A 55998-nucleotide genomic window follows, 5' to 3' on the forward strand; every position below is an offset into this window, starting at 1 on the left:
GCTGCGGGGTTCCCATCGTCGCGTTCGACTCGCCGCGCGGACCGGCGGAGTTCCTCCGGCCGGGGAAGGACAGCGTGCTCGTCGCGGAGGGCGAAGGGGAGATCGAGTCGTACGCCGCGGCGATCCTGGCGCTTGTGGACGACGAGCGCCGCCGCGTCGCGCTCGCGACGGGAGCGCTCGAATCGGCGTCCGAACGTGCCGCCGACGTCATCGCCGGCCGCTGGCAGGAGCTCATGTACGGCCTGCGCTCCCGGACCTAGCCTCCGGGGAAGCCGGTTCGATACCCGTAGCGGGTACCGTTGAGACATGCACGGCTACAGCGGCGACAAGCAGGCATACCTCGCGCGCCTTCGCCGGATCGAGGGGCAGATCCGCGGATTGCAGCGGATGGTCGAGGAGGACGCGTACTGCATCGACGTCCTCACCCAGGTCTCCGCGGCCACGCGCGCGCTCCAGGCGGTCGCGCTCGGGTTGCTGGAGGACCACATCGGGCACTGTGTCGCCGACGCCGTCAGCACGGGCGGTCCGGAGGCGGAAGCCAAGGTGAAGGAAGCTTCGGCGGCTATCGCCCGACTTGTACGGTCTTGAGAGTTATGCGCTTGTTGGGTAATTCGAACTAGTCCACACAAACCAGCCCGGACCCCGAGGGGAGTCCGGACCGGTTCTGCTGAGAATCCCTTCAGCGGCTCGCCGAAGTCCGCAATCCGAGCGCGTTGTCGAGCTCCTCCAAGGTCAGTCGGTCATCGGTGAAGTTGACGGCCTCCAGCACCTCGGCGTACAGCGCGATCTCGTCCAACGCGACACGATCGTGGACCCGGGAGTCCAGGTCATCGTGCCCCACCGCGTCGTCCTTCCTTCCGCAGCCCACACCCACCATGAGGTTACGTCGGGGCTCCTTTCCGCGACATGGCCCATCGGGACCATTCCGCGACCCCATCGTGTCCCTCTCTGACCATTTCCCAGATAGCGAGATCACGATTCGGTGAAAAAGCCGGTGAGGTTGGGAAGAGATTGCTAAAGGAGTAGTAAGGAGGACATATCCGAATTTGACGTTTGGTGTGACGTAACGCGATCACGGATACCGGTGGGATTGCCCTGATGTGCCCGCGATCCCCTCACTGCCAGGCACGCAGGGGGACGGGATCAGGCGGCAGATCGGAGAAGTCGCCGGGTCCACCGGCGGGGAACGGGTCGTCACGCTGGTGGATCAGGAACGGCACGACGGCCGAGGAGGCCGCGAAGCCGTTCGCCGGCGGGGCCGTCCCGGTGAGCCCGCACCAGGCGAGCCCCGTGGCGTACGCGGCTCCGAGAAGGGCGGCGGCGGCCCGTCGATCGGGCGGCACGAGCACCGGGGGAAGCGCGTCGTCGACGGGCCAGCACCCGCGCAGAGCATGGGACGGATCCGCGAGCGCGCCGTACAGCCAATGGCGCGACTCCTCGTCCATCCACGCATAGAGGCGATTCACGGCGTCCGCGGCGGAGGGTGATCCCGCGAAACGGCCGTCGAGATCGGCGGCGAGCAGCGAGGCGGCCGCCGCCCGCGGGTCCACCCCCCGAAGTGCGGTGTACGCCAGGGCCTCGACCAGGTCGTACAGGCTGTGCCTGAAGTGCTCTCCGGACGACACCTCGGTGAGCGTCGCGCCGATCAGATGGGGCGGGCATCGTGACAACCACGCCTGCCGTACGGCGCCGCCTGCGAGGGCGTGGCGGTCGAGCCACGGCTGGGCCAGGATGGGCTCGGCCATCGCGAGCAGGGCCTCGGCCCTGGGCCGGAACCGGGAGTCGGCCCGCAGGACGACGGCCGTGTCCCTCATCAGCCTCACGAGGCGGAGGCCGGCCTCCCCGGCCCCCGCGCCCATCCGCTCGGCGTAGAGGGAGACGAGCGCGTCCAGCGACGTCGGCGGGAGCCAGCGCACCCAGTCGTCTCCGGGAAGCGGCCGGGCCAGGAACTCGCCGAACATCGACAACAACACCTCGTTGCCGTCGAAGGCGGGCGCGTAGGCACACCACATGACCGTCGCCCAGACGGCCGCGACCGGGCTGGTCACGTCTCGGGCGAACATCTCGTGGAGGCCGCCGGAGGGCAGGGGGAAGTCGTCGTGGCGAAGACCCCGGTGCGCCTGCAGCAGTGACCTGATCCCGTCGGTGACCCCATCGGGCACGTCCGGGCCGACGAAGGCCTGGGTCGACCCGCGGTCGTACGCGAAGTCGGGACCGGCGGGCAGCGGGAGCGGGGGGATCACCGGCGGTGGCGGCAGGAGCCGGGCGGCCGACCGGATCTCGGGGTGCGCCGGCGGCGCCGACAGGTGCCAGCGGCCGTCGGCCCGGCCGAACCGGTGCCACCGTGCGTGGGCGCCGAACAGCCAGTGCGAGCCGTCGGGGGTCTCGAGCATCCGCTGGGCCATCGCCCGGGCGCGTGCGGCGGCGGGGAGCGTGCTCCATCGCGGGTCGCCGACCAGAGCGCGGACATCCCGCTCCATCGCCGTGAACCCGTCCCATCGCACGCGGCAATGCTAGTTCCGGTCACCGACAGCGGAGGCGGAAGCGCCGGGCCTGTGGGTGAGCGTGAAACTTTCCCCCGCAGGGAGTGCGATGAGCTGCGCTAACGCCGATGAATGCCGCGTAAGCTCACATACACGTCCTGCCAGCCCTTGGCATGGACACTCCTGACGTATTCGATAGATGGTCGTGACAGAGATCCACAAACCCGTGGCCGCTTCGGCTCCCGCGGACGCGGAGGCGACGCCGGGCGACCTGGCGGCACCCGCGCAGCACCTGACGCCCGCGCAGCCCGCGACAGGCGAGGTGAGAGGCGAAGCGACGGCCGCAGGCGCGGAACGCCGATGGTGGGTGGGCGGTCCGGCCGACCGTACGGCACTGCTGATCTGGTTCTTCTGGCACGTGGCCGCCTACGTCTACATGGTCCTGGCGGCTCCTGGGCGGACCGACGCCCCACTGCTCGACCGGCTCACGCCCTGGGACTCCGACAACTTCATCACCATCGCGCAGCACGGCTACGACGGGTCGCCGGGGATGACGGACGCGCCCAAGCTGAGCGCGTTCTTCCCCGGCATACCGCTGCTCCTGCGTTACCTGCACGTGTTCGTCTCCGACTGGAGCCTCGCCATCGTGCTGGTGTCGCTCGTCGCGAGCGCGGTGGTGGCGGTGGCGCTGTCCCGGCTGAGCGAGTCGTTCAAAGAAGGCACGGGAACGTGGACCGTCCTGGCCTTCTTCCTCAGCCCGTTCGCCGTGTTCATGCTGGCGGGCTACTCGGAGGCGCCGTTCCTCGCGCTGGCGATCCCCGCGTGGCTGCTCGCGCGGCGGGGCCGCTGGGAGGCGGCGGCGGTCTGCGCGGCCTTCGCGTCCTCGATCCGCGTCTCGGGCCTGTTCCTGCTCGCGGGGCTGGTCATCCAGTTCCTGGTCGCCGACAACGGCCTGCGGGGGAAGGGGTGGCGGACGGTGCCGTGGCTGGCGTTGCCGGCGGTTCCCGTCCTGGCCTACATGGCCTACCTCTGGTCGCGTACGGGTGATCTGCTGGCGTGGAAGCACGCGGAGGCGGACTACTGGGGGCGCTTCGCCGAATGGCCCTGGCAGGTCTTCGTCAACACGTGGAACCGGTCGCTCGAGGAGAGCGTCCTGCGGACGTCCTACCGTGAGGAGATCCTGGCTGCGCTCGTGCTGGCGGCGCTGGTCGTCTGGCAGGCCGTCAGGCGGCGATGGGGGAACCTCGCATACCTCGCGCCCCAGGCCGTCGCACTGCTCGCGATGTCGTCGTTCTACATGTCGGTCGGCCGGGCCTCGTTGTTGTGGTGGCCGCTCTATCTGTCGGTGGGCATCGCCGGTGCGCGCAGGCCCTGGGTCTTCATGGCCTACCTGGCGGTCGCCGCGCCCGTTATGGCAATCAATGTAGGAAATTTCACCACAGGCGCATGGGTTGGATGATCCCAATTCAGCTACTGTCACCGCTTATGGAGGGATTTGTCGCCAATGACCTCCTGAGCGGATGCCCGCGGGGGCTCCCGGAATCGGGGGGTGTGGCGCGTGTGGAAGGCAGGTTGGCGTCGGCGTGGCGCGGCGTTGGTGGCGGCGGCGGCCGTCCTGGTCGGGGGTTTCACGGGCGTCTCGTCAGCAGGCCGGCGGGGTCCGGACCGCGTCGACGTGCCGGTGTCGGAGGGCCGGCCGGGCCCGTACCGCGTCAACGTGCTGACCTACAACGTCTGCGCGGCGAACAACAGGGACAACACCTGCACGGAGAGCCTGAAGCCCGACCGCAGGCGTGCGTGGGCGGGTAAGGTCGCCGCGCTCGTCCGCCAGCGGAACGTGGACGTCGCCTCGTTCACGGAGATGTGTTACGCGCAGGTCGACCTGCTCCAGCGGAGGCTTCCGGACTATCAGATGGTGTGGTTCGGCATCGACCGGGCGCACTCGCGCGGAGGCGGAGGCGACAAGTGCCGGCGGTTCTGGGGCGACCTCACGTCCCGGACGACGCCCCCTGACAAGAAGACGTTCGGCCTGGCCCTGGCGCTCAAGGGGCGGGTCATGGGGCAGCCGCTCCGGCGGATGCTCGCCGTGGACGCGGCGCCCAGTCCCGGTTCGAAGGTCCATCCCCGTGGACTGCTGTGCGCCACCAGCATGGTGGGCCCGCGCCGCTCGGTGAGCTGCGTGACCCACATCTCGGAGACCGAGTCGCCCCGGCAGGTGGAGGACCTGGTCGCGAGGTACGCGGGGCGGAGCCCGGTGATCCTCGGCGGCGACTTCAACCGCAAGCCGGAGGATCCCCAGCTCACCGCCGTGTACGGCCGCGGCCTCGGCACCGGGAGGTACACCGAGGTGGGAGCCGGGCCGTACATGGCGCAGCGCCGGACCGGCACGCCCACGACCAGAGGCGGCCGCAAGATCGACTATGTCTTCGCGACCGAGGCGGACTTCATGGCCGCGGGCGCCGAGGTGATCAAGACCACGCCCGAGCTGTCCGACCACCTGGTCCTGGCCGGGACCTTCATCGGGAAAGCTCGGTCGCCGCGGCGTGCCGCCGCGCCTTCGCCTGGTAGTTAGCCGGAGTGCGGGCGAAGGAGGCGCGGTCGTCGTCGGTGAGCTCGCGGACGATCCGGCCGGGCACGCCGGCCACCAGCACCCCGGCGGGGATCTTCGCGCCGGGGGTGACGACGGCGCCGGCGGCGATCAGCGACCCCTCACCGACGACGGCGGCGCCCAGCACGGTCGCGCCGATCCCGACCAGCGCTCCCGCGCCGATGTGAGCGCCGTGCACCATCGCCCGGTGCCCGAGGCTCACCCGATCCTCCAGGATCGCCGGCTCGCCGGGATCGGAGTGCAGGCAGCACAGGTCCTGGATGTTGCACTCCGCGCCGACCTCGATCCGCTCGTCGTCGCCGCGCAGGACCGAGCCGTACCAGACGCTGGTGGCGCGGCCGAGCCGTACCCGCCCGACCACCACGGCCCCCGGGGCCACCCACGCCTCCGGGTGGATCGTCGGTACGGCGTCGTCGTCCAGGGCTGCGATGTACGGCATGCGGGTCATGATTCCACGCACTCCTCGGCCGCCTGAGGGCCGGTGTCCTGCAATTTTCCCCTGGGGCTTGTGGCGTTCGGGTTGCGATGTCCGGCGGATAGCAGGAAAGTCGTGTCCTGACGTGCGTATCGCCTCTCTGTCTTCCGACCCCCAGGGCTTGTCATGACCAACCAGACCGAGAACTTCCCCGACCTCATGAGCGACGACTCCTTCGAGGTCGTCATGCGTGGATACAGTCGCCGGCAGGTCCACGACTACATGATCCGGACGCGCAACCAGATCCGGGACCTGGAGGAACGGCTCGCCCGCACCATCGACCAGGCCGAGCAGAGCCGCATCGAACTGGCCGACGCCCGCCGAAAGGTGACCGAGTCCCCGCAGAACCCGGATGAGCTGGGCGAGCGGCTGAGCCAGATCCTCAAGCTGGCCCACGAGGAGGCGGCCGCCAACAAGGAGGCGTCGGAGTCGGAGGCCGCCCGCCTGCGTGACCACGCGGCCGCCGAGGCCGAGCGGCTGGTCATGATGGCACGTGAGCAGGCCGAGTCGATCAGGGCCGCCGCCCAGGAGGAGGCCGAGCGCCGGGTCGCCGACGCGACCGGCGCCGCGGAGCGCCTCCTGTCGCAGGCCGGTTCCGACGCCGAGGAGACCCTGGGCACGGCCCGCGCCGAGGCCGAGGACACTCTGCGCTCGGCCCGGGCCGAAGCCGACCGGCAGTTGACCACCGCGCGACTGGAGTCGGAGCGGCACGTGGCCGACGCCAACGCGGAGGCGAGCGCCGCACTGGCCGCGGCGGACAAGCGGGTCTCCGCGCTCGACGAGCACACCGGCCGCCGGGTCGTCTACCTGACCGACACGCACACCGAGGTGATGCGCCGCCTCAACGAGATCGGGTCGGTCCTCGGCGACCTGCTGCACCGCGAGGCGTCGGCGGGCCCGCTGATCGACGAGGCCGCGGTCGTGCCTCCCGCCCCGCAGTTCCGCGAGGAGCAGCAGGCGGAGCAGCCAGCGAACGACGCTCCCGCCCAGCCGGAGCACCAGGCAGACGACCTGGCCGGCGAACTGGCCGGCGACCTGGCCGAGGATTCGGCCGACGGTCCGGCCGATCAGGGTGACGACCGGAACCACGCGGACGACCGGGTCGAGGTCGAGAGCCTGGACGCGACGGCCGGCGACGAGGCCGGATACGGACCGGGCTCCGCACCCGCCCACGAGAGCATCGACATGTTCCGCCCGGTCCGTGCGGTGGACCAGTCCATCGGCGACGCACACGAGGACGTCCGGGTGATCGTTGACGACGTCCGCCACGCCGACCCCCTCGGCTCCGGCCCGATGGCCATGGAGGTCGTGGACTACCCCGACGTCGACTTCGGCCGGGTCCGGCAGTCGCCCGACGATCAGGGGCCGTTCCGCATCAGGTAGGAACCGGAGCAGGCAAGAAGAGGCCGGACCCGTGAGGGCGTCGTTGTGACTGACACCAGCGACGACGCCCCCACGGGAGAACCGAGCGGAAGCCTCCGCCCCCGATAGGGTCGGAGGCTTCCGCGCTCACGGATCGGCGATCGTGGCACGTTCCTCTTGTTCACGCAGCTGACCGCGCAGCCCCTCGGGATCGTCCGCGTCGATGGTCATCGCGCATCCCGCCTCCCGCTGAGCCATGGTCAGCGGGTGATGCCGGGTAGCCCACCACCGGCCCGCGTCACTCCGCCAGATCGTCCATTCCGGAAACTCCCGGGCAATCTCGGCGAGATGTCGGTCAAAGGACATCCGTCCACCCTTCCCTCGCCGTGTCCGGTTGTTCTTGACGTCTCTTTTTCAAGGTGCGGGACATCTCTAGAGAAATCAATGATCGGGATGGACAGGTCAACCTTGCCCCTTGACCTACGCATCGAAGTCGTACTGGAGTACATACGATGCGGCGTCGAGAGTCATCTCATTGAGCTCGATCGGAATACCTCCGGCGGCATAGGCCAGCCGGCTGATGATGATGACCGGTGTCCCCGCCGGAAGGCCGAGCAGGCTCGCCTCCCCCGGCTGCGGCATCCGGGCGCGCACCTCCTCGGTGAAGTGCACAGGGGAGTAGCCCAGGTCGCCGAGCCTCGCGTAGACCCCGCCGGGCCCCGTGTCCGGCAGGGTCACCGCCGTGCCCTCGACGAGGTCGGCGGGAAAGTAGGAGACCGCCAACTGGACGGGACGGCCGTCCACCGAGTATCGGCGGCGGCGCACCCAGACCTCGTCGCAGTCGAGCACCCGGGCCACCTGCTCGCTCGCCGGTGTCCGCTCGATGCTGACCTCGTCCACGGTGTAGGAGCGCCCCCGGGTGTCGGAGTCCCAGATCGCCCGGCCCTGGCCCCACTGTTCTCTGGAGAGTCGCCGGGACCCGTGCCGCCTGATCGGGCGGAACAGGCGCACGTAGACGCCCGATCCCCTTCTCGGTACGGCCAGGCCCTCGTTGATGAGCACGGCGAGCGCCTGCCTCGCCGTCGCCCGCGCGATGCCGTACTCGGCCATGATCGCGTTCTCGCCCGGTAGTCGATCCCCATCACTCAAGGCGCCCGACAGGATCTGATCGCGCAACCGGTCGGCGATGCGGCGATAGATCGGGGGCTCGTGATGCACCGGGGACTCCGTCACGTTTGATCACCCTCTGTCACCAACGGGGGATTGGCGTCTACAGAGAACTTGCCCCGTCTTGTCCACGATCGCACAGAGTCTCTGGTTGGTCCCGTGCTTATTTTGAGCGGATCGTGCCCGTGTGGCGATCTCCGCGAGTTATTGCAGTCCGTAACCATGGAACGATCCCGGTCCGTATTTCACCGCTGTGCCAACACTGAGTCATTAACGCTGCGAATACGGTCAGCCCGAGGCCGGGTGCGCTGTCCCCGGACGGGTGCGGGCGGCGAACTCCCAGGACGTACGGAAGTAACCCGGCGGTAAGGGTGCGCGGCCGTCCAGGGCGGCCCCATTTGTGACCATATGAAGATATTTGGGGACATAATGCAGTGAGCGAAGGAGTGACAGGTGGCCATCAGCCGTGCGGACTGCCAGACCCTCGACGAGCAGGATCCCCTCAAGGGCTTCCGGGACGAATTCACCCTTCCGCCGGATGTCGTCTATCTTCTCGGCAACTCGCTCGGGGCGCTTCCCCGGCGGACCGCCGCCCGCGTCGCGCACGCGGTGGAGAGCGAGTGGGGCCGGCATCTGGGGGCGAGTTGGAACACCGCGGGCTGGTGGGACCTGCCGCAGACGACGGGTGACCGGATCGCGCCGCTGATCGGCGCCGGCCCAGGCGAGGTCCTCGCCGGTGACTCCACGTCGGTGAACATCTTCAAGGCGGTCACCGCGGCGCTGCCTCTGCGGCCGGGCCGCCGAGTGATCATCTCCGACCTCGACAACTTCCCCACCGACCGTTACGTGGTCGAGGGCGCGGCCAGGGCGCTCGGCGACTATGAGATCCGCGACATCGGCACCGTGGACGGCGCGCTGAACCTGGACGAGGCTCTCGGCGACGACGTGGCGATGGTCCTGCTCTCGCAGGTCGACTACCGCACCGGGGCGATGCACGACATCGACGCGGTGACCGCGCAGGTCCAGGCCGCCGGCGCCCTCATGGTCTGGGACCTGTGCCACAGCGCCGGCGCCGTTCCCGTCGACGTGAGCGCGGCGGACCTCGCGATCGGCTGCACCTACAAGTACCTCAACGGAGGTCCCGGCGCGCCCGCGTACATCTACGTGGCCTCGCGTCACCACGAGGACGTCCGCAACGTCATATCCGGATGGCACGGGCACGCGGCGCCGTTCGACTTCGAGCCGGGCTACCGGCCCGCCGACGGGGTGCGCAGGTTCGCCTCGGGCAGCCCGCCCGTGTTGTCCTACACGGCGCTCAACGCCTCGCTCGACATCTGGGAGCGGGTGGACCTGCGGCACCTGCGCGCCAAGAGCGTGTCGATGACCTCGCTGTTCATCGACCTGGTCGACGAGCTGTGCCCGGGTCTCACGCTGGCGAGTCCGCGAGACGCCGACCGGCGCGGCAGCCAGGTGAGCTACCGCCACCCCGACGGCTACCCGGTGGTCCGGGCGCTCGTGGACCGGGGAGTGATGGGGGACTACCGCGAACCCGACATCATCCGGTTCGGCTTCGCCCCGCTGTACCTCCGCCACGTCGACGTGTACGACGCCGCGACGACGCTCGCCGAGGTGCTGAGCAAGGAGTTGTGGCGGGACGAGCAGTACCAGCGGCGGTTGACCGTCACCTGACCGGTTCGCCGCTCAGATGAGCGGCGGCCGGGTCGTCAGCGGCGTTTGGCCAGGTCGGCGACTATCTCGCCGGCGAGTGCCACGCACTTGTCGCAGATGCGGCCGGCCTCGCCGTGGACCATGTGCACCCGGGGGCCGGGACGCTGCCGGCAGAAGGAACACGCCGCGTCACGCTTCTTGCGGCGGTTCTCCAGCGTCCGGCCGGCGAAGGGCGGCGTGAACCGTTTGCGCGCCGCCTGCCGGGAGAAGCCGAAGCGTTCGCCGATCGTGGTCCAGGACGCGCCCGCGTCCCGGGCGTCGCGCACCGCGAGGTCGAGCAGGATGTCGGCGTCGCCGCTGAGCTCGGTGCTGAGTGCGATCGCGGCGGAGAGGGTCTCCAGCGGGTCGTCCGGATCGGACGAGCGTGAGCGGGCCTGCGCCAGTAAATCGGGGGGCTCCATTCCGACAACCTTAGGTTGCCCGAGAAAGATCATCAAGTGCGGCCGGTCCGGCGGCGACGCGGCCCGTACGGCACGGCATAACCTGGCGGCGTGAGGATGCCGGCGGACCGGGCACGTGAGCTCTTCGCCGCCGCCCGGGTGGCCAGGCTCGCGACGGCCGGCGCGGGTGAGGCGGCCACAGCCGTGCCGAGGCTCGTGCCGGTGACCTTCGCCGTGGCCGGCGACGTCGTGGTGACCGCCGTGGACCACAAGCCGAAGACGACCACCGATCTGCGCCGTCTCCGCGACATCGCCGAGAACCCTCAGGTCTGCCTCCTGGCCGACCACTACGAGGACGACTGGGAACGGTTGTGGTGGGCCAGGGTCGACGGGCGGGCGCGCGTCGTCGAACGCGGCCCGGAGCGGGACCGCGCCGTGGAGTGGCTGGTGGCGAAGTACACCCAGTACGGCGGCCGCCCTCCGGCGGGCCCCGCCGTCCTGGTCGAGGTGACACGCTGGTCCGGCTGGGCGTACTCGGACGGCCGCTGAAATTACGTCGTCAGCCGAGTTCGCGAATCCGGCGAACGAGGAAGGCGCGCTCGGCCGGAGGAGGTTCCAGTGCCAGAGCGGCTCGGTAGGCCTCCAGTGCCTCGTCGGGCCGGTTCAGGCGGTGGAGCAGCTCACCGCGGGCGACGTGCAGTTGCGGCCACCGAGCCAGCTGAGGGTGGGCTCCCACGACGTCGAGGATGACGAGACCGGCCGCCGGCCCCTCCGACATGGCGACGGCGACGGCCCGGTTGGCCTCGACCACGGGAGTGGGCTCGTAGCGGATCAACTCGCCGTAGAGCAGGGCGATCTCCCGCCAGTCGGTCGCGGCCGCCGATGCGGCCCCCGAGTGACAGGCGGCGATGGCGGCCCGCAGCTGATAGGGGCCGGGACGGCCGGTTCGCAGGGCCCGCTCGACGAGATCCTCTCCTTCCTCGATCATCGCGTGGTTCCACAAACTCCGGTCCTGCTCCTCGAGGAGGACGAGATCACCGAGGTCGTCGACCCGGGCCCGCCTGCGGGCGTCGGTCAGCAGGAGCAGGGCCAGCAGGCCGGTCACCTCCGGATCGCCCGGAAGCAGCCGGGCGAGCGCCCGAGCCAGCCGGACGGCCGAGTCGCACAGGTCACCGCGCACCAGATCGGGACCGCTCGTCGCCCTATGCCCCTCGGTGAAGACCAGGTAGACGACCCGGAGGACGGCGGCGAGCCGAGCGTCCAGATCGGACGGGGCGGGGACGCGGAACGAGATGCCCGCGTCCCTGATCTTGCGTTTGGCCCGCACGAGGCGCTGCGCCATGGTGGCCTCGGGGACGAGGAACGCGGCGGCGATCTCGGCCGTCGTCAGCCCGCACACGGACCGTAACGTCAGGGGTACACGGACGGAGGGATCGAGGGCCGGATGGCAGCACAAGAAGATCAGGCCGAGCTCGTCGTCCGGCATCAGCGTCCACTCCTCAACGGTGTCCCGGCCGCCCAGGGCCCGCGTCGCCGCGGTCTCCTTCTCGAGCCGTCCGCTCTCGCGCCGCAGCCGGTCGAGAGCCTTGTGCCGGGCGACTCCGATGAGCCAGGGCCCCGGGCTCGCCGGGACCCCGTGCTCCGGCCATCGCTCCAGGGCGAGGGCGCAGGCGTCCTGCACGGCGTCCTCGGCCACCTCGAGGTCTCCCACGAGCCGGGTGACCGTCGCCACCGCCGGCCACCAGTGCGCGTGGAAGAGCGCGTCCAGTTCGTCGTTCAGGCCGGCACCTCCACGTGGACGGCAGGACGCACCTCGACCGACCCCTCCCGCGCCGCGGGCATGGTGGCCGCCCACTTCAGCGCCTCGTCGAGGTCCGCGCACTCGACGAGGGCATAGCCGCCGAACTGCTCCTTGATCTCGGCGGCGGGGCCGTCCGTCAGCAGCGTCTCGTCGCCCCGGACCCGGACGGTCGTCGCGGCGGAGACCGGCCGCAGCGGGGCGCAGTCGATCAGCACGCCCGCCTCGGCCATCGCCTCCGTCGCGGTGCGGTACGCCTCGAACATCCGGCCGTACTCCTCGGTCCCGAACTCGGGCAGGGGCCCGTCGGCTCCGTAGAGCAGGAACATGTACTTCATCGTGCACCACCTCTTCCGGCCGGCGATCCGCACCGGCCTTCCGTTGTAGTCGAACGGACTCGTCCCGGGTCGACACACAACCGGACGCGAGATTCGTTTCCCGGGGCCGGGGCGCACAGGCGCACCTGATCTCTGGGACCCTGAGCTGGTGATATGGGGTAAAGGGCAACACATCACCTCGGATGTGGAGAAACCTTCTGGCCGGCGTGAGCCGTACGGCAGGCCGCTGCGCCTCAGAGTGCTGGGGGCCATCGTGGGGGTGGCCACGCTTTCCGTCGCCCTGTTCGCCATCCCCCTCGCGATCTCCATGGGACGGCTGTACCACGACGACACGACGGCGTCGCTGGACCGCAACGCCACCTGGATCGCCGCGGTCGTCCACGACGACGTCGTGCGGAACGGGGTGACCTCCGTCCCCCTCCCCAGGGGTGTGCCGTCGACGCTCACCGTCGGCTTCTTCACCGCGAGCGGGGCCAAGCTGTCCGGCGCGGGGCCGGGCACGTCGCGGATCGCGGCCGAGGCCCGTGACGGGCACGTCCATGAGGGCGTCGAGCGGGGCTTTCTCGTGGTCGCCGCGCCCTTCCCCTCCGACAAGAAACTGGCCGGGTCCGTCCGGGTGGCCATGCCGTACGAGATCGTGCGCGACCGCATGTATCGCGCCTGGCTGGCCATGGCGGCGCTCGCCGTGGTCGTGATCGGGCTGGCGGCGGTCTTCGCGTTGCGGCAGTCCGCGCGGCTGGCCGCGCCTTTGGAGCATCTGACGAGGGCGGCGCAGGCTCTGGGATCGGGTGACTTCTCCATCAGGGCGCCGCGGTCCGACGTCCGCGAGGCCGACGCCGCCGGGCTCGCGCTGGAGGCGACCGCGCGGAGGCTCGGCGACGTGCTCGACCGCGAGCGGGCGTTCAGCGTCGACGTGTCCCATCAGCTCCGCACGCAGCTCACCGGCATGCTGCTGGGCCTGGAGTCGGCTCTGGGCCGTCCCGACGCGGATCTCGCCGGAGTCATCCGCACAGCGGTCGACCGCGGCGAGCGGCTGCAGACCACGATCGAGGACCTCGTACGCCTGACCCGCGGCGGGCACACCGGCGGACCCGAGCCGTTCGATGTGCTCGCCCTGGTGGAGGAGATCGGCGCCGACCGCCGGGCGGCCCTGGCCGAGGCCGGCCGCGGCCTGACGGTCTCGGTCCCCGACGAACTGCCCGGGGTCGCCGCGGCGCCCGCGGCCGTACGGCAGATCCTCCACGTGCTGCTGGACAACGCCGCCATCCACGGCAGGGGTGAGGTCACCGTCGAGGTGTCCGATCTCGGCGACGGGGTCGCCGTCGTGGTGTCCGACCAGGGTCCGGGTGTCCCGGAGGGGACCGACGTGTTCGCCCGGGGAGCGCGCGACGGCCATGGGATCGGCCTCGCGCTCGCACGGTCCCTCGCGGAGGCGGAAGGCGGCCGCCTCGTCCTCCGGCGGGCCTCGCCCCCCGTGTTCAGCCTGCTGCTGCCGGCCAGATGATCAGAGGTCGGTCTCGTACCGGTAGCCGAGTCCCCTGAGGGTGGTGATCCGGCGGGGATCCTCGCCCTCTTCCGTCAGTTTGCGGCGCAGGGCGAAGACGTGCACGTCGAGGGTCTTGGTGGGGCCGAACCAGTTGGCGTCCCACACCTCCTCCATGAGCTGCTCCCGCATCACGACCTCGCCCGCACGGCGCACGAGCACCGTGAGCAGGTCGAACTCCTTGGGACGCAGCATGACCTCGGTCCCGGCGACGTACGCGCGCCGGGCCGCCAGGTCCAGGCGGACCCGGCCCGCCGACATGGTGCGCTGGTCGGTCGGCGCGGTCTGCCGGCGCAGATGCGCCCGCACCCGGGCCAGCAACTCGGTCAGCCGGAACGGTTTGGTGAGGTAGTCGTCGGCCCCCGCGTCGAGTGCGACCACGACCTCGAACTCCTGGGTGCGCGCGGTCAGCACCACGATCACGGCGTACGGCATTGCGCTCCGGAGCCGGCGGCACAGGGAGACGCCGTCCACGTCGGGAAGGCCGAGGTCGAGCAGGACGAGGTCGGGGGTTACGCGCAGCGCCAGGTCGAGCGCGGTCTCACCGGTGGCCGCCAGGGCCGTCTCGTATCCGTGGTCGGCCAGCGCATCCGTCAGCTCCGAGCCGATCGCCGGATCGTCCTCCACGACCAGCACGTTGGTCATGCCGTCGATGGTAAGGGAGGCACCTGTCAAGCCTCCTGCGGCGGGTAGGGACTCCGGCCCGACTTGATCGCGGCCACCATGCGGGCGGTGAAGTCCTGCGTCGCCGCGTGGAGCCCGTGCCCGAAGCTCACCCGGGCCACCCCGAGCTCCGCCAGCTCGGCGATGCTCGGCACTCCCGGACGGAACAGCACGTTGACCGGGGCGCCCAGCTCTTCGACGAGCGTCCGGATCAGGCCGGGATCGGTGACGAAGATGGGATACACGCAGTCGGCTCCGGCGCTCAGGTAGCGGCGGCCACGCTCGATCGCGTCGGCGAGCCGCTCCTCGGGCGTCCCCGACCCGTGGAGGAAGCTGTCCACCCGCGCGTTGACGACCAGGTCGGAGTCCGACGCGGTCGCCGCGGCGCGGACTCCGGCGAGGAAGTCGGCCTGCTCGCCGGCATCGATCATCGCGCCCGTGACGGGATCGGAGTCCTCGAGGTTGCAGCCGACCGCCCCCGTGGCGCACAGACGCTCGACCAGCTCGCCGGGCGCCAGCCCGTAGCCGCGTTCGACGTCGGCGGTCACCGGAACGCCGACAGCCGAGGCGATGCGGGCGACCGCGGCCATCATCTCGCCGGCGGGAGTGCCCTCGCCGTCCGCGTAGCCGAGCACCGGGGCGATCGCCGCGCTGCCGGTGGCGACCACGGGGAAACCGGCCGACTCGACGATGCGCGCCGACGCCGCGTCCCAGATGTTGGGGAGCACGAGCGGGTCGCCCGGCACGTGCAGCGCACGCAGCGTCGCCACCTTGTCGGCTCTCGTCATGCTCATCGTGCTCTCGCCTTCCGTGTGCCCGCCCGGTGCGGCGGCCGCTCGGAAGACCACCATACGGACAGGTCTGAACGGGGACGCAGGTGGCCGTCAGGTCGGGGGAGAGACCGGGGGTGTTCACTGGGAATTAAGGGATCACCGGCGATGGTTCAAGAGTCTTGAGGCGGTGTCGGTGCCACGCCGGTCCCCAGGCGTGTCTCGCCGAGGCGGATCCGGCCCCGACCCGGCGAGACTTCCAAGTAAGGAGACGTCATGGCGGCGACTGACCAGGCAGAGGCGGAGCCAGCGACCCGGCCCAAGGTCGATTTCTACTTCGATCCGATGTGCCCGTTCGCGTGGATCAGCTCCCGGTGGATCCTCGAGGTGGAGAAGCAGCGGGACATCGACCTCCGATTCCGGGTGATGAGCCTGTCGGTTCTCAACGAGAACAGAGATGAACTTCCCCAGCAGTACCGCGACATGCTCGACAGGGGCTGGGGTCCCGTGCGGGTGTGCATCGCCGCTGCGGAGCAGCACGGCGAGGAGGTGCTCAGGGACCTCTACACCGCCATGGGCACCCGGATCCACAACCAGGGGAACAAGGACTTCGACCTGGTCGCCAAGGAGGCGCTGGCCGAGGTCGGACTGCCCGTCGAACTCGCCGACGCGGCGTCGGGCTCGGACTACGACGAGGCGCTGCGCCGCAGCCACCACGAGGGCATGGACCCGGTCGGCGAGGACGTGGGCACTCCCACCATCCACGTCGACGGCGTCGCGTTCTTCGGGCCGGTGCTGAGCCACATCCCGCGGGGCGAGGACGCCCTGCACGTCTTCGACGGCGCGTACGCACTCGCCCGTTATCCGTATTTCTTCGAACTGAAGCGCACCCGCACGGGCGACCTCGACTTCAGCTGACGCACTCCGGCGCCCGAGGCCCTCGAAGACCCTGAGGGCCTCGCGGCGGCGCCCACCCGCCGCCGACGGGAAGGTTGCACCGATGACCCACCTCATGGGGGACGACGGTCCCGGCCCGGACTCCGGGCTGCTCTCTCCGGTGCGGGCGGGCAGCGCTGCCGAGCGTGCCACCGACGACCGGGCCTGGCTCCGTGCGCTGCTCGACGCCGAGGCGGCGCTGGCCCGGGCCCAGGCCCGTCTGGGGGCGGTCCCGGCCGCCGCGGCGGAGACCGTCGCGCAGGTGGCGGAGGCCGGGGCGATCGACCTGGCGCGCCTGGCCGTACGCGCCCGTGAGGCGGGCAACCCGGTGGTCGCGCTGGTCGAGGAGCTGACGGAGGCCGTCGCGGCGGTGGACGCCGGCGCCGCGGAGCACGTCCACCGAGGATCCACGAGCCAGGACATGATGGACACCGCGGCGATGCTGGTGGCCGGCCGGACCCTCGCGCTAATTCTGGTCGACCTCGATCGGACGGCTGCCGCTCTGGCCCGGCTGGCCCGGAACCACCGCGACACGATCATGGTGGGACGGACGCTCGGCCGGCACGCGGTTCCCGTCACGTTCGGGCTGAAGGCGGCCGGATGGCTGCACTCCGTCGTGGCCGCCCGTGAACGGCTGAGCCGCGTCCGCGCGGATCTTCCTGCCCAGCTCGGCGGCGCGGCGGGCACGCTCGCGGCCTACCTGGAGTACGCCGGGATCGCCGGGGCGCAGGATCCGGAGTCCCATCCCGAGCGGCTGATGGCGGCCTTCGCCGCGGAGGTGGGTCTGAAGGACCCGGTGCTGCCCTGGCACACCTCGCGGATCCCGCTCGCGGACCTGGCCGGTGCGCTGACGCTCACCGCAGGGGTGCTCGGGAAGCTCGCGGTGGACGTCCAGTCGTTGTCGAGGACCGAGGTCGCGGAGGTCGCGGAGCCGTCCGCGCCGGGTCGTGGCGGCTCGTCGGCGATGCCGCACAAGCGCAACCCCGTCCTCACGACGCTGATCCGCTCGGCGGCGATCCAGGTGCCGATGCTCGCGGCGACCCTCGGGCAGTGCATGCTCGCCGAGGACGAGCGCCCCGCCGGCGCCTGGCAGGCCGAGTGGCAACCTCTGCGGGAGTGCCTACGCCTCGTCGGAGGCGCCGCCGAGGTGGCGGCCGAGCTCGCCGAGGGGCTCGAGGTCTTCCCGGACCGGATGCGGGCCAACCTGGAGCTCACCGGAAGCCTGACCGTGACCGAGCGCCTCGCGGCCGCCCTGGCCCCGATCCTCGGAAAGGCGGCCGCCAAGCGGCTTCTCGGTAGGGCCGCCGCGAGCGCCGCGGCGACGGGCCGGCCGATCATCGATCCGCTGATGGAGATCCCCGAGGTCGCCGAGCGTCTGACCAGGGAGGACATCGCCGATCTTGTCGATCCCGCGGCATACACTGGGGCGGCTGGAACACTCGTGGACCGCGCGCTGCGGGCGTATGAGTCGAGCGACGGATGAGGAGCTCCATGGACGGCCGCATTGTTCCTTTCGGGATGGCGCTGCCCGTCATCCAGGCGCCGATGGCCGGAGGCCCGTCCACACCCGCGCTCGCCGCGACGGTGTCGGCCGCGGGCGGCCTGGGATTCCTGGCCGCCGGATCACGTACGGCCGCTGCCGTACGAGATGAGATCGCCGCGGTTCGCGAGCGGACGGGTGAGCCGTTCGGCGTGAACGTCTTCGTTCCCGGCCCCGATCCGGTCCGCGCGGGGATGACGGGGGTTGAGGCGGCTCTGGCGCGTTATCGCCAGGAACTGGCGGCGGAGGCGGACCGGTACGGCGTGGCCCTGCCGCAGACGGTCACCTGGAACGACGACGAGTGGGAGGCGAAGATCGACCTCCTCGAGTCCGAGAGCGTCCCTGTCGTGAGCTTCATGTTCGGCTGTCCGTCCGCCGAGGTCGTGGCCCGCCTGCGGAGTGCGGGAAGCGCCGTGGTCATCACCGTGAACACCCCCGCCGAGGCCGTCGCCGCCGCCGAGACCGGAGCGGACGCGCTGGTGGTGCAGGGGCCGGGCGCCGGAGGTCATCAGGCTGACTTCCTCCCTTCCGACTGGTCCCCGCCGTCAGGTCTGCCCGAACTCGTGGCCGAGATCCGGGGCGTCGTGGACCTTCCGCTGGCGGCGGCCGGAGGGATCATGGACGGGCGGGGCATCGCGGCCGTCCTCCGGGCGGGAGCCGTCGCCGCTCAGCTCGGCACCGCGTTCCTGCGGACACCGGAGAGCGGGGCGCATCCGGTGCACAAGGCGGCGCTGACCGATCCCGCCTTCACGGAGACCGCCTTCACGCGTGCGTTCACCGGTCGCCGGGCCCGCGGCCTGCTCAACCGCTTCATGGCCGAGCACGAGGGATCCGCGCCGCACCTCTATCCCCAGGTGCACCAGCTGACGACGGGTCTGCGCCGGGCGGCGGGCGAGCAGGGTGACCCGCACGGGATGTCGCTGTGGGCCGGAGTCGGCTACCGCCTCGGCCGCGATCTCCCGGCTGCCCGGCTGGTGGAGTCGCTCGCCGAGGAGACCCGGGCCGCCCTGGCCTGACCCGCGACGCCGGCTCGGGCCTGCCTTCTGCAGAGGGCCGCGCTCAGAGAGTGATCCAGTAGCGGCGCTTGACGCCCACTTCGGTGGTCCGTACGTCCTCCAGGACACCGCCGTTGCGCTCGATGGTTCTCGCGGAGCCGGTGTTGTCGACGTCGCACGTGACCAGGACCCGGTCCAGGCCGAGCGTGCGGGCCTGAGGCAGGACCGCGCCCAGCGCCCACGTGGCCAGGCCGCGTCTCCTGGCGGAAGGCCGGACGCTGTAGCCGATGTGCCCGCCGAGTTCGAGCAGGACCGCGTTCAGGTAGTGGCGCAGATCGATGGCTCCCAGGTAGGTGTCCTGGTCGACGATCCAGTAGTAGGTGACGTGAACGCGCCCCGCCGCGACGGGAACCGATTCGTCCGAAGCCCGGAGAAGCCGATCGACCCATGAGGAGAAGCTCTCAGGGCTGTCGACGTCGTCGTCGGGAGCCAGGTACAGGCCGGCGCCGTCCTGGTGGGCGCCGGGATCCCATTCATCGCGTGCCGCCAACCATGATTTGTGCAGTCGCTTCGTGGGGGCGATGAGTTCGGGCATGTGGGCGACCATAACACCCCCTATTTCCCGGTTGATCTGATGCTTTGTGCAGTGCGACCCCCGCAAAAAGGGGTGTTCCAAGATGGTTCGATCTCGTATAGTCCAATATCGTGATATCCGAAAGCGGTGAATCGGCGGTGTTGCTGGCCCTGCAGAGAGCCACCCACCGCACCTTGCACGCGCTCACCGCCACCCTCGCCGATCTCGACCTGACACCCTCCGAGATCAACACGCTCGCGAACCTCGCCGACGGCCGGGCACGCAACGTCCGGGCGCTCAGTGCGGACACCGGGACCCGGGCGACCACGTTGACGGGCGTCCTGGACCGTCTGGAACGGCGAGGCCTGCTCACCCGGGAACTCGACCCGGACGACCGCCGATCATTCCGTCTGGCTCTGACGGAGCCGGGCCAGGAGGTCGCCGCCCGGGTGAGCGCCGCCGTCTCCGGCCTCGAAGCCCGAGCGCTCGCCGGGCTGTCCCCTCAGCAACTGGCCGGCTACCACGCTGTCATCACCGCGCTGCAGGAGGTCTCCTGATGGACCGCACGCATCACAACGCGACCACACACGATCCCCGGCTGACGGAGATCCTTTCCGGCATCGTCGGCCCCGACGGCGTCTTCGGGCACCGGCAGCACATCCACCTCGCCTTCGTCGCCGTGCACCGCCACGGCATGCCCGAGGCCGTCGAGCAGGTCTGCGGCTGGCTCCGGCAGATCACCGCGTATGAGAAGGCGCCGCAGAAATACCACCACACCGTCTCGCGGGCATGGGTGGAACTCGTCGCCCATCACGTCGTCACCGAACCGGACCGCCCGGAGTTCGACGTCTTCGTGGAGCGGCACCCCGCGTTGCTGGACAAACGCCTCCTCGCCAGGCACTACTACCGGTCCACCACCCTGGCGGCCCCCGAGGCCCGCCGCGGCTGGGTCGAGCCTGACGTGGCGCCGTTCCCCTGGGCCGCCTGACCGGGAAAGTCGCCGGGTGGACCGCTTGACCTGGGGGACCGCCGGAATCGGCCGGCCGGTTAACACCGGCCCAAGTAGGGCAAGACACGCATCATGGCGGACGGTGGGTGGATCTCCCGCTGGCCGGTGATCCGGCAGCTCAAGGGGGAGGACGGCAGGCGTGACGCCGCGCGCTCGGCGCGGACCGACGCCCTGCGGCCTCGCACCGAGGAGGCCGACACGGTCGCCCGATCGGTCTGCCCCTACTGCGCGGTCGGCTGCGGTCAGCTCGTCTACGTCAAGGACGGCAAGGTCAGCCAGATCGAGGGAGACCCCGACTCGCCCATCTCGCGCGGCCGGCTGTGCCCCAAGGGTTCGGCGAGCAAGCAGCTCGTGACCCACCCCGGCCGCCAGACCCAGGTTCTCTACCGCCGGCCGTACGGCACCGAGTGGGAGCGGCTCGACCTCGAGACCGCGATGGACATGATCGCCGACCGGGTCGTCCGTACCCGTCGGGAGACCTGGCAGGAGACGCACGAGGGCAAGGAGGTGCGGCGGACGCTGGGCATCGCCAGTCTGGGCGGGGCGACGCTCGACAACGAAGAGAACTACCTGATGAAGAAGCTGTACACCGCCCTGGGCGCGATACAGGTCGAGAACCAGGCGCGCATATGACACTCCTCCACCGTCCCCGGTCTGGGGACCAGCTTCGGGCGCGGCGGCGCGACGTCCTTCCAGCAGGACCTGGCGGGCGCTGACTGCATCGTCATCCAGGGCTCCAACATGGCCGAATGCCATCCCGTGGGGTTCCAGTGGGTGATGGAGGCGCGCCTGCGGGGGGCGAAGGTCTTCCACATCGATCCGCGCTTCTCGCGGACGAGCGCGGTCGCCGACCGCTACCTGCCGATCCGGGCGGGGTCGGACATCGTGCTGCTCGGTGCGCTGATCAACCATGTGCTGAGCAACGAGCTTTACTTCCGTGAGTACGTGCTGGCCTACACCAACGCGGCCACGCTCGTGTCGAAGCGCTTCCAGGACACCGAGGACCTGGACGGCCTGTTCTCGGGCTTCGATCCGGAGAGCCACAGGTACGACCCGTCGAGCTGGGCCTACGAGGGCGACGAGGAGAGCGAGGCCGAGACCGACGAGATGCGGGAGGGCGGCGGACAGCATGCCGAGGCCGCCGGATCCGACTCCTACGGAGCGCGCGGAGCGGGGGCGTCCGCCAGGCCGCCCTCCGACCCGACGTTGCGGCATCCCCGCTGCGTCCTCCAGATCCTGAAGCGTCACTTCGCCCGCTACACGCCGGAGATGGTCGCCGAGCTGTGCGGGATCCCACCGGAGGACTTCGCCGAGCTGGCCGAGGCGATCACGGCCAACTCCGGGCGTGAGCGCACCACCGCGTGGGTCTACTCGGTCGGCTGGACGCAGCACTCGGTGGGCGCGCAGTACATCAGGGCGTCGGCCATCCTCCAGCTCCTGCTCGGCAACATGGGCCGCCCCGGCGGCGGAATCATGGCGCTGCGCGGCCACGCCAGCATCCAGGGCTCCACCGACATCCCGACGTTGTTCAACCTGCTGCCGGGATACATCGCGATGCCGCACGCGCACCGGCATGAGGACCTGGCCCACTACCTCGAGATGGAGGGAGCCGACACCGGCTACTGGGGCAACCGGCGCTCCTACCTGGTCAGCCTGCTCAAGTCGTGGTGGGGCGACGCCGCCACCGAGGACAACGACTTCTGCTTCGGCTACCTGCCCCGGCTCACCGGCGACCACGGCCATTACGCCACGGTGATGGGTCAGATCGACGGCACCGTGAAGGGGTACTTCGTCATCGGGGAGAACCCCGCGGTCGGTTCCGCCAACGGCAAGGCGCAGCGTCTCGGCCTGGCCAACCTCGAGTGGCTCGTCGTGCGTGACCTGACCCTGGTCGAGACGGCCACGTTCTGGAAGGACGGGCCCGAGCTGGAGACCGGTGAGCTTCGCACCGGGGACATCGCCACCGAGGTCTTCTTCCTGCCCGCCGCCAGCCACGTGGAGAAGGAGGGCACGTTCACCAACACCCAGCGGCTCCTCCAGTGGCGGGAGAAGGCGCTCGATCCGCCCGGCGAGTGCCGCAGCGACCTGTGGTTCTACTACCACCTCGGCAAGCGCATCAGGCGGCGTCTGGGCGATGACGAGATCGACCGGCCGGCCATAGAGCTGACCTGGGACTATCCCGAAGAGGGCGAGCATCGCGAGCCGTCCGCGGAGGCCGTGCTCCGGGAGATCAACGGCACCGGGCCCGACGGGCGCGCGCTGTCGTCCTATCGCGAACTCGCGCCCGACGGGTCGACGAGGTGCGGCTGCTGGATCTACTGCGGCGTCTACGCGGACGAGGTCAACCAGGCGGCCCGGCGCGAGCCGGGGAGCCGCCAGTCGTGGGTCGCACCGGAGTGGGGCTGGGCATGGCCGGCCAACCGCCGCATCCTCTACAACCGGGCGTCGGCCGATCCCGAGGGCCGGCCCTGGAGCGAGCGCAAGGCGTACATCTGGTGGGACGCGGAGAAGGGCGAATGGACCGGTCATGACGTGCCGGACTTCGACCTGCGCAAGCCGCCGGACTACGAGCCGCCCGACGGCGCCCGCGCCGAGGCGGCCCTGGCGGGAACCGACCCGTTCATCATGCAGTCGGACGGCAAGGGCTGGCTCTACGTGCCGTCCGGGCTCTCCGACGGGCCGCTTCCCACGCACTACGAGCCGCACGAGTCGCCCGTCCTCAACACCTTGTACGCCAGGCAGTCGAATCCGGCGAGGCGGACCTACGACCGGCCGGAGAATCCGTACAACCCGCCGGGGTCGGCGCGGTTCCCGTATGTGTTCACGACCTCCCGGCTGACCGAGCACCACACGGCGGGTGCCATGAGCAGGTCGCTGGCGTACCTGGCCGAACTGCAGCCGGAGCTGTTCTGCGAGGTGTCGCCGCAGCTCGCCGCCGAGGTCGGGCTGGTCAACGGAGGCTGGGCGACGATCGTGACCAGCCGTACGGCGATCGAGGCGCGGGTGCTGGTGACCGACAGGGTCAGGCCGTTGCGCGTGCAGAGGCAGATCATCCACCAGGTGGTCATGCCGTACCACTGGGGTTACGGCGGTGGCGGACTGGTGACAGGAGACATCGTGAACGACCTGCTGCCGGTCGTGCTCGACCCGAACGTCTACATCCAGGAGAGCAAGGCCTGCACCTGTGCCGTCCTGCCGGGCAGGCGGCCCCGGGGACAGGCCCTGCTCGACCTGATCGAGGAGTACCGCCATGGCTGAACGGATGGGGTTTTTTACCGATTCGTCCGTGTGTATCGGCTGTAAGGCCTGCGAGGTCGCCTGCAAGGAGTGGAACGGCGTGCCCGACGACGGGTTCGTCTTCCGGGCGACCTCGTACGACAACACGGGGCAACTCGGCGCCGACACCTGGCGGCACGTGGCGTTCATCGAGCAGGACGACCGGTGGCTGATGTCGTCGGACGTGTGCAAGCACTGCACGCACGCGGCCTGCCTGGACGTGTGCCCCACGGGCGCGCTGTTCCGCACGGAGTTCGACACAGTGGTGGTGCAGGCGGACATCTGCAACGGCTGCGGCTACTGCGTGCCCGCCTGCCCGTACGGCGTGATCGACCGCAGGGAGCGCGACGGCCGGGCGTGGAAGTGCACGATGTGCTACGACCGCCAGTTGGGAGGCCTGGAGCCGGCCTGCGCCAAGGCATGCCCGACGGACTCGATCCAGTTCGGCCCGCTCGACGAGTTGCGGGCGCGGGCCGAGGCCCGCCTCGAACGGCTGCACGCGGACGGCGTGGCCGAGGCCCGCCTGTACGGCGACAGCCCCGGCGACGGCGTCGGCGGCACCGGGGCGTTCTTCCTGCTGCTGGACGAGCCGGAGATCTACGGGCTGCCACCGGACCCGGTCGTCACCACGCGCGACCTTCCGGAGATGTGGTGGTGGGCGGGCGGGGCCGCGGTCACCCTGGTCGGCGCCGTGGCGGCGTGCTTCCTGGGGAGCCGGCGATGAGGGCCGGGCGCGGCGGCGACCCCGCGGCGACGGTTCCCGAGGCCGAGTTCCGCTCCTACTACGGGCAGCCGGTGCTCAAGCCTCCGGTCTGGCACGAACCCCACATGCCGGTCTATCTCTATCTGGGCGGGCTGTCCGGGGCCTCCTCGGTGGTCGCCGCCGTGGCCCGCTTCTCCGGGCACGACCGGCTCGCCCTCGCCGCGAGGATGACCGCCTTCGCCGGGGCCGGCCTCGGATCGGGGTTCCTCATCGCGGAGTTGGGCAGACCCGAGCGGTTCCTGAACATGTTGCGCGTCTTCAAGGTCACCTCCCCGATGAGCGTCGGCTCGTGGACCCTCGCCGTGCACGGCGGTCTGACGGCGGCAGGCGCCGCCTCGGCGGTGACCGGACTGCTGCCCCTCGCAGGGGATGCGGCGGTCATGGCGAGCGCCCTGACCGGCCCCGTCATGGCCACCTACACCGGAGTGCTCCTCGCGGACACCGCCGTGCCCGCCTGGCATGCCGCCCGACGCGAGATGCCCTTCCTGTTCGCGGGCAGCGCCCTGGCGAGCGCGGGGGCGGCCGGCATGCTGACGACCCCGCGGGCCGAGGCGGCGCCGGCCAGGGTGGCGGCGGCACTGGGGGCCGTGATGGAGACCACCGCCGCGGCGATCATCGAAAGGCGTCTCGGCCTGGAGGGCGAGCCGTACCTGCGGGGCAGGGCGGGTCTCCTCATGAAGGCGTCACGCGCGCTGACCCTGGGAGGCGGGCTGCTGGCCACGGTCGCCGGGCGCAGCCGCACGCTCACCGCCATGTCCGGCCTGGCCATCACCGCGGGCGCGTTGTGCACCCGATTCGGCATGCTGGCGGCGGGCAAGGCGTCGGCGCTCGACCCGAAGTACACCGTGGTCCCACAGCGAGACCGCGCCGCGGGGCGAAGGCTCGCGGTCGTCCCCGACCAGGAGGGCGGCTCGGACACGCCATAGCGCCGCGACGGGCTCACCGCAGGCGCAGGGGCGCGCCTTCCCTGGGGACGAGTTCCCCGATGACGGGCGCGCCGGGGATCTCGCCCACGACCAGCAGCCCGCCGGACGTCTGCGCGTCGGCGAGCAGCAGCACCTCGTCGCCGTCCACCCGGCCGGCGTCCAGGTGAGGCTCCACCCAGGCCAGGTTGCGCCGGGTGCCGCCGCTCACGTAGCCGTCCCGCAGGGCCTCGCGGGCCCCCTCCAGGTACGGCACGGCGGCCACGTCGACCACCGCTGTGACGCCGCTCGCCCTGGCCAGCTTGTAGAGGTGCCCGAGCAGCCCGAATCCGGTGACGTCGGTGGCGCACCGGGCTCCCGCCGAGAGAGCGGCCCGGGAGGCTTCCGCGTTCAGCGTGGTCATCGCGGCGACGGCCTGGGGGAAGACCTCTCCGGTGGCCTTGTGCCTGGAGTTCAGCACGCCCACGCCGAGCGGCTTGGACAGGGAGATCGGCAGCCCGGCCCGCCCTCCGTCGATGCGCAGCAGCCGGCCGGGATCGGCCAGACCCGTCACCGCCATGCCGTACTTGGGCTCGGGATCGTCGACGCTGTGGCCGCCGGCCACGTGGCATCCCGCCGTCCGGGCCACGTCGAGGCCCCCGCGCAGGACCTCTCTGGCCAGCTCGAGCGGCAGCGTGTCCCGGGGCCAGCCCAGCAGGTTGACCGCGACGAGCGGCTCGCCGCCCACCGCGTAGACGTCCGACAGCGCGTTCGCCGCGGCTATCCGCCCCCAGTCGTACGGGTCGTCCACGACGGGGGTGAAGAAGTCGGCCGTGGCGACGACCGCGCGGCCGCCCTCGATCCGGACCACGGCGGCGTCGTCTCCGTCGTCCAGCCCGATCAGCAGGTCACCGGGCGGCCCGGAGCCGAGGAGGAGGCCGGAGACCATGGCCTCCAGCTCACCGGGTGGGATCTTGCACGCGCAACCGCCGCCGTGCGCGTACTGGGTCAGCCGGATACCGGCCGGCGCCGTCGTCTCCGTCATGCCGCGCTCCTCCGGTCCGCGGGGCCCATCCAGCCTGCCCCCGCCATGGTCCCGCCCCTGCCATGGTCCGCCCCTGACACGGCACGCCACGTCGTGGCGTGCCGCAAGAGCCGTACCCGGTTCGGGTTAGGTTTTCTCCTGGAGGTGTCTGGGCGCCTGGTGGCCCCCGCGGTCTTCAAAACCGACGAGGCCGAGGTTCTCGGCCTGGCGGGTTCGATTCCCGTCCGCCTCCGCCACCCGTTTCCACCAGGGAGGACACCGTGGCCTTCCCGCCGTGATCAGCACATGTAAGCGTCCGTGGTGCCCGCCGTGGTCACCACACCGGTACCGAAGTCCAAAACGACGACGGGCGCAGGCTTGGTCTCCGTTGGCAGACAAGTGACCTGGTTGATGTATGTCCAACCGGCGAAGCCGCCCTGTGCGTCGGACCTGGCCTCGCCGATCCATGGCCGGCCGGTTGGCCAGTTGGGCCCATTGACGCCCACGGCGTAGAACGCGGCTGACCATTGCGGGGTGACGCCTGTCCCCGTGGCGTAGAGGTGGTTCACGCCTCCCGTGCCACGCTTGGTCATGACTCTCACGCCGCCGAGCGGGGTCGCCGCAGGGTCGGCCAGTGAATACACCGCGCTCTCGTTCTCCATCCGCGCCATGCGCCTCTGGATGGACGTGACACATGCGCGGTCAGACGGGTTGGCCAGGCGCCACTCGTAGCCCGGCACGCAGTACATGGTGTTCAGCAGCTTGTGCGACGGGCTGCCGCTGTTCTCCGCCGCGACGTCGGTGCGCCTGGACGGATACACGCACACCAGGTCGTCGGCGGTCGCCTGCCGCCAGACAAAGCCCTGCGCGCAGGTGTACGGGCCCCACGGCAGAGGATCCGCCGCGGCCGGCGAGACGGGCAACACACCTCCGACCAGAGCGAGGACGGCAAGCGAAACGCCGAATAGGCGCCGTCCTACGCCTGGGGCGTGCCGCGGTGCGAAGTCTGGTGGCCTGAGTTCCATGTGATCCCTCCGACGTCCGATCAAGGCACGCTCTTGCGCCCTGATCGTGATCGATCGAAGGACCCCCGTCATGAGTGGAAACACGTGGTTCCCCCGGGAGCCGGCACCTATCGCATAGGGGTGCTGCCTCCCGCAGAAGGCCCTTGAGCAGCCAGACCTTCGTCGAAGGCCGTGCGGCGGCTGATCCGCTCCCAGGCAAGCGTCTCCGCGCGGGAGGCGTCGAGGCGGGCGAGGATCGCGTCGGTGGCGTCGTCGCCCAGCGGCAGTTGCAGCGGCGTCTCCTCCGCCTCCAACGCGGTGAGGATGGCCGCGGCGGCCTTCGCGGGGTCGCCCGGCTGCTTACCGTCCGAGCTCGGGAACTCGGTGCGGACGATCCCGACGGTGCCCTCGTAGCCGGGGATCGCCGCCGACTGGGTGGAGGAGGCGCTCGCGAGGCCGGTACGGAACGATCCGGGCTCCACGATCAGCACCTTGATCCCGAACGGGGCGACCTCCTGGGCCAGAGCCTGAGAGAGCCCCTCGAGGGCGAACTTGGTCGCCGAGTAGGCGCCCACGCCGGGGAACGAGAAGCGGCCGCCCATGCTGCTCATCTGGACGATCGCGCCCGAACCCTGCCGGCGCATGTGCGGCAGCACCGCCCTCGTCAGCGTGGCAGGGCCGAAGAAGTGCAGGTCCATCAGCTCGCGCAACTCCTGGTCGGTGGTCTCCTCGACCGCGCCGAGGTGCCCGCGGCCGGCGTTGTTGACCAGGACGTCGACGCGCCCGTGCCACAAGATCACCTCGGCGACGACCGCGGCGATCCGCGCGCTGTCGGTCACGTCCAGCGGCACCGCGACCGCCCGGCCGGGATATGCCGCGACCAGGTCGTCGAGGGCCTCCGGCCTGCGCGCGGTGGCCACCACGGTGTCACCGGCGGCCAGGGCCGCCTCGGCGATCGACCGGCCGAAGCCGGAGGACGCGCCCGTGATCAACCAGACCCTGCCGGACGTCTCATGCTCGGTGTTCATCGTGAATCTCCTCAGTGGGGGAACGCCTCCATTGATGCCAGTGAGTGCCCTTCCGCGTCCAAGACAGAAGGTCGGGCAGGCCATAAAGAGGATTTATGATCGCTGGATGGAGCTGCGTCAGCTGCGTTATCTCGTCACGATCGCCGATGTGGGAAACCTCGGGCGGGCCGCGGAACAGCTGTACGTGAGCCAGCCCGCCCTCTCCTACGCCCTCAAGAATCTGGAATCCGAGCTCGGCGTCCGGCTGTTCGACCGCCACGCCGGAGGCGTCACCCCGACGGTGGCCGGACGTGACGTCGTCGCGGAGGCACGCCGGACCCTGCTCCAGGCCGCACGGGTGGCGGCAGTCGCGGAGCGGCACCTGCGCGGCGAGACCGGGGTGCTGCGGGTGGGCTTCGAGGCCAGCGGCGCCGGCGAGCTCACCACCCGGGCGCGAGCCGAGTTCGCCCGCCGCAATCCCGGTGTCCGGGTCGAGCCGAAGCGGTTCGACTGGAGCGAGGAGGTCACGGCGCTGCGCGACGGCCGGGTGGACGTCGCCTTCATCTGGCTGCCCGCCGATCTCGCCGGCCTGCATGCGGAGATCGTGCACACCGAGCCCCGGGTCGTCGGCCTGCCGTCCGGCCACGCGCTCGCCCGCCGCGACGGCATCTCCGTGCTCGAGGTCAACGACGAACCTCTGATGTGGACAGAACGGGCACCACGGGCCTGGGTGGACTGGTGGGCGGTCAACCCCAGACCGGATGGGTCGACCCCACGGTGGGGACCGACCAACGACAACGTCGAGGAGATGCTCGAGCAGGTCGCCGAAGGCACGGCCATCTGCTTCGCACCCCACAGCATGGCCCGTTACTACGCCCGCCCCGATCTCGCCTGGGTCCCGCTCACCGACGTCGAACCACTGAAGGTGGCCCTCGCCTGGGTCGACGGCGCGGACAACCTCCTCGTGCGGGGATTCGCCGCCGTCGTGTCCGAACTCGCGTCGGGCGAAGCCCCGTGACTGCGCGTCGTCGCAGGTGGGACGGGGTAGCGGCGGTACGTTGAAGTGTGGACCGACGAAGGCGCGTGCCGCGCACCGACGCCGTGCTCGCCGACCCGCGCCTGGCCGCGACGGCGGAGAGGCTCGGGCGGGCGGTGGTCAAGGACGCGGTCGCCGCAGCCCAGCAGCGCGTACGGCAGGGCGAGATCGAGCCGGAGGACGTCGCCGACGCGGCTCTGGCGGCGCTTCCCCGGCACGCCACCCACCTGCGCCCAGTGATCAACATGACCGGGGTCCTTCTCCACACCAATCTCGGCAGAGCGCCCCTGTCGCCCGCGGCCGTCGAGGCGGCGGCCATGGTGGCGGGCCCGGCCGACGTGGAGTTCGACCTGGCCACGGGCGCCCGGGCCAGGCGGGGCAGGACCGCCCTGGCGGCGCTCGCGGACGCCGTGCCCGCCGCGGACGACGTGCACGTGGTCAACAACAACGCCGCGGCCCTCGTCCTGGTCGCCACCGCCCTCGCCGCGGGACGGGAGATCGTGATCAGCCGCGGCGAACTGGTGGAGATCGGTGACGGCTTCCGGATCCCCGACCTGCTGGTCTCGACCGGCGCGCGACTGCGCGAGGTCGGCACCACCAACCGCACCACGCTCGCCGACTACCGCGCGGCCGTGGGGCCGGAGACCGGGTTCGTGCTCAAGGTGCACCCCTCGAATTTCCGGATCGAGGGGTTCACCGGTTCGGCCGGAGTGGGAGACCTGGCCCGGCTCGGCGTGCCGGTGGTGTCCGACATCGGCTCGGGGCTGCTGGAGCGTGAGCCGTTGCTGCCCGACGAGCCCGACGCGGCGAGCACTCTGGAGGCCGGAGCCCACCTGGTCACGGCCAGTGCCGACAAACTCCTCGGCGGTCCCCAGGCGGGACTCCTGCTCGGGCGGCACGACCTCGTCGAGCGGTGCAGGCGGCATCCGCTCGCCCGCGCGCTGCGGGTCGGCAAGGTGACGCTCGCGGCCCTGGAGGCCACGCTGCGCGGCCCCGCCACGCCCGTCCATCAGGCGCTCCACGCCGACCCTCGAGAGCTGCTCGATCGCGCGGAGGCCCTGGTCGGCGTGCTGGCCGAATCGGGGATCGACGCGAGAGCCGTACCGGCGGAGGCGACCGTGGGCGGCGGCGCGGCGCCCGGGGTGACCCTGCCCAGTGCGGCGGTGAGCCTGCCGGAGCGGCTCGCCGCACCGCTGCGGACGGGGGATCCGCCCGTCGTCGGCAGGGTGGAGGGCGGCAGGCTGCTGCTCGACCTGCGCGCCGTTCACGCGGGGCAGGACGGTGACGTGGCGAGGGCCGTGCTGGAGGCGAGCCGCTGATGCACGTCATCGCGACCGCCGGCCACGTCGACCACGGCAAGTCGACCCTGGTCGGGGCGCTCACCGGGATGGAACCCGACCGGCTGGAGGAGGAGCGCAGACGGGGGCTGACGATCGAGCTCGGCTATGCCTGGACGGCCCTGCCGTCGGGGGAGCGGGTCGCGTTCGTCGACGTCCCCGGGCACGAGCGGTTCCTCGGCACGATGCTCGCCGGGATCGGCCCGGTGCCCGCCGTGATGTTCGTGGTGGCCGCCGACGAGGGCTGGAAGCCGCAGTCGGAGGAGCACCTGGTGGCGCTGGAGACCCTCGGCGTACGGCTGGGCCTGCTCGTCGTGACCCGCGCCGACCTCGCCGACCCCGGACCGGCCGTCCGGGAGGCCCGCGCCCGCCTGGCGGAGGGCGGTCTCGGCCGGGTCGAGGCGCTGGTCGTGAGCGGGCGCACGGGCGAGGGGCTCGGCGAGCTGCGGGCGGCCCTGGACCGGCTGGTGGCGGCCCTGCCCGTTCCCGACCCCGCGGCCCCGGTGCGCCTGTGGATCGACCGGGCCTTCAGCGTGCGCGGCAGCGGGACGGTGGTGACGGGGACGCTCCCCGCGGGCCGGGTCGTGGTCGGCGACGAGCTGGAGATGGACGGAGAACCGGTCGGGATCCGTGCCCTGGAGTCGCTGAAGGAGCAGGTGGACTCGGCGACCGGAGTGGCGAGGGTCGCGGTCAACCTGCGAGGCAGGGCCGTGCCGGAGCGCGGACGGGCCCTCGTGACGCCGGGTGCCTGGACCGCGACGGACCTGGTCGACGTGCGGATCTCCGCCGCGCCGGGCTTCTCGGGTCCGTTGCCGAGGCGGCTGACCGCCCACATCGGCTCCGCGGCGATTCCGTGCGACGTGCGGCCGCTCGGCGGGCCGGTCGTGCGGCTGCGCCTCGGCAGGCGGCTGCCGCTGCACCTCGGTGACCTCCTGCTGCTGCGTGATCCCGGCGGCCACCGGGCGCTTCGCGTGCTCGCCGGGGCGCGGGTCCTCGACGTGCGGCCGCCCGAGCTCGGCCGGCGGGGCGCGGCCCGGGCTCGCGCCGACGAACTCGCCGCGGCGACCCTGGACGCGGGGTCCCTGCTCCGCGTCCACCGGCTGCTGCGCGGAGAGCAACTTCTGGCCATGGGCTGTGACCTCCCCGGCCCGCCGGTGGAAGGGGACTGGCACGCCGATCCCGCCCACTGGTCCCGGCTGGCCGGACGGCTGGCCGAGGTCGTGCGCAGGCACGCGGCCGACCATCCCCTGGAGCCCGGGATGCCGGTGGAGGCGGCCCGCCATGAGCTCGGGCTGCCCGACCGGAGGCTGGTCACGGCCCTGGTCCGGCCTCCGCTTGAGACGGCGGGCGGCAGGATCTCCTGCGGGCCGTCCGGCGGCCTGCCCGCGTCCGTGGCGGGAGCCGTCCAGAGGCTGGGCGCGGAGTTGTCCGCGCACCCCTTTCTCGCGCCGGAGGCGGGACGCCTCGCCGATCTGGGGCTAGGTTCCCGTGAGCTGGCGGCCGCCGTACGGGCCGGGGCCCTGATGCGGGTGGCCGACGGGATCGTGTTGCTGCCGGGGGCGGACACCAGGGCGGCGGCGGTGCTGGCGGGGCTGCCCCAGCCCTTCACGGTCAGCCAGGCCAGGACCGCCCTCGGCACCAGCCGCAGGGTCGCGGTGCCCCTGCTGGAGCATCTCGACCGCCAGGGGCTCACCGAACGGGTGGACGACTATCACCGCATATGCCGGGTGGGCGGCTCCTGACCAGCAGGTATACCTTCGACTCAAGGGGCCGTCGTCGCCCGAGGGCCCGGTGACGGCCGCTCGGCCGCCCCTCACCCCCCGTCCTCGTCGCAGGCGGCGGCCGGAGTCTCGGCAAGGAAGGAAGCCGCCATCATGCCGGGCAACAAGGCTGTCGTGTACGAGGGGCCAGGACATGTAGAGATCGTCGACACCGACTATCCCGAGTTCGAACTCAAGGAGGGGCCGGGGGTGCCTCCGGCCAACGTCGGGCGGAAGGTCGGGCACGGGGCGATCGTCAAACCGGTCGCCACCAACATCTGCGGGAGCGACCAGCACATGGTCCGCGGCCGCACCACCGCCCCGCCCGGCCTCGTCCTCGGCCACGAGATCACCGGCGAGGTGGTGGAGGTCGGTCCCGACGTCGAGGTCATCAAGGTCGGCGACCTGGTGTCGGTGCCGTTCAACATCGCGTGCGGCCGCTGCCGCAACTGCAAGTCGGGCGACACCCACATCTGCGAGCGGGTCAACCCCGAGCAGCCGGGCGGAGCGTACGGCTATGTGGACATGGGCGGCTGGCCGGGCGGCCAGGCGGAGTACGTCCTGGTGCCCTACGCCGACTGGAACCTGCTCAAGTTCCCCGACCGGGACCAGGCGATGGAGAAGATCCTCGACCTGGCCATGCTCGCGGACATCTTCCCGACGGGGTACCACGGTTGCGTGTCGGCGGGTGTGACCAGCGGGTCGACGGTCTACGTCGCCGGCGCGGGACCGGTGGGGCTCGCCGCGGCGTGCTCGGCCTTCCTGCTCGGCGCCGCGGTGGTCATCGTCGGCGACCTCAACAAGGACCGGCTTGCCCAGGCGCACAGCTTCGGCTGCGAGACCGTGAACGTGGCGGACGGCGACCCGGGCGAGCAGATCGAGCAGATCCTCGGTGTTCCCGAGGTGGACGCGGGCGTCGACGCGGTCGGGTTCGAGGCCAAGGGGCACGGGCCCGGCGCCGAGGAGGCGCCCGCCACCGTGCTCAACACCCTGATGCGGGTCACCAGGGCCGGCGGCAGGCTGGGCATTCCCGGGTTGTACGTCACCGGCGATCCCGGAGCCAAGGACGACGCGGCCAAGGAGGGGTCGCTGTCGATCCGGCTGGGCCTCGGGTGGGCCAAGGCGCACTCGTTCGTCACCGGACAGTGCCCGGTCATGCGGTATCACCGCAAGCTCATGATGGCGATACTCAACGACCGCGTGCAGATCGCGAAGGCGGTCAACCCGACCGTCCTGCCGCTCGACCAGGCGCCTCACGGATATGAGGAGTTCGACCACGGAGCGGCTCGCAAGTACGTCCTCGACCCGCACGGCCTGATCACCGTGTGACGGGCCCGGCCTTCACGACGGGCGGGACGGCGTTCCGGCGAGGCCGCGATGCAGCAGGGCGGTGAGAGCATCGATGATCTCGTCGTCCGCTGCTCCCGGGCCGTGCTCGCCCGCCGTGAGGACGGCGTAGCCCACCATCGAGATCATGGCGCCCATGGCGGCGGCCACGAGCACGGGGTCGCCGGGAAGGTCGCGGCCCTGTTCGCGCATGTGCACCAAATGGTCCCGCAGGTCGTCGGTCTGCGCGGAGAGGGTCTGCCACGCGCGGCCCGAGCCCGGCGGTTCGGACATCGTCGACTGGGTCAGCGCCACCACCACGGGAAGGTTGTCGCGATAGTTGTGCCAGGCCACGGCCACGTGCTCGCGGAGCGCGCCGGCGTCTGCGAGGTCGTGGCCGTGGGGACGCCCGGCCGCGACCCCCGCGCCGATCGTGGCGTCCACCTGCGCCTCCATGTCGGCCAGCAGTGACTGGAGGAGGTCCTCCTTGCTGCTGAAGTGGTCGTAGAACGAGCCGGTGGCCCGGCCCGCGGCCCGGGTGATGTCGGTGATCTTCGTGTTCAGGTAGCCGCGCTCGACGAACAGCCGCCGCGCCGCCTCCTTGAGGGCGGCCTCGGTGCCGGCCGCCTGCTCCTTGCGCACTCCCACCGGTGTGCTCCTTGTCCGTCTCCCGCCGCGGCCCCATCGCCGGTTGACACCCATCTTCGCGTCTCATCATACTGAATGTGCATTCACCGAATCAGAGTTCACCGAACGCGCATTCAGGAGGGACGAATGGACGTCATCGTGGCAGGCGGCGGCGTGGCCGGGGCGGCGAGCGCGATCGCGCTGCGGCGGATCGGCGCGGAGGTGACCCTCTATGAGGCGTACGCCGATCCGGCCGGCCAGGTGGGCTCGTTCCTGAGCCTCGCCGGCAACGGGCTGCGCGGCATCGACGCGCTCGGCTGCCTGGAGCAGGTCCAGCGGGCCGGCTTCGCCGTACCGGCTCAGCGGATGGTCTCCGGCTCCGGCAGGACGCTGGGGGAGACGCCGCGCGGGCGGATGTCGGGAGACCCGTTGCTCAGCGTCACCCTGATGCGCGGCCACCTGGTCGAGGCGCTGCGTGACCACGCCCAGCGGGCCGGGGTGCGCATCGTCACCGACCACCGTCTGGTCGGCGCGACCCCGATCGGAGCGGGCGTCAGAGCCGAGTTCGCCGACGGTTCCAGCGTGAGCGCCGATCTACTCGTGGGCGCCGACGGCCTGTGGTCGGCCACCCGTTCGGTCCTCGACCCGGATGCTCCCCGGCCCGTCTACGGCGGGCTGTACAGCGTCTCCGGCGTCGCCGAGGGCGTGCCCGGTGTGACGGGCGAGCCGGCGATGTTCACCATGGTCTTCGCACGCAACGGCGTCTTCATCCATCTCCCGGCGCCGGACGGCACCATTTGGTGGTCGGCGCAGGTCATCGCGCCCCGGCAGCCGGAGCTCGCCGGCGTCGGCGAACAGGAGTGGCTGCAGCGTCTCGCCGGGCTGTACCGCCACGAGCGGCTGCCTCTCTCGATCATCGAGGCGACCACCCGGCTGCATCGCCCCACTCTGATGCACGTCCTGGCCGAGGTTCCCACCTGGCATGACGACCGCATCGTGCTCGTCGGCGACGCCGCCCACCCGGTCGGCGCGGGCCAGGGGGCCTCCATGGCGATCGAGGACGCCGTGGTCCTCGCCCAGGCGCTGGCCGGGGAGGATTCCACCGCCGCCGCCCTGGCGGCATACGACCGGCTACGCCGGGCCAGGGTCGGCAAGATGGTCAAGATGGCCGCGGCCAATCGCGACGCCAAGAAGTCCGGCCCCATCGGGCGGCGTCTCCGCGACGCCCTCATGCTCATCGGGACGCGGCTCTTCTACGAGAAGGCCACCTCCTGGCTGTACACCCATGATCTGGGGACGCTGCCCGAGGTCACGGAAGGAGCCGCTCGTTGAGCATCGGCGCGGGGTAACCGGGCACCGGAGCAGGATGCCGCCAGGGCTCGTGGACGGCCGATCCGGGCAGGCCGGCGAGCTCGAGGACGTACCGCCTCACGTACTCGCCGTCGGGATCGACCTTCTTGGCCTGGCGCAGAGGGTTGATCACGCGGTTCGGCCGGGTGTCGTTGCCGGTGCCCGCCACCCACTGCCAGTTGCCGCAGTTGTTGGGGATGTCGGCGTCCAGCAGCAGATCGTTGAAATGGTCCGCGCCGATCCGCCAGTCGATCCCGAGCCGCTTGGTGAGGAAGGAGCCGACGATCATCCGGAGCCGGTTGTGCATCCATCCCTCCTCACGCAGCTGGCGCATCCCGGCGTCCACGATCGGCACGCCGGTCAGACCCTGGCGCCAGGCCTCCGCGGCCTCCTCGTCGTCCTCCCAGGTCGCGCGCCGCGGCCGGTAGTCCCGCCGCGGCAGCTCGGGGAACGCGGAGGCGACCTGGTAGTAGAAGTCGCGCCAGCACAGTTGCCGCACGAAGTCGTCGCCGCCCGCCAGGGGCGCCGCCCTCGTCACCACCTCGACGGGTGAGACGCACCCGAACCGCAGATAGGGGCTCAACATCGACGTCCGCTCGGCCGCGAGGTCATGGCCCTGGGCATAGCCGGCCAGCCCGCCGCTCAGCCATTCGTCCAGGCGTCGCCGCCCCGCGGTCTCGCCCCCTTGGAGCAGTCCGAACGGCTTCGGCGACCGGATGGGAAGCGTTCCGGCGTCCACATCCGCGGGCAGCCGCACCTGGGCGGGAGGATCGAGGACACGCCGCTTGCGGGTCTCCGACCAGACCCGCCAGTAGGGCGTGAACACGCGGTAGTGGTCCCCTCCGATGGGGACGAGGTCGCCGGGCGGCACCACGGTCAGGCCGGAGAACAGCCGGAAGTCGAGCCGTTCGCCCGCGCACGCGTCCGCGAGGCGCTCCTCGCGGCGCCGGGCGAACGCGCTGACGTCCGCGGCGGCCCAGATCCCGGCCGCCCGCACCTGCCGCGCCAGCTTGATCGCTTCGGCGACCGGGTCGCCGTGCCGTACCACCAGATCGCCGCCCAGCTCGCGGAGACGGGACCTCAGGTCATGCAGGGCACAGGACAGGAAGTCGGCACGATGACGCGGTTCGATGGCCGGATCGACCACGAACAGCGGTACGACGTGCCGCGCCTGCTCGCACGCCTCCGCCAGGGCCGGATTGTCGTGGACTCGAAGATCCCTGGTGAGCAGCACGATGACCGTCTCCACATACTGCTCTTCGAGGCGGATCCGGGGACCGGTTGCCGTGGCTCAGGAAGATCCGCCGGGAGGGAGCGCGGGCAGCCCCGCGGGGGCGCCGTTCTCGATGAGGGCGAGCAGGGCGTCGGTGTCGGCGTACCTCTCGATCATGTCTCCCAGGGCGTCGAGCTGGCGCTCCCTCAGGGCGGAGAAGGACACCTCGGGATCCGGCGTGAAGTCGTCCTTGCCCGCCACGGAGGCGACGTCGGCCAGGAAGGCGCGGCGGAAGGCGTCGTTCTCCAGGGCGCCGTGCCAGGTGGTGCCCCAGACCGCGCCCACCCGGCATCCGTCGAGGAACGGCTCGGCCTCCCCGTCGAAGGAGACGACCCCGTGGTGGATCTCGTAAGCAGCCACCCGATGGCCGTACGCCTCGCCGACCGGCCGGGACAGGACCTTCTCCGTCCCGAACTCGACCGTGGCAGGGAGCAGCCCGAGCCCTTCGACCAGCCCCGCGCCGGACTCCACGTCATCCATGATCGAGCGGGAGAGCATCTGGTAGCCGCCGCAGATCCCCAGGACGGGCCCCCGCCGTTCGGCCACGGCCGAGGCGAGGCCCGTACGGCGGAGCCAGTCGAGGTCGCTCACCGTCGCGCGGGACCCCGGCAGCACCACCAGGTCGGCCTCCCTGATCTCCGCGGCCTCGGCGGGGGAGGACACGAACCGGACGGCGACCCCCGGCTCGGCCGCGAGGGCGTCGATGTCGGTGAAGTTCGAGATCCTCGGATAGCGCACCACGGCCACCCGCAGGCTCCTCCCGGTGTACGGCCCGGCCGCCGGCTCCGCGGTCTTCCGGTTGTCCAGGGCGAGGGAGTCCTCCAGGTCCATCCACAGGCCGTCGAGCCAGGGCAGCACGCCGTAGACGGGGCGTCCCGTGAGCTCCCTGAGCGTGTCGAGTCCGGGCTCGAGCAGCTCGCGCGCCCCACGGAACTTGTTGATCAGGAAGCCGCTGATCAACGCCTGGTCCTCGGCCTCCAGCAGCGCGAGCGTGCCGTACAGCGAGGCGAAGACGCCGCCTCTGTCGATGTCGCCGACCACCACGACGGGGATGCCGGCCGCGCGGGCCAGCCCCATGTTGGCGATGTCCCCCCTGCGCAGGTTGATCTCCGCGGGGCTTCCCGCGCCCTCGCAGACGACGACGTCGAACTCCGCGCGCAGCCGCCGGTAGGACTCCAGGGCGACGGCCCTGAGCCGGTCCTTGTAGGCGAGGTACTCCATGGCGTCCACGTCGGCCAGGGGCTTTCCGAGCACGACCACCTGGCTGCGCCGCTCACCGCCCGGCTTCAGCAGGATCGGGTTCATGTCGGCGGTGGGCTCCAGCCCGGCGGCCTGCGCCTGGGCGACCTGGGCCCGCCCGATCTCGGCTCCGTCGGCGGTCACGAACGAGTTCAGCGACATGTTCTGCGCCTTGAACGGCGCGACCCGCACGCCTTGGCGGGCCAGCCACCGGCAGATTCCCGCCGTCACCACGCTCTTGCCCGCGTCCGAGGTCGTTCCTGCGACCAGCAGTGTCCCCTTCGGGGTCCCTTTCAGCACGGGCGCAAGCCTTTCAGGTGGGCAGCCGGAGGGTGAAGACCGATCCCCTCCCCGGCTCGCTGGCGGCGGACACGGTCCCGCCGTGGGCCTCCGCGAGCTTGCGGACGATGGACAGGCCGAGCCCGCTGCCGCCGGTGGCCCGGCTCCGTGACTTGTCCGCTCGCCAGAACCTGTCGAAGACATGGGCGAGGTCCTCGGCGGCGATCCCTGAGCCGGTGTCCTCGACGTCGATCACGACGTGATCCCCGTCGAGGCGCGAGCACACCCGCACGGAGCCGCCGCGAGGCGTGTGCCGTACGGCGTTGGAGACGAGGTTGCCCACGGCCTGGCGCACCCGCATCGGGTCGGCGAGGAACTCCGGGTGGCCTTCCGCGTGCGCGGTCAGTGCGACGCCCGCGGCGTCGGCGCTCCCCGTGTGCGCGGTGACGACCTGGGCGACGAGGTCGGGGACGCCGATCCGCTCCTTGTGCAGCCTGAGCGCGCCCGCGTCGGCCATCGCCAGGTCCTGCAGGTCGTCGATGACGTGTTGCAGGAGCACGGCCTCCTCGAGGAGTGAGGTCATCAGCGACCGGTCCGGCTCGACGACGCCGTCCTCGGCCGCCTCGAGCCAGCCGCGGATGTTGCTGAGGGGGGTGCGCAGTTCGTGGGCCACGTCGCTGACCATCGCCTTGCGCAGGTTCTCCAACTGTTCGCGGCGCTCCGACATCGCGTTGAAGGCCGTCGCGAGCCTGCCGATCTCGTCTCCGCGCTCGATGTCGACGCGGGCGGAGACGTCACCCTCCTCCATCCGCCTGGCCGCGCCGGTCAGCGCGCGCAGCGGGCCGATCAACCGGATGCCGGCAAGGGCGGTGACGGTGACGGTGGTCAGCAACACCAGCGCCGCGACCCCCGCGATACGGGCCTGGTTGGACTGCGACAGGTCGAAGATCGTCGACGGCGTGGAGCCGCGGCTGCTGACGAACATCAGTGCGGTGGGCGCGACGTACGGCGCGAGTTGCTCGCGTCTGCCGGAGGTGACGCAGTCCTGCACGATCTTCCTGCTTTTCGCGCTGTCCCGGGCCGTCTCCTGGCTGGTGGCGACGGCGGGAACGTCCCGGGTGGTGCCACCGGCACGTGTCTCCTGGGAGGTGACGCCGGCCGGCCCGGGCAACGGCGTCCAGCTGAAGTCGAGGCCGAGTTTCACGTCCGGTTGCCTCTGGTGCGCGAGGCAGGTGTGCACGAGCTTGCCGAGCCGGGTGAGCGCCTTCGCCTCGGTGCGGGTCGGCCCGTCGAGGACCGGGGCGTCACATCTGCTGGACAGATCCAGCCCGTGGTCGTCGGTCTCGACGCGGGGCCGCCCGCTGGGGCTCTCCACGATCTTCGTGGTAATCGCGAAGGAGACATTGCGCAGGCACGCCGCACGCCGCTGGGCGGCCGAGCGCAGCGTGTCATGCTCGGTGCGGGTCAGCCGGTACGGCCCGACGGCGCGCGGATCGATGTGGTCGGTCGGCGAATCGGTCACCAGGGCGCCGTCGACGGACAGCGGATCGATGACGGCCGTCGGCTTCGCGGGCAACGAGATCGGGCCGGTGTCGGAGTCGAGGATCGGCGTGCGGTCCTCGGTGGTCAGCGTGATCCTGTGCTTGATCTTCCGCGCCAGGTCGCTGACCGCCTGCCGTGCTCCGTCCCAGTTGGGGTGGGTGGCCGCGTAGCCGACGAGCGCGTCGTAGGTCCTGGCGTCGTCGGCGAGGGCCTGGCCCTGCTCCTGCTGGATGGCCACCGTGGTGCTCCGTACGGTCAGCCAGGCGGTCGCCGCGATGGAGCAGACGGACACGAGCACGGACACCGCCAGCAACCGCATGAGCAGGCTGCGGCGAAGTGGCACGTCACGGCGCATCGTGGGTGTCCCGCCGGCCGTTCGCGGGGGCCTCGTCGGCGTCGCCGCAGGTCAGCTTGTAGCCCACTCCGTAGACGGTGACCAGCCGTACGGGCCTGCGCGGCTCGGGCTCGATCTTCCTGCGGAGGTTCATCACGTGCACGTCGACCGTCCGTGAGGTGATGTAGCGGTCGAAACCGTGCAGGTGGCCGAGGATCTGCTCCCGGGTGAACACCCGGCCGGGCTCCGCCGCCATCAGTTCGAGCACCTGGAACTCGCCGGGAGTGCACTCGATGCGCCGGCCGTCCACGCTGATCTCATGGCGGATCGGATCCACCGCCAGCGGGCCGACCCGGAGCATCGGGTCGATCTTCGGGGCCGTGGGGCGGGTCCGCCGGAGCAGCGTGCGCACGCGGGCGGTCAGCTCACGCGGGCTGTAGGGCTTGGTCATGTAGTCGTCGGCGCCCAGGTCGAGGCCGAGGAGCAGGTCGTCCTCCGTGGAGCGGGCGGTCAGCATGAGGACGGGGAGATCCGACTCGGCGCGGAGGATGCGGCACACGTCCAGCCCGTCGACCTTGGGCATCATCACGTCGAGCACGAGCAGGTCGGGCGGCGTGCGGCGGACGGTGTCCAGGGCCTCGCGGCCGTCGTGCACGGTGACGACCGAGTGCCCCTCCCGCTCCAGGTAGCGGCGGACCAGTTCGGCCTGCTTCACGTTGTCCTCCGCGACCAGGACGTATGCGCACATATCGGCGATCCTAGGCGGGGCCTCAGGGCACTCGGACGCCACCGGCCTGGTGGTTCATGGGACGGCTAAGGGTTCCTGACAGGTTTCTGACAACCCTGGCCCATCGTGTCCGGCATGCCGAGAACCCAGTCGCCTCCACAGGTCCCAGGCCGCCGGGCTGTGCGCCGCGGCGTTGCTCGTCGCGGTGGCCGCCTGTGCCGGGTCCGGCGAGGACAGGGACCAGGGGGTGGCCTCGCTCGCCAGTGCCGTACCGGGGACATCCGGCACGAGCACTCCAGCGGCCGCCGACCCGATCGAGGCCAAGCGACCGCAGCTCCGCCTGGACAGCACCGAGGAGGAGGCCAAGCGGCTGAGGTTCGCCTACTGGGCGTGCCTGCAGACCCATGGGGTCAAGATGGACACCGCTCGAGTGGGCACGTCGAAGGCGCAGGCTCCTCCCTTCATGAGCGGCCCGAACTCTCGCGAGCCGGCGGAAGCGTACAAGGCCTGTCTCGTGAAGATGCCCCTCATGCCTCCTGAGCTGGACCGGGACAGGAACCCCGACTACGTGGACCAGCACCACGCCTACGTGAAGTGCCTCAACGCGCGCGGCATGCACGTCACGGAGCTTCCCGACGCGAGTGGCTGGACCTACGCCGACAACGACCAGCCGGCCGAATCCGTGAGAAACAAGATCGACAAGGACTGCACGATGGAGGCCTTCGGTGGCAGGAACTGACGAAATGGACGCGCCGCCGAGAAGGGGACGGAAGCGGATCGTCCTGGGGGCGCTCGTCCTGGTCGCCGTCGTGGCGGCCGGCGGGATCGCGGTCGCGGTGATCGGTCACGACGGGAAGCCGGAGGCCACCGGTGCCGGCAATGCTCCGGTGGCGACCACGTCCGTGGTCAAGACCGATCTCTCGGACACCCGGTCGCTCCAGGGCACGCTGGGCTACGGCACCGAACGCTCGGTGCGGGGCGCGGGCACGGGACTGGTCACCCGGCTGCCGAAGGCGGGGGCCACCGTGGTCAGGGGCAAGCCGCTCTACTGGGTGGACGATCGCCCCGTGCCGGCCTTCGTCGGTGACACGCCCCTGTTCCGCAAGCTCGACCAGGTGGGGGTCCGAGGCCGTGACGTGACCGTGGTGGCGAACAATCTGCGGGCGCTCGGATACTCCATCGGCTACATGCCGCCCCAGACGCCGGTCGCGGGGAAACCCTCCGTGCCGGGTGACGTCTTCACCGCTTCGCTCAAGTCGGCGCTCAAGCAGTGGCAGGTGGCCGCCGGGCTGCAGCCCACCGGCACACTGGACATCGGCCAGGTCGTCGTGCTCTCCGGGCCGGCGCGGGTCGCGTCCGTCAAGGCCCAGCTCGGGGATCCCGTGGCGGAGGAGCTGATCACGGTCACCCCGACGGCCAAGGTCGTGACCGTACCGGTGGACGCCACCGACGTGGGCACCATCCGCCTGAAGGCCCGGGCGAGCATCACGCTCCCCAGCGGCAAGAAGATCGCCGGGCAGGTCACGGCGATCGGGAGGACCGTTCAGGAGGTGACGGACGGCTCCGGCCAGACCGCGGCCCAGCTGAACATCACCGTCACCCCGCGCAAGGCCGCCGACGTGAAGGCGCTGGACGCCGCGGGCGTCGAGGTGACCTTCACCTCCCAGGTCCGGCGAGGTGTGCTCGCCGTTCCTGTCGGTGCGCTGCTGGCCCTGCGTGAGGGCGGCTACGCCCTCCAACTCCCCGACGGGAAGCTGGTCGCGGCGGAGACCGGGATGTTCGTCAGGGGAATGGTCGAGGTCACCGGCAAGGGCGTCACCGAGGGACTCAAAGTGGTGACGAGCTCATGACCTCCGGGGTCCCCGTCATGCGCGTCCATCGGGCCACCAAGCTCCATCCGGGTGGCGTCACCGCCCTCAACGACGTCTCACTGGTGATCGACGAGGGAGAGCTGCTCTCCATCGTCGGCCCGTCGGGATCGGGCAAGTCCACGCTGCTGAACATCATGGGCACGCTCGACCTGCCGACCAGCGGCACCGTGGAGATCGGCGGCCAGGACGTCGCGGCCCTCACCGACCGCCGGCTGTCCGCGCTGCGCGGCCGGCTTCTGGGGTTCGTCTTCCAGCAGTTCCACCTGACGGACGGGCTGAGCGCCACCGAGAACGTGGCCACCGGGCTGCTCTACGCCGGGGTGCCGCACCGCAGACGCCGCCCGCTCGCTCTGGAGGCGCTGGCGCGGGTCGGGCTCGCCCACCGGGTCGGGCATATGCCCCATCAGCTCTCCGGCGGGGAGCGGCAGCGGGTCGCCATCGCGCGGGCCCTGGTCAACGAGCCCGCGCTGGTCCTCGCGGACGAGCCGACGGGCGCCCTCGACACGGCCAACGGCCAGGCCGTGCTCGAACTGCTGATCAAGCTGAACGCCGAGGGCACCACGATCGCGATCGTCACCCATGACAGGGACATCGCGGCACGGGTGCCCCGGCGGGTGGAGATCCTCGACGGCCGGATCGTGGCCGACGCCCGCACGGGGAGCATGTCATGAGGCGGGCCACTCGGACCGACCCCGTCCGTCTCGCCCCGGGCGACATCCTGCGGCTCGGGCTGCTGGGCATCCGCACCCGGAAGATGCGGGCGGCCCTGTCCGCCCTGGGCATCTCGATCGGCATCGCCACTCTGATCATCGTGATGGGGATCCCGGCGTCCAGCCAGAAGGCCCTGATGAACGAGCTGTCCGCGCTCGGCACCAACATGCTGCGCGCGGAACCCATGCCCAACCAGGACCCCCCGGTCCTGCTGCCGGAGTCGGCCGACGGCATGGCCGCCCGCATCGCCCCCGTCACCGTGGCGAGCGCGGTCGCCAACACCCACGCCGTCGTGGCCCGATCGGACAAGGTCGACGCCGGGGACGCCGCCGGCATCAGCGTGCTCGCCAGTCGCGTCAACCTGCTCGCCGCGGTCAACGGCTCGGTCCAGTACGGACGATTCCTCACCGCCTCGACCGACAGGTTCCCGACCGTCGTCCTCGGATATCAGGCCGCGGCACGTCTCGGCGTCAACGAGTTGCCGCCCGGCCAGGAGCCCCCGCAGGTGTTCGTCGGCGACCACTGGTTCACCGTGATCGGCATTCTGCGCTCGATGCCACTCGCCCCCGAGCTGGACCGCTCCGTCCTGGTCGGCTGGGAGGCCGCCCGGAAGTACCTGCGCTTCGACGGGCATCCGACGGTCGTCTACGTACAGGCGAGGGAGGACGCCCTGGAGGACGTGCGGGAGGTCCTGCCCGCCACCCTCCACCCGGAGACGCCCGACCTGGTGGTGGTCAGCCGCCCCTCGGACGCGCTTGCGGCCAAGCGCGTGACGGAGACCACGTTCTCCGCGCTCTTCCTCGGGCTCGCCGGCGTCGCCCTGCTGGTCGGAGGCATCGGTGTGGCCAACACCATGGTGGTCTCCGTCCTGGAGCGCCGCCGCGAGATCGGCCTGCGGCGGGCGCTCGGTGCGACCCGCGGCCACATCCGAGCTCAGTTCCTCACCGAGTCGGTCGCGCTCTCCGGGCTGGGAGGTGTGATCGGCACCCTGCTGGGGGTCCTGGTGGCCGTCGGCTACTCGGCGTACCAGGGGTGGCCGCCGGTGATCCCGCCGGTCGCGGCCTTCGGCGGCATCGGCGGGGCCGTGGTGGTCGGCATGGCCGCCGGGGTCTACCCCTCGATCCGCGCCTCACGCCTGACCCCGACCGACGCCCTGGCCGCGCCCTGAACAGAGCCTCATCGATCCCTGACAGGTTCCTCACAATGACTGGAGATGCTCTGCCCCATGATTTCCCTCTCTGATCGCACCATCCGGGTCGCCGCCGTGGTGCTCGCCGGCTGGTGTGCGCTCACCGCGTGCGGCGGCTCGGACAGCAAGGCGGCGACAACGCAGAACGACGGCGTCGCGTCCCTGGTCAGCGAGTCTCCCGCCAGTACATCCGGCACGGCGAAGCCCGATTCGGCGGGAGACTCCTCCTCCGACTCCTCTTCCGAGTCCAAGCGGCCCCAGTTGCGGCTGGACAGCTCCGCGGAGGAGGTGGCGGCGTACCGGAAGGCCTACGCCGCCTGTCTGACGGACCATGGAGCGCCCACCAAGACGAGCGGTGAGCCCACCAAGGCGGAAGTGAAGGCGTACGAGGCCGCGAGGAAGGCCTGCGTGAACAAGGAACCGCTGATGCCGCCGGAGTTCAGCCCCAAGACGAACCCCCACTACGCCGACGACGTGCGCAAAGAGGTGGCGTGTCTGAAGAGGCACGGGTTCAAGGTGCACATCACGCCGGCCACGGGTTCCGACCCCAACGCGATCGGGTGGACGTACGACAGCATCCCGGGGGAGGGCGTGGACATCACGAAGATCCAGAATGTTTGCCGGGCCGAGGGATACGGCGGCGGAGCCGCCCTAGAACCAGGCGCCGCCTGACCACCCCTCCCTTGGCCGTGATCATGCACAGGTTCGGTGACAGGCCGTCTGACCTGTGCCGATCCCGGGCGTGATCATGCACAGGTTCGATGGCGGGCCGTCTGACCTGCGCCGATCCAGATCGTGATCATGCACGGATTCGGCGTTGCAGGGGTTGACCTGCGGCGATGTGCAGCGTGATCATGCACGGAATCGGAAGAGGGCGCGCTGAGCTGGGAAATCTCTCCCCGTGATCATGCACGTGCGGGGGCCGTGCATGATCACGCCTGGAGCGTGGCCAGGTCGGCGGTGCCGTACCCGAAGGTGTGCATGATCACGTATGCCGTGAGGCCAGGTCAGGAGTGCTCCACCCGAAGGTGTGCATGATCACGCTTCGGAAAATGGCAGGTCAGACAGCCTGCCACCGAACCTGTGCATGATCACGCCGGAGGGGTGGAGGGGTCACTCGGGCCAGGCGGAGTTCTGGATGACTTCGACGAAGTCGATGTGGCGGAAGCCCGGGACGAAGTGCTCGAGCACGTCCGCGTTGACGGTGCCGAACGTCGTAGCCGGCCGATCCTTGAACCCGTCGGTGAACGCCGCCAGGATCTGTCGTTTGAAGTCGGGGCGCGGATGGGCGGCGACGACCGCCGCGACGTCATCGGGGTCGAGATCGTCATGACCGATGCCGAGCACGTCCGTCTCCACACCTGCCGTGACCAGGGCGATCTCGGGATCCAGCCGGTAGGGGACCTCGGGCGTGGTGTGCAGGGCGATCGCCTCCCACACTCTGCGGACGTCGGCCGCGGGCACGCCATGGGAGTCGAGGAACCTGCGAGCCTCGTCGGCCCCGTCGAGCTCGAACCGCTGGTCGGTGCGCCGGTAGGTCTCGGTCAGCCCCAGGTCGTGGAACATCGCGCCGACATACAGCAACTCGGCGTCGGCCGACAGCCCGAGACGTCTGCCCTGCAGCGTCCCGAAGAGGTAGACACGCCGGGAGTGGTGATAGATCAGGGGCGTCGCGGCGTCCCGGACGAGTTCGGTCGCCTCAACCGCGAGTTGCGAGTCGGGGACGGCGACGCCCGCGATGGTCTCCGACATGTCAGCGATCTCCTTCGGCCACCTGTGCTGTCTGGCTGGAACATGCCCTGCCGTTTGGCCGGATTGCCTCCCCATAAGGACAAGAACGCCTGGTAGGACATGGTCTGCCCGTTCGTGGCGCCTGCCGGAGACCGTCGGTGGGGTCTGCGAGGATGCGGTCTCCGGACGTCCAAAGGGGGCCGATCGATGGGTGAGCTGGATGGAGCCGCGGAGGAGATGGCGAAGATGGCCGAGTGGCTCGTCTCCAAGGCGCTGCTCCACCGGCGCTGCTACGACGAGCACCGGCTTCGCCGGTCGCTGACGGCTCTGACCGATCGGTCCGATCAGGCAGGTTGGGCGCGGACGGTCGACCGTACGCTGCTTTCCGGCCTGCGACAGGCGGTCACCGCCGCGTGGCAGGCCGGCTGGCAACCCGCGGACGTCGCTCGGAGGGTTCGCCGCCTGTTCGGCGGCGAGCATGTACGGCTCGCCATCGATGCGATGGCCGAGGAGATGCGGGCATACGCCGCAGTGACCGTGGATGACCGGTGGCTGGCTCAGCTTTCCGCGCTCGACGCCAGCGTGTGGTGGGAGGCCGACGAGGAGATCCTCCGCGAGAAGGGCGACCGCGTCGCGATGGTCACCCGTGCCTTTGAGGTCCTGTCAGTGCTGACCATGCTTCCCCGGCTGGAGCGGCTCTGTCCACTGCCCGGTACGGCCCGCCGTGCCGTACATGTCCCTGGCCGGGTGGCCAGTGAGCGGACCCTGGCCCGGATCCGCGCGTTGCTGGCGAAGGCCGAGTCCACCGAGTTCCCCGCCGAGGCGGAGACGTTCACGTCGGCGGCGCAGTCGCTGATGGCCAGGCACAGCATCGACGCCGCGATGCTCGCCGCCGAGCCCGGCGGCGTGCAGGAGCCGGGTGGCCGCCGGTTGGGGATCGAGGCCCCCTATGAGAAGCCCAAGGCGATCCTGCTCGACGTCGTCGCCTCGGCCAACCGGTGCCGCGCGATCTGGAGCAAGGACCTCGGATTCTCCACGGTGCTCGGGTTCGACCCCGATCTCGACGCGGTGGAGTTGTTGTTCACGTCGCTGCTGGTGCAGGCGACCTCGGCGATGGTTCAGGCCGGTGCCCGCCGTGACCTGGCCGGGAGGTCACGCACCCGATCGTTCCGTCAGTCGTTCCTCGCGGCATATGCCCAGCGCATCGGCGAACGGCTCCGGGCGGCCTCGGGCGAGGCGGTACGGCAGGCCGTGGCCGAGGCAGGAAGTGATCTTCTGCCGGTGCTGGCCGCCCGGGAGCAGGCGGTGGACAAGGCCGTCACCACGCTGTTCCCCCGGCTGGCGCGGAGCGGTGTCATGTCGGTCAACGATCGAGAGGGCTGGATGTCCGGGAGGGCCGCCGCCGACCTGGCCACCCTCCACGTCCGGGACAAGATCGCCTAAGGCGCCCCACGCCCCCATGTCCCGCCCCCATGTCCCGGCCCCATGTCCCGGCCCCATGTCCCGGCCCATGTCCCGGCGCCGAGTCCCGGCCCCGACTCCTGGGGCTCGGGACCCAGCTCTCGAGCGTGATCATGCACACCTTCGCGAATACGCCTTCTGAGCTGTGGAGATGCCGCGCGTGATCATGCGCACTTTCTGTGAATGACGCACCGACCTGCTGCGATGCATTTCGTGATCATGCACGTCGCCACTCGCGACGGCGGGCTGTCCGCGCATGATCACGAAACACGAACGCTCAGGTAGGGACTTGTGCGCGCGAACTTGTGCATGATCACGAAATGCATATGGCCAGCTCAAGCCCGGTTTTCCAGAAGGTGTGCATGATCACGCGGAGTGTTTCCGCAGGTGGAGGGATGCGTTGCCGAACCTGTGCATGATCACGCTCAGGGGAGGGGCTGGTCGGGGGTGGTTTTTACGAACCTGTGCATGATCACGCCGGAGGGGGCTGGGGATATATACGTTTTCTTGACGCCTTGGTGTGATAGCAACCCCCATCTGCCTTAGTAGTGTGCATTCGGCTTTATGCGAATTTGACGGGGAGGTGACCGAGTGGCCGGGTTAGTGCGGCCCCCGGTGGCGGGGGATCTGCGGACGTGGCTGCTCGACGGGCTACACCAGGAGGACCTGAAGGCCGTGGGGCCACATGGTCCCGACGCGCCGGGAGAGCAACATCGGTGGTGGCAGGTGATGTGCCTGACCGGTGTGGACTACTTCTCGACGCTGGGCTATCAGCCGGGCATCGCCGCACTGGCGGCGGGTGCGTTGTCGCCGATCGCCACGCTCTTCCTCGTGTTGCTGACCTTGTTCGGGGCGTTGCCGGTCTATCGGCGGGTGGCGGCGGAGAGCCCGTACGGCCAGGGTTCGATCGCGATGCTCGAGCGACTGGCCCCGCAGTGGTGGGGCAAGTTGTTCGTGCTGGTCCTGCTGGGGTTCGCGGCCACGGACTTCGTGATCACGATGACCTTGTCGGCCGCCGACGCCACGGCGCACATCCTGGAGAATCCGTTCGTCCCCCACCTGTTCGACGGCCATCAGGTCCTCGTCACGCTGGGCCTGCTGACCTTGCTGAGCGCGGTGTTCCTGAAGGGCTTCAAGGAGGCCATCGGCATCGCGGTGGTGCTGGTCGGCGTCTATCTGGTGCTCAACGCGGTGGTCGTGGCCACGGCCCTCGTGCACGTCGTTGAGCAGCCCGACCTGGTCGTGAGCTGGAAAAAGGTCCTGACCAGCGACCACAGCAGCCCGCTCGCGATGGTCGCCGTCTCGTTGCTGGTGATGCCGAAACTCGCGCTCGGCATGTCCGGCTTCGAGACGGGTGCGGCTGTGATGCCGCTGGTCAAGGGTGATCTGAAGGGCCGGATCGCCGGCACCAAGCGCATGCTGACCGTCGCCGCCCTGATCATGAGCGTCTTCCTGATCTTCAGCAGCTTCGCGACGAGCGTACTGATCCCGGAGAAGGAGTTCCAGGAAGGAGGGAAGGCCGCGGGCCGGGCCCTCGCCTATCTCGCCCACGACTACCTGGGCAACTATTTCGGGACGCTCTATGACGTCAGCACGATCGCGATCCTGTGGTTCGCCGGGGCGTCGGCGATGGCGGGACTGATCAACCTCGTCCCGCGCTACCTGCCCCGGTATGGCATGGCCCCCGACTGGACGCGCGCCGTCCGGCCGCTGGTGCTGGTGTTCACCGCGATCGCCTTCGCCATCACGATCATCTTCCACGCCGACGTCGACGCCCAGGGCGGCGCGTACGCCACGGGCGTGCTCGTGCTGATCCTCTCCGCGGCCGTCGCGGTGGCGGTCGCCGCCGCCCGCGCCGGGCAGACGAAACTGGTGGCCGCGTTCGGAGTGATCGGCGTCGTCCTCGCCTACACGCTGGTGGCCAACGTGATCGAACGCCCAGACGGCGTGAAGATCGCGTTCTTCTTCATCGTCGCGATCATCGTGACGTCGATCGTTTCGCGTGCCACCCGCTCCACCGAGTTGCGGGTGACCGAGGTGCATCTCGATCCGCTCGCCGAGAAGCTCGTCGTCGAAGCATGCGGAGAGATCCACCTGATCGCGAACGAGCCGCACCAGCGCAACCAGAGTGAGTACACCGACAAGCGCCGCGAGCAGTGGCTGAACCACCGGCTGCCGAGCTCGGAGCCCATCATGTTCGTCGAGGTGACGGTTCCGGACGCCTCCGAGTTCGAGACCGAACTCCGAGTCAGCGGCGAGGAGTTGTACGGCCACCGCATCCTGCGCATCGAGAGCTCGACCGTGCCGAACGCGCTGGCGGCGCTTCTCCTGTATCTCAGGGACCGCACGGGGCAGGTGCCGCACATCTACTTCCACTGGACCGAGGGCAACCCGATCGCCGCCATGCTCCGCTACCTCCTCTTCGGCGGCGGGGACGTGCCGCCCCTGACCCGTGAGGTGTTGCGCCAGGCCGAGCCCGACGTCGAGCGACGGCCGCACGTCCACGTCGGCTAGTCGCGTTGGTCCCGCGCCGATATCCCGGGAAGGTCACGATCGAATCGGGGCAATAGAGATTTCATCAATATCCGGCCTAGACACGTAGGAACCTCGTCAAGACCGGCGATCTGCCTGCTTGTCTGTACTTGGCTGGACACATGAGGATGGGACGTCCGGCCGGTCCCCGGCACACCGAACTGCTGATCGCGGCGGGATTCGCCGTGGTCGTGGGGGGCTGCCTGACGGCGACCGCGGTCTTCCCTCCGGGGGAGATCGTGGGCCGGATCGCCGTCCTCGCCGCCGTCCTGTGCGTCTTCGCGGCTCGGACGGCCGATCCTCTCGCGGCCCTGGCCACCGCGGTCATGGGCTGGCTGGTCGCCACCGGATTCCTGGTGAACCACGAGGGTGAGCTCCGCTTCACCGGCTGGCCCGATCTGCTGCGTCTCGCCGTCCTCGTCGCGGCCGTCGCCATCGGGACGCTGTGGGGTCGGATCAGAATCGCCCGCCAGTACGCCGCTGTGACGATCATCGAGATCGCCCCCGACGACCCGATGCTCGCCGATGCCGCCGCCCTCGCCGAACCGGCCGGTACGGCGAGGGCGGTGAACCACTGACGGTCAGAGACCGACGTCCCTGCGCGTGAGGTCCTCCATGCTTTCGCGGCGGACCACCAGCCTGGCCTTCCCCTGGCCGACGGCCACCACGGGCGGCCGGCAGGTCAGGTTGTAGGTGGACGCCATGGAGTGGTGGTAGGCGCCGGTGGCGGCCACGGCGACGACGTCGCCCGGGTGGATGTCGGCCGGCAACGGCACGTCCTCCGCGATCACGTCGCCCGCCTCGCAGTGGTGCCCGACCACGGTCACCTCGCGATCACCCTCGTGGGTCGTACGGCCGATGAGCCTGACCTGGTAGCGAGAGCCGTACAGGGCGGGGCGAGGGTTGTCGCTCATGCCCCCGTCGACCGCCACGTAGGTGTGCCCGAGGCCCTTCTTGACGGAGATCACCCGGTAGAGGGTGACGCCGGCCGTTCCCGCGATCGCACGGCCCGGCTCCACGATCAGGCGGGGAACGGGCAGCCCGAGTCCGGCGGCGCGTTCCTCGACCGCATGGGTCACCCGGTCGGCGAACGCCTCGAGGTTCAGCCTGGAGTCCCCCGGCCGATAGGCGATGCCGTGGCCGCCGCCGAGATCGAGTTGGGGCAGGGCCACGCCGTGGGTCTTCCAGACGCCGGCGAGGTGCTCGACCATGGCGCGGGCGGCCCGCTCGAACGGCTCGATCGCTGTGATCTGGGATCCGAGGTGGCAGTGCAGGCCGACGAGTTCCAGACGCGGCTGCCTGAGCACGCGGCTCACGGCGTCGCCCGCGCCTCCGGTCGCGACGGACAGGCCGAACTTCTGGTTCTCCCCTCCGGTGCGGACCGCGGCGCTCTCGCCGGCCTCGATGTCCGGGATGACCCTGATGAGTACCTTCTGGCGCTGCCCCGCGGGTACCAGCGCGGCCAGCCGGTGGATCTCGTCCACGCTGTCCACGACGATCCGCCCGACGCGCTGCTCCACGGCCAGGTGGAGCTCGTGCGGGGTCTTGGCGTTGCCATGAAAGATGATCTTCGCGGCGGGGAAGCCGACGGAACGCGCGACGGCCAGTTCACCGGCTGAGCAGACGTCGAGGCTCAGGCCCTCGGTGCTCAGCCAGCTCGCCATCGCGCGGCACAGGAACGCCTTGGCGGCGTAGGCGATCTCCGCCTTGGGCAGCGCGGCCCGGTAGGCGCGGGCCCGCAGGCGGACGTCGGTCTCGTCGATGACGTAGAGCGGCGTGCCGAACCGGTGGACGATCTCCATGAGCGGCACGTTGCCGATGGTGGCGATCCCGTCGTGCCGGAAGCGGGTGGTGGCCGACCACGGACCATGCACGGTCTCGGTCATGACAGTCATGCTGGCTCCTCCTCGGAGAGCAGGGCCTGCCCCAGGCCCACGACGGTTCTTGCGATGAGTTGGGTGTGGGTGGTGTCCGCGCCGGCGTCGCGCAGTTCGGCGACGGCACGCTCGAGATCGGGCATGTCGCGGCAGACGAGGTGGACCTCGAGATCGAAGTCGCCGACGAGGGTGACCGCGCCCATCACCGAGCGCATCCTGCGCAGTCGTCCTTCGTAGACGTGCGGCGTGGTGTCGGGCGCCAGCCGTACGCCGACGAGGGCCTGGGTGGTGAGGCCGAGCACCGCGGGGTCGACGTCGGCGTGGACGCCCATGAGGACGCCTCGTTCACGCAGGCGGCGCAGCCGCACCGATACCGCGCTGTCCGCGAGCGCCAGATCGCGGGCGAGCTCCCGGACCCGGGCCCGGCCGTCCATCGACAACGCGCGCAGCAGCCGCAGGTCGATGTCGTCAAGGACTCTCATGCGCCTGGCCGGGGATCCGGCCCCATCAGCCGTCATGGATTCCCTCCAGGATCGCCCCAATAGTTACAAAAAGGACGCTAGATCCTGGATGTCGGCGAATTCGTGATCAAGACACGATCCCTACGCGGACGCCGGGAATGTTGACGCGCGGTTGACGACGCTCCTCGCTCCGTAGCGATATGACCCTGATGAGCTGGATGTTCGGGCGGGCCGCACATAGCGTCGAGGGCATGAGTGTCTCCACCCCGCTGTGCGATCACGCGGCCGCGTCGGGTCCCGTCGTCCTCCGTGCACTGCGGCACGGCGAGAGCACGTCGAACGTCGCCTGGGCCGAGGCCCTGGCCGGGAGCACGGCGATCGTCCCCTCCGACGACATGAAGATCTCACTGACCGATCGCGGACGAAGGCAGGCCGCCGCGGTGGGGCGCTGGCTGTCGGCCCTGGATCAGCCCCCTGACATGGTGTGGTGCTCGCCGTATCTGCGGGCAGAGCAGACCTGGTCGCTGGCCCGGCGCGAACTCGTGGCGGCGGGACGCGAAGCACCGTGCGAGCGGGTGGACGACCGGCTTCGTGACCGCCATCGCGGGCTGCTTCACCATCTGCCCCCCGCCGTGGTCGAGGAGCGCTTCCCCGGGGAGGCGGCCCGCGAGGGGCGCGAGGGCATGCTGGGCTACCGGCCGCCGGACGGCGAGTCGTTCATGGACGTGGCGGCGCGGCTACGCTCGGCCTGGCAGGACATCCGCGGTGACGCGGCGCATCAGCGGGTCCTGATCGTGGCGCACGACGCGGTCGTGCTGCTCCTGCGCCAGATCCTCGAAGGCCTGTCCGACGATGAGATCCTGGCGATCACCGCGGGCGGTCTGGCGGGCAACGGCTCGGTCACCACCTGGGAGCGTCAGGACAAGCGCTTCCGCCTGGCCTCCTACGACTTCCGTGGTCACCTGCGGCCATGACGACCGCCGTCAGTTGAGCCTGCCGGTGGTCACGCCGTTGAACCAGCCCACGTCGTCGGGGGCCGTCCGCACCGTGATGACACGGATGTTCGTGAAGTCGTCGAACGACTCCCGGCCGCCTTCCCGGCCGACGCCGCTCGCCTTCACTCCGCCCCACGGTGCGGACGGGTCCAGGCGGTGGTGATCGTTCACCCATACCATTCCGGCCTCGAGCCGTTCCGACACCCGATGAGCTCGGGCGACGTCGCGGGTCCAGACCGCCGAGCCCAGGCCGAACGGCGAGTCGTTGGCCAGGGAGACGGCCTCGTCCTCGTCCTCGAAGGGGATGGCGACCACAACGGGACCGAAGATCTCCTCCTGCGCGACGCGCATGTCGTTGCGGACGTCGGCGAGCACGGTCGGCTCGACGAAGAAGCCGCCGGGGAGCCCGGGAACGTCGACGGGGTGACCTCCCGTCACCAGGCGCGCGCCCTCGTCCAGCCCGATGCGGACGTAGTCGAGGATCCGGTCCCTGGCCATGGCGGAGATGACCGGGCCGAGTTGTGTGCGCTCGTCTGCCGGGTCGCCGACGCGGATCGAGCCGGCGACCTTGGCGAGGGCCTCGACGACCGAGTCGTACGCGCCGCGCTGCACGAGCAGCCGACTGCCGGCGACGCAGGTCTGGCCCGAACCGGCGAAGGCGGCGAAGGCGGCCCCCTGCGCGACGGCATCACTGGGCGCGTCGTCGAACACCAGCACGGGGGTCTTGCCGCCGAGTTCGAGGGTGGCCTTGGCGAAGTGACCCGCGGCGGCCAGGGCGATCGACCGGCCGGGGACCGTGCCGCCCGTGAACACCACCTTCTCGACCAGCGGGTGGGCCGCCAGCGCGGCGCCCGTGACCGGTCCCAGGCCGGGGATCACATTGAGCACTCCGGCGGGGATGCCGGCCTCGTCGGCGATGTCGGCGAGCATGAGCGCGGTCAGGGGCGTGTGCTCCGACGGCTTCAGGACGACCGAGTTTCCCGTCGCCAGCGCCGGGGCGAGGCTCTTGGACGCGATCATCAGCGGGTGGTTGAAGGACGACAGGATCCCGACCACTCCGAGCGGGAACCGGCTCGTGTAGGAGTGGTAGCCGTCACCCATCGGGACCACGGCTCCCCGGTCGGCGAGCAGCAGCGCCGCGTTGTAGCGGTACCAGTCGGGGAGACGGGCGATCTGGGCCCTCGTCTCGGTGATCGGCCGCCCGTTGCTCATGGTCTCGAGGCGGAACAGGTCGTCGATCCGGGCCTCGATGTGGTCGGCGAAACGGTTGAGCACGCGTGCCCTGTCGTGGATGGACCTGTCTCGCCACACGCCGGAACGGAACACCCTTTCGGCCGTCTGGACGGCACGATCGACATCCTGGCCGGACGCGCCCATGACCTGGATGAACACCTCCCCGGTCGCCGGATTCGTCACGTCGATCGGAGCGGCGTGCCCCTCGGCCACACGCCCGCCGATGCGCAGGCCCGTGGCGGGCTCGTCGAACAGCGCGTCGCCGCTCATGGATGTCACCTCTTCGCCCGTATACCAAAAGTTATGACTGTATACAGGTTACCATATGTCATGTTATGTTCTGTTTGTCGTATTTCTGCGATGGAATCGATGGGGAGGGCGACGTCAGGAGGAGGTGCCGATGGAGTCAGCCGCGGCGCGGGTGACCGGTGCGTTGCGTCAGCGTGTGCTGACCGGCGAGCTGAGGCCCGGAGAGCCCCTTTCCCAGTCGCGCGTCGCCGCCGAGTACGGCGTCAGCCGGATCCCCGCACGGGACGCGTTGCAGACCCTGGCCGCCGAGGGCCTGGTGGACCTCGGCGCGTTCACCGCGGTCGTCAGGGGAACGTCGATCGGCGAACTCCAGGAGCTCTACGAACTGCGCGAGGCGATCGAACCCCTCCTGACCAAGATCGCCGTGCCGAACGTCGGGCGAGCCGAGATCGCCATGATGACGTCGCTCCTCGGCGAGATGGAGGCCCGCCCGTCGTCGATCGACTGGCTCGC

General features: G+C 70.6%; 54 protein-coding genes and 1 tRNA gene (2 of these 55 running past the window's edge). 32 read left to right on the forward strand and 23 right to left on the reverse strand.

Features of this window, described 5'->3' with window-relative positions; translation table 11 throughout:
* Together Pmi06nite_RS23050 and Pmi06nite_RS23055 are read left to right on the forward strand one after the other, a co-directional pair.
* Positions 1 to 260: the final stretch of a glycosyltransferase gene (locus Pmi06nite_RS23050; protein ID WP_203955160.1), read on the forward strand. It extends 817 nt beyond the left edge of the window; only the last 260 of its 1077 coding nucleotides appear in the window; its start codon lies off the left edge, out of view; the stop codon is at positions 258 to 260.
* 46 nt (positions 261 to 306) lie between these two features.
* The gene (locus Pmi06nite_RS23055) at positions 307 to 588 is read left to right on the forward strand and encodes a metal-sensitive transcriptional regulator (RefSeq protein ID WP_203955161.1); all 282 of its coding nucleotides are present in this window, start codon (positions 307 to 309) and stop codon (positions 586 to 588) included.
* Positions 589 to 679: 91 nt separating this feature from the next.
* On the opposite strand, the gene Pmi06nite_RS23060 is transcribed toward Pmi06nite_RS23055, so the two are convergent.
* Positions 680 to 841 (reverse strand): hypothetical protein, encoded by a 162-nt coding sequence (locus tag Pmi06nite_RS23060; RefSeq protein ID WP_169806330.1) that lies wholly within the window; start codon positions 839 to 841, stop codon positions 680 to 682.
* Between the two features lie 274 nt (positions 842 to 1115).
* Positions 1116 to 2504 carry a hypothetical protein gene (locus Pmi06nite_RS23065; protein WP_203955162.1) on the reverse strand — a complete coding sequence of 463 codons (1389 nt, stop codon included), beginning with the start codon at positions 2502 to 2504 and terminating at the stop codon, positions 1116 to 1118.
* Positions 2505 to 2688: 184 nt separating this feature from the next.
* On the opposite strand from Pmi06nite_RS23065, the gene Pmi06nite_RS23070 reads away from it, so the two are divergent.
* Both Pmi06nite_RS23070 and Pmi06nite_RS23075 read left to right on the forward strand, forming a co-directional pair.
* Positions 2689 to 3942, forward strand: coding sequence for a mannosyltransferase family protein (locus Pmi06nite_RS23070; protein ID WP_203955163.1), 1254 nt, complete (start codon positions 2689 to 2691; stop codon positions 3940 to 3942).
* Positions 3943 to 4041: 99 nt separating this feature from the next.
* Positions 4042 to 5055 (forward strand): endonuclease/exonuclease/phosphatase family protein, encoded by a 1014-nt coding sequence (locus Pmi06nite_RS23075; protein ID WP_203955164.1) that lies wholly within the window; start codon positions 4042 to 4044, stop codon positions 5053 to 5055.
* On the opposite strand, the gene Pmi06nite_RS23080 is transcribed toward Pmi06nite_RS23075, so the two are convergent.
* Positions 5000 to 5539: a gamma carbonic anhydrase family protein gene (locus tag Pmi06nite_RS23080; protein ID WP_203955165.1), complete on the reverse strand. Its 540-nt coding sequence runs from the start codon at positions 5537 to 5539 to the stop codon at positions 5000 to 5002. The genes Pmi06nite_RS23075 and Pmi06nite_RS23080 overlap by 56 nt on opposite strands.
* Before the next feature lie 153 nt (positions 5540 to 5692).
* Between Pmi06nite_RS23080 and Pmi06nite_RS23085 the strand changes: the two genes are divergently transcribed.
* On the forward strand, positions 5693 to 6949 hold the full coding sequence (locus tag Pmi06nite_RS23085; protein ID WP_203955166.1) for a coiled-coil domain-containing protein: 1257 nt from the start codon (positions 5693 to 5695) through the stop codon (positions 6947 to 6949).
* 126 nt (positions 6950 to 7075) lie between these two features.
* Here Pmi06nite_RS23085 and Pmi06nite_RS23090 read toward each other — a convergent pair whose 3' ends face one another.
* Both Pmi06nite_RS23090 and Pmi06nite_RS23095 read right to left on the reverse strand, forming a co-directional pair.
* Positions 7076 to 7294 carry a hypothetical protein gene (locus tag Pmi06nite_RS23090; protein WP_203955167.1) on the reverse strand — a complete coding sequence of 73 codons (219 nt, stop codon included), beginning with the start codon at positions 7292 to 7294 and terminating at the stop codon, positions 7076 to 7078.
* A 114-nt stretch (positions 7295 to 7408) separates the two neighbouring features.
* Positions 7409 to 8161, reverse strand: a complete 753-nt coding sequence (locus Pmi06nite_RS23095) for a GntR family transcriptional regulator (RefSeq protein ID WP_203955168.1) — start codon at positions 8159 to 8161, stop codon at positions 7409 to 7411.
* 387 nt (positions 8162 to 8548) lie between these two features.
* Between Pmi06nite_RS23095 and kynU the strand changes: the two genes are divergently transcribed.
* Positions 8549 to 9784, forward strand: a complete 1236-nt coding sequence (gene kynU / locus Pmi06nite_RS23100) for a kynureninase (RefSeq protein ID WP_203955169.1) — start codon at positions 8549 to 8551, stop codon at positions 9782 to 9784.
* A gap of 35 nt (positions 9785 to 9819) precedes the next feature.
* Here kynU and Pmi06nite_RS23105 read toward each other — a convergent pair whose 3' ends face one another.
* Positions 9820 to 10224: a ClpX C4-type zinc finger protein gene (locus Pmi06nite_RS23105; protein WP_203955170.1), complete on the reverse strand. Its 405-nt coding sequence runs from the start codon at positions 10222 to 10224 to the stop codon at positions 9820 to 9822.
* 96 nt (positions 10225 to 10320) lie between these two features.
* Here Pmi06nite_RS23105 and Pmi06nite_RS23110 point away from each other — a divergent pair, with 96 nt between their 5' ends.
* Positions 10321 to 10752: a TIGR03668 family PPOX class F420-dependent oxidoreductase gene (locus Pmi06nite_RS23110; protein ID WP_203955286.1), complete on the forward strand. Its 432-nt coding sequence runs from the start codon at positions 10321 to 10323 to the stop codon at positions 10750 to 10752.
* Positions 10753 to 10762: 10 nt separating this feature from the next.
* Here the strand turns inward: Pmi06nite_RS23110 and Pmi06nite_RS23115 are convergent, their stop codons facing one another.
* On the reverse strand, positions 10763 to 11935 hold the full coding sequence (locus Pmi06nite_RS23115) for an RNA polymerase sigma factor (RefSeq protein ID WP_239114135.1): 1173 nt from the start codon (positions 11933 to 11935) through the stop codon (positions 10763 to 10765).
* A gap of 44 nt (positions 11936 to 11979) precedes the next feature.
* Positions 11980 to 12339, reverse strand: a complete 360-nt coding sequence (locus Pmi06nite_RS23120) for a YciI family protein (RefSeq protein WP_203955171.1) — start codon at positions 12337 to 12339, stop codon at positions 11980 to 11982.
* 184 nt (positions 12340 to 12523) lie between these two features.
* On the opposite strand from Pmi06nite_RS23120, the gene Pmi06nite_RS23125 reads away from it, so the two are divergent.
* Positions 12524 to 13843 (forward strand): HAMP domain-containing sensor histidine kinase, encoded by a 1320-nt coding sequence (locus tag Pmi06nite_RS23125; protein ID WP_203955172.1) that lies wholly within the window; start codon positions 12524 to 12526, stop codon positions 13841 to 13843.
* On the opposite strand, the gene Pmi06nite_RS23130 is transcribed toward Pmi06nite_RS23125, so the two are convergent.
* Both Pmi06nite_RS23130 and Pmi06nite_RS23135 read right to left on the reverse strand, forming a co-directional pair.
* The gene (locus Pmi06nite_RS23130) at positions 13844 to 14527 is read right to left on the reverse strand and encodes a response regulator transcription factor (RefSeq protein ID WP_203955173.1); all 684 of its coding nucleotides are present in this window, start codon (positions 14525 to 14527) and stop codon (positions 13844 to 13846) included.
* A 26-nt stretch (positions 14528 to 14553) separates the two neighbouring features.
* A complete protein-coding gene (locus Pmi06nite_RS23135; protein ID WP_239114136.1) occupies positions 14554 to 15339 on the reverse strand; it encodes an isocitrate lyase/PEP mutase family protein in 786 nt (261 codons plus the stop codon).
* 252 nt (positions 15340 to 15591) lie between these two features.
* Between Pmi06nite_RS23135 and Pmi06nite_RS23140 the strand changes: the two genes are divergently transcribed.
* The 3 genes from Pmi06nite_RS23140 to Pmi06nite_RS23150 all read left to right on the forward strand — a co-directional run bounded on the left by Pmi06nite_RS23140 (position 15592) and on the right by Pmi06nite_RS23150 (position 18807).
* A complete protein-coding gene (locus Pmi06nite_RS23140) occupies positions 15592 to 16233 on the forward strand; it encodes a mycothiol-dependent nitroreductase Rv2466c family protein (RefSeq protein ID WP_203955174.1) in 642 nt (213 codons plus the stop codon).
* Between the two features lie 82 nt (positions 16234 to 16315).
* On the forward strand, positions 16316 to 17734 hold the full coding sequence (locus Pmi06nite_RS23145) for a nitrosuccinate lyase (RefSeq protein WP_239114137.1): 1419 nt from the start codon (positions 16316 to 16318) through the stop codon (positions 17732 to 17734).
* 8 nt (positions 17735 to 17742) lie between these two features.
* Positions 17743 to 18807: an NAD(P)H-dependent flavin oxidoreductase gene (locus Pmi06nite_RS23150; RefSeq protein ID WP_239114138.1), complete on the forward strand. Its 1065-nt coding sequence runs from the start codon at positions 17743 to 17745 to the stop codon at positions 18805 to 18807.
* A gap of 43 nt (positions 18808 to 18850) precedes the next feature.
* Here Pmi06nite_RS23150 and Pmi06nite_RS23155 read toward each other — a convergent pair whose 3' ends face one another.
* Complete coding sequence (locus tag Pmi06nite_RS23155) at positions 18851 to 19381, reverse strand: GNAT family N-acetyltransferase (protein WP_203955175.1); 531 nt, start codon at positions 19379 to 19381, stop codon at positions 18851 to 18853.
* Between the two features lie 110 nt (positions 19382 to 19491).
* On the opposite strand from Pmi06nite_RS23155, the gene Pmi06nite_RS23160 reads away from it, so the two are divergent.
* The 5 genes from Pmi06nite_RS23160 (at position 19492) to nrfD (ending at position 25334) form a co-directional block, all read left to right on the forward strand.
* Positions 19492 to 19917, forward strand: a complete 426-nt coding sequence (locus tag Pmi06nite_RS23160; protein ID WP_203955176.1) for a MarR family winged helix-turn-helix transcriptional regulator — start codon at positions 19492 to 19494, stop codon at positions 19915 to 19917.
* Complete coding sequence (locus Pmi06nite_RS23165) at positions 19917 to 20348, forward strand: hypothetical protein (protein ID WP_203955177.1); 432 nt, start codon at positions 19917 to 19919, stop codon at positions 20346 to 20348. Before Pmi06nite_RS23160 ends, Pmi06nite_RS23165 begins: the two co-directional genes overlap by 1 nt.
* Before the next feature lie 93 nt (positions 20349 to 20441).
* A complete protein-coding gene (fdh, locus tag Pmi06nite_RS23170; RefSeq protein WP_203955178.1) occupies positions 20442 to 23627 on the forward strand; it encodes a formate dehydrogenase in 3186 nt (1061 codons plus the stop codon).
* On the forward strand, positions 23620 to 24369 hold the full coding sequence (locus tag Pmi06nite_RS23175) for a 4Fe-4S dicluster domain-containing protein (RefSeq protein ID WP_203955179.1): 750 nt from the start codon (positions 23620 to 23622) through the stop codon (positions 24367 to 24369). The genes fdh and Pmi06nite_RS23175 overlap by 8 nt, the downstream gene beginning before the upstream one ends.
* Entirely contained in the window at positions 24366 to 25334 is a 969-nt protein-coding gene (nrfD, locus tag Pmi06nite_RS23180; protein WP_203955180.1) for an NrfD/PsrC family molybdoenzyme membrane anchor subunit, read from the forward strand. Before Pmi06nite_RS23175 ends, nrfD begins: the two co-directional genes overlap by 4 nt.
* Positions 25335 to 25347: 13 nt before the next feature.
* Here nrfD and selD read toward each other — a convergent pair whose 3' ends face one another.
* The gene (selD, locus tag Pmi06nite_RS23185; RefSeq protein WP_203955181.1) at positions 25348 to 26355 is read right to left on the reverse strand and encodes a selenide, water dikinase SelD; all 1008 of its coding nucleotides are present in this window, start codon (positions 26353 to 26355) and stop codon (positions 25348 to 25350) included.
* Positions 26356 to 26495: 140 nt separating this feature from the next.
* Here selD and Pmi06nite_RS23190 point away from each other — a divergent pair.
* Positions 26496 to 26591: transfer RNA gene (locus Pmi06nite_RS23190), tRNA-Sec, on the forward strand.
* Positions 26592 to 26633: 42 nt separating this feature from the next.
* Here the strand turns inward: Pmi06nite_RS23190 and Pmi06nite_RS23195 are convergent.
* A complete protein-coding gene (locus Pmi06nite_RS23195; protein WP_203955182.1) occupies positions 26634 to 27260 on the reverse strand; it encodes a hypothetical protein in 627 nt (208 codons plus the stop codon).
* A 206-nt stretch (positions 27261 to 27466) separates the two neighbouring features.
* On the reverse strand, positions 27467 to 28366 hold the full coding sequence (locus Pmi06nite_RS23200) for an oxidoreductase (protein WP_239114139.1): 900 nt from the start codon (positions 28364 to 28366) through the stop codon (positions 27467 to 27469).
* Positions 28367 to 28472: 106 nt separating this feature from the next.
* Here Pmi06nite_RS23200 and Pmi06nite_RS23205 point away from each other — a divergent pair, with 106 nt between their 5' ends.
* The 4 genes from Pmi06nite_RS23205 to fdhA all read left to right on the forward strand — a co-directional run bounded on the left by Pmi06nite_RS23205 (position 28473) and on the right by fdhA (position 33807).
* Positions 28473 to 29363 carry a LysR family transcriptional regulator gene (locus tag Pmi06nite_RS23205; RefSeq protein WP_203955183.1) on the forward strand — a complete coding sequence of 297 codons (891 nt, stop codon included), beginning with the start codon at positions 28473 to 28475 and terminating at the stop codon, positions 29361 to 29363.
* Between the two features lie 65 nt (positions 29364 to 29428).
* Positions 29429 to 30700, forward strand: a complete 1272-nt coding sequence (gene selA, locus Pmi06nite_RS23210; protein WP_239114140.1) for an L-seryl-tRNA(Sec) selenium transferase — start codon at positions 29429 to 29431, stop codon at positions 30698 to 30700.
* Positions 30700 to 32460 (forward strand): SelB domain-containing protein, encoded by a 1761-nt coding sequence (locus Pmi06nite_RS23215; RefSeq protein WP_203955185.1) that lies wholly within the window; start codon positions 30700 to 30702, stop codon positions 32458 to 32460. Before selA ends, Pmi06nite_RS23215 begins: the two co-directional genes overlap by 1 nt.
* Positions 32461 to 32592: 132 nt before the next feature.
* Complete coding sequence (fdhA, locus tag Pmi06nite_RS23220) at positions 32593 to 33807, forward strand: formaldehyde dehydrogenase, glutathione-independent (protein ID WP_203955186.1); 1215 nt, start codon at positions 32593 to 32595, stop codon at positions 33805 to 33807.
* A 12-nt stretch (positions 33808 to 33819) separates the two neighbouring features.
* On the opposite strand, the gene Pmi06nite_RS23225 is transcribed toward fdhA, so the two are convergent.
* Positions 33820 to 34452, reverse strand: a complete 633-nt coding sequence (locus Pmi06nite_RS23225; protein ID WP_203955187.1) for a TetR/AcrR family transcriptional regulator — start codon at positions 34450 to 34452, stop codon at positions 33820 to 33822.
* A gap of 126 nt (positions 34453 to 34578) precedes the next feature.
* On the opposite strand from Pmi06nite_RS23225, the gene Pmi06nite_RS23230 reads away from it, so the two are divergent.
* The gene (locus tag Pmi06nite_RS23230) at positions 34579 to 35763 is read left to right on the forward strand and encodes an FAD-dependent oxidoreductase (protein WP_203955188.1); all 1185 of its coding nucleotides are present in this window, start codon (positions 34579 to 34581) and stop codon (positions 35761 to 35763) included.
* On the opposite strand, the gene Pmi06nite_RS23235 is transcribed toward Pmi06nite_RS23230, so the two are convergent.
* From Pmi06nite_RS23235 to Pmi06nite_RS23250, 4 genes are read right to left on the reverse strand one after another with little or no spacing between them, the layout of a single operon-like run.
* Positions 35741 to 37030 (reverse strand): cryptochrome/photolyase family protein, encoded by a 1290-nt coding sequence (locus tag Pmi06nite_RS23235; protein WP_203955189.1) that lies wholly within the window; start codon positions 37028 to 37030, stop codon positions 35741 to 35743. The genes Pmi06nite_RS23230 and Pmi06nite_RS23235 overlap by 23 nt on opposite strands.
* Before the next feature lie 42 nt (positions 37031 to 37072).
* Positions 37073 to 38590: a cobyric acid synthase gene (locus tag Pmi06nite_RS23240; RefSeq protein WP_203955292.1), complete on the reverse strand. Its 1518-nt coding sequence runs from the start codon at positions 38588 to 38590 to the stop codon at positions 37073 to 37075.
* A 16-nt stretch (positions 38591 to 38606) separates the two neighbouring features.
* Positions 38607 to 40457, reverse strand: coding sequence for a sensor histidine kinase (locus tag Pmi06nite_RS23245; RefSeq protein WP_239114142.1), 1851 nt, complete (start codon positions 40455 to 40457; stop codon positions 38607 to 38609).
* A 1-nt stretch (position 40458) separates the two neighbouring features.
* On the reverse strand, positions 40459 to 41196 hold the full coding sequence (locus Pmi06nite_RS23250; protein WP_203955191.1) for a response regulator transcription factor: 738 nt from the start codon (positions 41194 to 41196) through the stop codon (positions 40459 to 40461).
* 184 nt (positions 41197 to 41380) lie between these two features.
* Between Pmi06nite_RS23250 and Pmi06nite_RS23255 the strand changes: the two genes are divergently transcribed.
* From Pmi06nite_RS23255 to Pmi06nite_RS23275, 5 genes are read left to right on the forward strand one after another with little or no spacing between them, the layout of a single operon-like run.
* Positions 41381 to 41914 carry a hypothetical protein gene (locus Pmi06nite_RS23255; RefSeq protein WP_203955192.1) on the forward strand — a complete coding sequence of 178 codons (534 nt, stop codon included), beginning with the start codon at positions 41381 to 41383 and terminating at the stop codon, positions 41912 to 41914.
* Positions 41901 to 43025 carry a peptidoglycan-binding protein gene (locus tag Pmi06nite_RS23260; RefSeq protein WP_203955193.1) on the forward strand — a complete coding sequence of 375 codons (1125 nt, stop codon included), beginning with the start codon at positions 41901 to 41903 and terminating at the stop codon, positions 43023 to 43025. Before Pmi06nite_RS23255 ends, Pmi06nite_RS23260 begins: the two co-directional genes overlap by 14 nt.
* On the forward strand, positions 43022 to 43717 hold the full coding sequence (locus Pmi06nite_RS23265) for an ABC transporter ATP-binding protein (RefSeq protein ID WP_203955194.1): 696 nt from the start codon (positions 43022 to 43024) through the stop codon (positions 43715 to 43717). The genes Pmi06nite_RS23260 and Pmi06nite_RS23265 overlap by 4 nt, the downstream gene beginning before the upstream one ends.
* Complete coding sequence (locus Pmi06nite_RS23270) at positions 43714 to 44925, forward strand: ABC transporter permease (RefSeq protein ID WP_203955195.1); 1212 nt, start codon at positions 43714 to 43716, stop codon at positions 44923 to 44925. Before Pmi06nite_RS23265 ends, Pmi06nite_RS23270 begins: the two co-directional genes overlap by 4 nt.
* A gap of 57 nt (positions 44926 to 44982) precedes the next feature.
* The gene (locus Pmi06nite_RS23275; RefSeq protein ID WP_203955196.1) at positions 44983 to 45618 is read left to right on the forward strand and encodes a hypothetical protein; all 636 of its coding nucleotides are present in this window, start codon (positions 44983 to 44985) and stop codon (positions 45616 to 45618) included.
* A gap of 441 nt (positions 45619 to 46059) precedes the next feature.
* Here the strand turns inward: Pmi06nite_RS23275 and Pmi06nite_RS23280 are convergent, their stop codons facing one another.
* Positions 46060 to 46698 carry an HD domain-containing protein gene (locus tag Pmi06nite_RS23280; RefSeq protein WP_203955197.1) on the reverse strand — a complete coding sequence of 213 codons (639 nt, stop codon included), beginning with the start codon at positions 46696 to 46698 and terminating at the stop codon, positions 46060 to 46062.
* A 186-nt stretch (positions 46699 to 46884) separates the two neighbouring features.
* Here Pmi06nite_RS23280 and Pmi06nite_RS23285 point away from each other — a divergent pair, with 186 nt between their 5' ends.
* From Pmi06nite_RS23285 to Pmi06nite_RS23295, 3 genes are all read left to right on the forward strand, one after another.
* Positions 46885 to 48120, forward strand: a complete 1236-nt coding sequence (locus Pmi06nite_RS23285; RefSeq protein ID WP_203955198.1) for a DUF2786 domain-containing protein — start codon at positions 46885 to 46887, stop codon at positions 48118 to 48120.
* 609 nt (positions 48121 to 48729) lie between these two features.
* Positions 48730 to 50652, forward strand: a complete 1923-nt coding sequence (locus Pmi06nite_RS23290) for an amino acid transporter (protein ID WP_239114143.1) — start codon at positions 48730 to 48732, stop codon at positions 50650 to 50652.
* Positions 50653 to 50792: 140 nt separating this feature from the next.
* Entirely contained in the window at positions 50793 to 51248 is a 456-nt protein-coding gene (locus Pmi06nite_RS23295; RefSeq protein ID WP_203955199.1) for a hypothetical protein, read from the forward strand.
* A gap of 3 nt (positions 51249 to 51251) precedes the next feature.
* Here Pmi06nite_RS23295 and lysA read toward each other — a convergent pair whose 3' ends face one another.
* Both lysA and Pmi06nite_RS23305 read right to left on the reverse strand, forming a co-directional pair.
* A complete protein-coding gene (lysA, locus tag Pmi06nite_RS23300) occupies positions 51252 to 52565 on the reverse strand; it encodes a diaminopimelate decarboxylase (RefSeq protein WP_203955200.1) in 1314 nt (437 codons plus the stop codon).
* Complete coding sequence (locus Pmi06nite_RS23305) at positions 52562 to 53065, reverse strand: Lrp/AsnC family transcriptional regulator (RefSeq protein WP_203955201.1); 504 nt, start codon at positions 53063 to 53065, stop codon at positions 52562 to 52564. Before Pmi06nite_RS23305 ends, lysA begins: the two co-directional genes overlap by 4 nt.
* A 194-nt stretch (positions 53066 to 53259) precedes the next feature.
* Here Pmi06nite_RS23305 and Pmi06nite_RS23310 point away from each other — a divergent pair, with 194 nt between their 5' ends.
* Complete coding sequence (locus Pmi06nite_RS23310; RefSeq protein ID WP_203955202.1) at positions 53260 to 53982, forward strand: histidine phosphatase family protein; 723 nt, start codon at positions 53260 to 53262, stop codon at positions 53980 to 53982.
* Positions 53983 to 53991: 9 nt separating this feature from the next.
* On the opposite strand, the gene Pmi06nite_RS23315 is transcribed toward Pmi06nite_RS23310, so the two are convergent.
* Entirely contained in the window at positions 53992 to 55506 is a 1515-nt protein-coding gene (locus Pmi06nite_RS23315) for an aldehyde dehydrogenase (protein WP_203955203.1), read from the reverse strand.
* A 130-nt stretch (positions 55507 to 55636) separates the two neighbouring features.
* Here Pmi06nite_RS23315 and Pmi06nite_RS23320 point away from each other — a divergent pair, with 130 nt between their 5' ends.
* Positions 55637 to 55998 carry the 5' portion of a GntR family transcriptional regulator gene (locus Pmi06nite_RS23320; protein ID WP_203955204.1) on the forward strand. The gene runs 283 nt beyond the window's last position, so 362 of the gene's 645 nt are visible here — the first part of the coding sequence; its start codon is at positions 55637 to 55639; its stop codon lies beyond the right edge, outside the window.

It is taken from the genome of Planotetraspora mira (genome assembly GCF_016863275.1).
In the GTDB taxonomy this organism is placed as follows: Bacteria; Actinomycetota; Actinomycetes; order Streptosporangiales; family Streptosporangiaceae; genus Planotetraspora; species Planotetraspora mira.

Bases quoted from the DNA above. Each gene is read 5' to 3' on its own strand.
- Pmi06nite_RS23205 (WP_203955183.1), top strand. From the start codon at position 28,473: ATGGAGCTGCGTCAGCTGCGTTATCTCGTCACGATCGCCGATGTGGGA.
- lysA (WP_203955200.1), bottom strand. From the start codon at position 52,565: ATGACTGTCATGACCGAGACCGTGCATGGTCCGTGGTCGGCCACCACC.
- Pmi06nite_RS23055 (WP_203955161.1), top strand. From the start codon at position 307: ATGCACGGCTACAGCGGCGACAAGCAGGCATACCTCGCGCGCCTTCGC.
- Pmi06nite_RS23110 (WP_203955286.1), top strand. From the start codon at position 10,321: ATGCCGGCGGACCGGGCACGTGAGCTCTTCGCCGCCGCCCGGGTGGCC.
- Pmi06nite_RS23305 (WP_203955201.1), bottom strand. From the start codon at position 53,065: ATGACGGCTGATGGGGCCGGATCCCCGGCCAGGCGCATGAGAGTCCTT.
- Pmi06nite_RS23130 (WP_203955173.1), bottom strand. From the start codon at position 14,527: ATGACCAACGTGCTGGTCGTGGAGGACGATCCGGCGATCGGCTCGGAG.
- Pmi06nite_RS23310 (WP_203955202.1), top strand. From the start codon at position 53,260: ATGAGTGTCTCCACCCCGCTGTGCGATCACGCGGCCGCGTCGGGTCCC.
- Pmi06nite_RS23140 (WP_203955174.1), top strand. From the start codon at position 15,592: ATGGCGGCGACTGACCAGGCAGAGGCGGAGCCAGCGACCCGGCCCAAG.
- Pmi06nite_RS23270 (WP_203955195.1), top strand. From the start codon at position 43,714: ATGAGGCGGGCCACTCGGACCGACCCCGTCCGTCTCGCCCCGGGCGAC.
- Pmi06nite_RS23120 (WP_203955171.1), bottom strand. From the start codon at position 12,339: ATGAAGTACATGTTCCTGCTCTACGGAGCCGACGGGCCCCTGCCCGAG.
- Pmi06nite_RS23230 (WP_203955188.1), top strand. From the start codon at position 34,579: ATGGACGTCATCGTGGCAGGCGGCGGCGTGGCCGGGGCGGCGAGCGCG.
- Pmi06nite_RS23295 (WP_203955199.1), top strand. From the start codon at position 50,793: ATGAGGATGGGACGTCCGGCCGGTCCCCGGCACACCGAACTGCTGATC.
- Pmi06nite_RS23275 (WP_203955196.1), top strand. From the start codon at position 44,983: ATGATTTCCCTCTCTGATCGCACCATCCGGGTCGCCGCCGTGGTGCTC.
- Pmi06nite_RS23285 (WP_203955198.1), top strand. From the start codon at position 46,885: ATGGGTGAGCTGGATGGAGCCGCGGAGGAGATGGCGAAGATGGCCGAG.
- Pmi06nite_RS23085 (WP_203955166.1), top strand. From the start codon at position 5,693: ATGACCAACCAGACCGAGAACTTCCCCGACCTCATGAGCGACGACTCC.
- Pmi06nite_RS23265 (WP_203955194.1), top strand. From the start codon at position 43,022: ATGACCTCCGGGGTCCCCGTCATGCGCGTCCATCGGGCCACCAAGCTC.
- Pmi06nite_RS23200 (WP_239114139.1), bottom strand. From the start codon at position 28,366: ATGAACACCGAGCATGAGACGTCCGGCAGGGTCTGGTTGATCACGGGC.
- Pmi06nite_RS23105 (WP_203955170.1), bottom strand. From the start codon at position 10,224: ATGGAGCCCCCCGATTTACTGGCGCAGGCCCGCTCACGCTCGTCCGAT.
- selD (WP_203955181.1), bottom strand. From the start codon at position 26,355: ATGACGGAGACGACGGCGCCGGCCGGTATCCGGCTGACCCAGTACGCG.
- Pmi06nite_RS23145 (WP_239114137.1), top strand. From the start codon at position 16,316: ATGACCCACCTCATGGGGGACGACGGTCCCGGCCCGGACTCCGGGCTG.
- Pmi06nite_RS23215 (WP_203955185.1), top strand. From the start codon at position 30,700: ATGCACGTCATCGCGACCGCCGGCCACGTCGACCACGGCAAGTCGACC.
- Pmi06nite_RS23250 (WP_203955191.1), bottom strand. From the start codon at position 41,196: ATGTGCGCATACGTCCTGGTCGCGGAGGACAACGTGAAGCAGGCCGAA.
- Pmi06nite_RS23080 (WP_203955165.1), bottom strand. From the start codon at position 5,539: ATGACCCGCATGCCGTACATCGCAGCCCTGGACGACGACGCCGTACCG.
- nrfD (WP_203955180.1), top strand. From the start codon at position 24,366: ATGAGGGCCGGGCGCGGCGGCGACCCCGCGGCGACGGTTCCCGAGGCC.
- Pmi06nite_RS23165 (WP_203955177.1), top strand. From the start codon at position 19,917: ATGGACCGCACGCATCACAACGCGACCACACACGATCCCCGGCTGACG.
- Pmi06nite_RS23090 (WP_203955167.1), bottom strand. From the start codon at position 7,294: ATGTCCTTTGACCGACATCTCGCCGAGATTGCCCGGGAGTTTCCGGAA.
- Pmi06nite_RS23315 (WP_203955203.1), bottom strand. From the start codon at position 55,506: ATGAGCGGCGACGCGCTGTTCGACGAGCCCGCCACGGGCCTGCGCATC.
- Pmi06nite_RS23135 (WP_239114136.1), bottom strand. From the start codon at position 15,339: ATGAGCATGACGAGAGCCGACAAGGTGGCGACGCTGCGTGCGCTGCAC.
- Pmi06nite_RS23155 (WP_203955175.1), bottom strand. From the start codon at position 19,381: ATGCCCGAACTCATCGCCCCCACGAAGCGACTGCACAAATCATGGTTG.
- Pmi06nite_RS23150 (WP_239114138.1), top strand. From the start codon at position 17,743: ATGGACGGCCGCATTGTTCCTTTCGGGATGGCGCTGCCCGTCATCCAG.
- Pmi06nite_RS23280 (WP_203955197.1), bottom strand. From the start codon at position 46,698: ATGTCGGAGACCATCGCGGGCGTCGCCGTCCCCGACTCGCAACTCGCG.
- Pmi06nite_RS23175 (WP_203955179.1), top strand. From the start codon at position 23,620: ATGGCTGAACGGATGGGGTTTTTTACCGATTCGTCCGTGTGTATCGGC.
- fdhA (WP_203955186.1), top strand. From the start codon at position 32,593: ATGCCGGGCAACAAGGCTGTCGTGTACGAGGGGCCAGGACATGTAGAG.